Origin of the sequence: Lactobacillus laiwuensis (genome assembly GCF_019972835.1) — a bacterium.
Classification (GTDB): domain Bacteria; phylum Bacillota; class Bacilli; order Lactobacillales; family Lactobacillaceae; genus Lactobacillus; species Lactobacillus laiwuensis.
The window spans coordinates 230687-288357 of sequence record NZ_BPPB01000001.1 but is presented as its reverse complement, the minus strand read 5'-3'; the positions used below and the strand labels follow the sequence as shown (position 1 = coordinate 288357).

58 protein-coding genes and 1 other annotated feature (2 of these 59 running past the window's edge) are annotated in these 57671 nt (G+C 35.9%); of the genes, 12 read left to right on the top strand and 46 right to left on the bottom strand.

What is annotated here, in order from left to right; all coding sequences use genetic code 11:
- The 7 genes from glyQ to rpsU form a co-directional block, all read right to left on the bottom strand.
- A protein-coding gene (gene glyQ, locus LDM92_RS01390) for a glycine--tRNA ligase subunit alpha (protein WP_223901714.1) crosses the window boundary here: on the bottom strand, window positions 1-874 show its 5' portion. 44 nt of this gene lie to the left of the window's left edge; 874 of the gene's 918 nt are visible here — the first part of the coding sequence; the start codon lies at window positions 872-874; its stop codon lies off the left edge, out of view.
- A 242-nt stretch (window positions 875-1116) separates the two neighbouring features.
- A complete protein-coding gene (gene recO, locus LDM92_RS01385) occupies window positions 1117-1872 on the bottom strand; it encodes a DNA repair protein RecO (RefSeq protein WP_223901713.1) in 756 nt (251 codons plus the stop codon).
- Complete coding sequence (gene era, locus LDM92_RS01380) at window positions 1873-2781, bottom strand: GTPase Era (RefSeq protein WP_223901712.1); 909 nt, start codon at window positions 2779-2781, stop codon at window positions 1873-1875.
- Window positions 2781-3302 (bottom strand): rRNA maturation RNase YbeY, encoded by a 522-nt coding sequence (ybeY, locus tag LDM92_RS01375; protein ID WP_223901711.1) that lies wholly within the window; start codon window positions 3300-3302, stop codon window positions 2781-2783. The genes era and ybeY overlap by 1 nt, the downstream gene beginning before the upstream one ends.
- 5 nt (window positions 3303-3307) lie before the next feature.
- Window positions 3308-4258 (bottom strand): PhoH family protein, encoded by a 951-nt coding sequence (locus tag LDM92_RS01370; RefSeq protein WP_223901710.1) that lies wholly within the window; start codon window positions 4256-4258, stop codon window positions 3308-3310.
- A 24-nt stretch (window positions 4259-4282) separates the two neighbouring features.
- On the bottom strand, window positions 4283-4726 hold the full coding sequence (locus LDM92_RS01365) for a GatB/YqeY domain-containing protein (protein WP_198211878.1): 444 nt from the start codon (window positions 4724-4726) through the stop codon (window positions 4283-4285).
- Window positions 4727-4864: 138 nt separating this feature from the next.
- A complete protein-coding gene (gene rpsU, locus LDM92_RS01360; RefSeq protein WP_009560161.1) occupies window positions 4865-5041 on the bottom strand; it encodes a 30S ribosomal protein S21 in 177 nt (58 codons plus the stop codon).
- 176 nt (window positions 5042-5217) lie between these two features.
- Here rpsU and LDM92_RS01355 point away from each other — a divergent pair, with 176 nt between their 5' ends.
- The 3 genes from LDM92_RS01355 (at window position 5218) to LDM92_RS01345 (ending at window position 7670) form a co-directional block, all read left to right on the top strand.
- Window positions 5218-6045: a pyruvate, water dikinase regulatory protein gene (locus LDM92_RS01355; protein WP_223901709.1), complete on the top strand. Its 828-nt coding sequence runs from the start codon at window positions 5218-5220 to the stop codon at window positions 6043-6045.
- Window positions 6046-6107: 62 nt separating this feature from the next.
- Entirely contained in the window at window positions 6108-6650 is a 543-nt protein-coding gene (gene msrA / locus LDM92_RS01350) for a peptide-methionine (S)-S-oxide reductase MsrA (RefSeq protein ID WP_223901708.1), read from the top strand.
- Window positions 6651-6791: 141 nt separating this feature from the next.
- Window positions 6792-7670 (top strand): YitT family protein, encoded by an 879-nt coding sequence (locus LDM92_RS01345; protein WP_109586320.1) that lies wholly within the window; start codon window positions 6792-6794, stop codon window positions 7668-7670.
- A 58-nt stretch (window positions 7671-7728) separates the two neighbouring features.
- On the opposite strand, the gene msrB is transcribed toward LDM92_RS01345, so the two are convergent.
- Window positions 7729-8160, bottom strand: a complete 432-nt coding sequence (msrB, locus tag LDM92_RS01340) for a peptide-methionine (R)-S-oxide reductase MsrB (RefSeq protein WP_223901707.1) — start codon at window positions 8158-8160, stop codon at window positions 7729-7731.
- Between the two features lie 154 nt (window positions 8161-8314).
- On the opposite strand from msrB, the gene LDM92_RS01335 reads away from it, so the two are divergent.
- Complete coding sequence (locus LDM92_RS01335) at window positions 8315-9499, top strand: pyridoxal phosphate-dependent aminotransferase (protein ID WP_223901706.1); 1185 nt, start codon at window positions 8315-8317, stop codon at window positions 9497-9499.
- Window positions 9500-9589: 90 nt separating this feature from the next.
- Window positions 9590-10084, top strand: coding sequence for a thiol peroxidase (gene tpx, locus LDM92_RS01330; RefSeq protein ID WP_223901705.1), 495 nt, complete (start codon window positions 9590-9592; stop codon window positions 10082-10084).
- Window positions 10085-10134: 50 nt separating this feature from the next.
- On the opposite strand, the gene LDM92_RS01325 is transcribed toward tpx, so the two are convergent.
- The 6 genes from LDM92_RS01325 to prmA form a co-directional block, all read right to left on the bottom strand.
- Window positions 10135-10635 (bottom strand): NUDIX hydrolase, encoded by a 501-nt coding sequence (locus LDM92_RS01325; RefSeq protein WP_223901704.1) that lies wholly within the window; start codon window positions 10633-10635, stop codon window positions 10135-10137.
- Window positions 10636-10733: 98 nt separating this feature from the next.
- Complete coding sequence (aspS, locus tag LDM92_RS01320) at window positions 10734-12575, bottom strand: aspartate--tRNA ligase (protein ID WP_223901703.1); 1842 nt, start codon at window positions 12573-12575, stop codon at window positions 10734-10736.
- Between the two features lie 3 nt (window positions 12576-12578).
- Window positions 12579-13865 carry a histidine--tRNA ligase gene (gene hisS / locus LDM92_RS01315; RefSeq protein ID WP_223901702.1) on the bottom strand — a complete coding sequence of 429 codons (1287 nt, stop codon included), beginning with the start codon at window positions 13863-13865 and terminating at the stop codon, window positions 12579-12581.
- A gap of 275 nt (window positions 13866-14140) precedes the next feature.
- Window positions 14141-14578 (bottom strand): D-aminoacyl-tRNA deacylase, encoded by a 438-nt coding sequence (gene dtd, locus LDM92_RS01310; RefSeq protein WP_223901701.1) that lies wholly within the window; start codon window positions 14576-14578, stop codon window positions 14141-14143.
- Window positions 14578-16818 carry a RelA/SpoT family protein gene (locus LDM92_RS01305; protein WP_223901700.1) on the bottom strand — a complete coding sequence of 747 codons (2241 nt, stop codon included), beginning with the start codon at window positions 16816-16818 and terminating at the stop codon, window positions 14578-14580. Before LDM92_RS01305 ends, dtd begins: the two co-directional genes overlap by 1 nt.
- A gap of 418 nt (window positions 16819-17236) precedes the next feature.
- On the bottom strand, window positions 17237-18181 hold the full coding sequence (gene prmA / locus LDM92_RS01300; protein WP_223901699.1) for a 50S ribosomal protein L11 methyltransferase: 945 nt from the start codon (window positions 18179-18181) through the stop codon (window positions 17237-17239).
- A gap of 62 nt (window positions 18182-18243) precedes the next feature.
- Between prmA and ybaK the strand changes: the two genes are divergently transcribed.
- Window positions 18244-18744 carry a Cys-tRNA(Pro) deacylase gene (ybaK, locus tag LDM92_RS01295; RefSeq protein ID WP_223901698.1) on the top strand — a complete coding sequence of 167 codons (501 nt, stop codon included), beginning with the start codon at window positions 18244-18246 and terminating at the stop codon, window positions 18742-18744.
- A 125-nt stretch (window positions 18745-18869) separates the two neighbouring features.
- Complete coding sequence (locus tag LDM92_RS01290) at window positions 18870-19814, top strand: sugar-binding transcriptional regulator (protein WP_223901697.1); 945 nt, start codon at window positions 18870-18872, stop codon at window positions 19812-19814.
- Window positions 19815-19816: 2 nt separating this feature from the next.
- On the opposite strand, the gene citX is transcribed toward LDM92_RS01290, so the two are convergent.
- From citX to LDM92_RS01220, 14 genes are all read right to left on the bottom strand, one after another.
- Window positions 19817-20365 (bottom strand): citrate lyase holo-[acyl-carrier protein] synthase, encoded by a 549-nt coding sequence (gene citX / locus LDM92_RS01285; protein WP_223901696.1) that lies wholly within the window; start codon window positions 20363-20365, stop codon window positions 19817-19819.
- An 85-nt stretch (window positions 20366-20450) separates the two neighbouring features.
- The gene (gene citF / locus LDM92_RS01280) at window positions 20451-21989 is read right to left on the bottom strand and encodes a citrate lyase subunit alpha (protein WP_309294906.1); all 1539 of its coding nucleotides are present in this window, start codon (window positions 21987-21989) and stop codon (window positions 20451-20453) included.
- A complete protein-coding gene (locus LDM92_RS01275; RefSeq protein WP_223901694.1) occupies window positions 21979-22893 on the bottom strand; it encodes an aldolase/citrate lyase family protein in 915 nt (304 codons plus the stop codon). Before LDM92_RS01275 ends, citF begins: the two co-directional genes overlap by 11 nt.
- Complete coding sequence (gene citD, locus LDM92_RS01270; RefSeq protein ID WP_223901693.1) at window positions 22894-23190, bottom strand: citrate lyase acyl carrier protein; 297 nt, start codon at window positions 23188-23190, stop codon at window positions 22894-22896. It lies immediately after the preceding gene.
- On the bottom strand, window positions 23180-24235 hold the full coding sequence (gene citC, locus LDM92_RS01265; RefSeq protein WP_223901692.1) for a [citrate (pro-3S)-lyase] ligase: 1056 nt from the start codon (window positions 24233-24235) through the stop codon (window positions 23180-23182). Before citC ends, citD begins: the two co-directional genes overlap by 11 nt.
- 20 nt (window positions 24236-24255) lie before the next feature.
- Window positions 24256-25050, bottom strand: coding sequence for an alpha/beta fold hydrolase (locus LDM92_RS01260; protein ID WP_223901691.1), 795 nt, complete (start codon window positions 25048-25050; stop codon window positions 24256-24258).
- Window positions 25051-26517, bottom strand: coding sequence for a DASS family sodium-coupled anion symporter (locus LDM92_RS01255; RefSeq protein ID WP_223901690.1), 1467 nt, complete (start codon window positions 26515-26517; stop codon window positions 25051-25053). It lies immediately after the preceding gene.
- Between the two features lie 5 nt (window positions 26518-26522).
- Entirely contained in the window at window positions 26523-27233 is a 711-nt protein-coding gene (locus LDM92_RS01250; RefSeq protein WP_223901689.1) for an RraA family protein, read from the bottom strand.
- Window positions 27234-27253: 20 nt separating this feature from the next.
- Window positions 27254-28183 carry an L-lactate dehydrogenase gene (locus tag LDM92_RS01245; protein WP_223901688.1) on the bottom strand — a complete coding sequence of 310 codons (930 nt, stop codon included), beginning with the start codon at window positions 28181-28183 and terminating at the stop codon, window positions 27254-27256.
- Between the two features lie 293 nt (window positions 28184-28476).
- Window positions 28477-29874 carry a flavocytochrome c gene (locus tag LDM92_RS01240; protein WP_223901687.1) on the bottom strand — a complete coding sequence of 466 codons (1398 nt, stop codon included), beginning with the start codon at window positions 29872-29874 and terminating at the stop codon, window positions 28477-28479.
- A 30-nt stretch (window positions 29875-29904) separates the two neighbouring features.
- A complete protein-coding gene (locus LDM92_RS01235) occupies window positions 29905-31308 on the bottom strand; it encodes a class II fumarate hydratase (protein WP_223901686.1) in 1404 nt (467 codons plus the stop codon).
- A gap of 184 nt (window positions 31309-31492) precedes the next feature.
- Window positions 31493-33550, bottom strand: coding sequence for a copper-translocating P-type ATPase (locus tag LDM92_RS01230; protein WP_274383940.1), 2058 nt, complete (start codon window positions 33548-33550; stop codon window positions 31493-31495).
- A 96-nt stretch (window positions 33551-33646) separates the two neighbouring features.
- Window positions 33647-35020, bottom strand: coding sequence for a branched-chain amino acid transport system II carrier protein (gene brnQ, locus LDM92_RS01225; protein ID WP_223901685.1), 1374 nt, complete (start codon window positions 35018-35020; stop codon window positions 33647-33649).
- Window positions 35021-35754: 734 nt separating this feature from the next.
- Window positions 35755-36651: a LysR family transcriptional regulator gene (locus LDM92_RS01220; protein ID WP_223901684.1), complete on the bottom strand. Its 897-nt coding sequence runs from the start codon at window positions 36649-36651 to the stop codon at window positions 35755-35757.
- 130 nt (window positions 36652-36781) lie between these two features.
- Between LDM92_RS01220 and LDM92_RS01215 the strand changes: the two genes are divergently transcribed.
- Window positions 36782-38593, top strand: coding sequence for an FAD-dependent oxidoreductase (locus LDM92_RS01215; protein ID WP_223901683.1), 1812 nt, complete (start codon window positions 36782-36784; stop codon window positions 38591-38593).
- 49 nt (window positions 38594-38642) lie between these two features.
- On the opposite strand, the gene LDM92_RS01210 is transcribed toward LDM92_RS01215, so the two are convergent.
- From LDM92_RS01210 to LDM92_RS01190, 5 genes are all read right to left on the bottom strand, one after another.
- Window positions 38643-39281 (bottom strand): copper homeostasis protein CutC, encoded by a 639-nt coding sequence (locus LDM92_RS01210; RefSeq protein ID WP_223901682.1) that lies wholly within the window; start codon window positions 39279-39281, stop codon window positions 38643-38645.
- 26 nt (window positions 39282-39307) lie between these two features.
- Window positions 39308-40264, bottom strand: a complete 957-nt coding sequence (locus tag LDM92_RS01205; protein ID WP_223901681.1) for a glycosylasparaginase — start codon at window positions 40262-40264, stop codon at window positions 39308-39310.
- Window positions 40265-40396: 132 nt separating this feature from the next.
- Entirely contained in the window at window positions 40397-41812 is a 1416-nt protein-coding gene (locus LDM92_RS01200) for a DASS family sodium-coupled anion symporter (protein WP_223901680.1), read from the bottom strand.
- A gap of 4 nt (window positions 41813-41816) precedes the next feature.
- Window positions 41817-43652 carry an FAD-binding protein gene (locus tag LDM92_RS01195; protein ID WP_223901679.1) on the bottom strand — a complete coding sequence of 612 codons (1836 nt, stop codon included), beginning with the start codon at window positions 43650-43652 and terminating at the stop codon, window positions 41817-41819.
- 12 nt (window positions 43653-43664) lie between these two features.
- Complete coding sequence (locus tag LDM92_RS01190) at window positions 43665-45449, bottom strand: FAD-binding protein (RefSeq protein WP_223901871.1); 1785 nt, start codon at window positions 45447-45449, stop codon at window positions 43665-43667.
- A gap of 205 nt (window positions 45450-45654) precedes the next feature.
- Here LDM92_RS01190 and LDM92_RS01185 point away from each other — a divergent pair, with 205 nt between their 5' ends.
- On the top strand, window positions 45655-46548 hold the full coding sequence (locus LDM92_RS01185) for a LysR family transcriptional regulator (protein ID WP_223901678.1): 894 nt from the start codon (window positions 45655-45657) through the stop codon (window positions 46546-46548).
- Between the two features lie 50 nt (window positions 46549-46598).
- On the opposite strand, the gene LDM92_RS01180 is transcribed toward LDM92_RS01185, so the two are convergent.
- The 6 genes from LDM92_RS01180 to LDM92_RS01155 all read right to left on the bottom strand — a co-directional run bounded on the left by LDM92_RS01180 (window position 46599) and on the right by LDM92_RS01155 (window position 51007).
- On the bottom strand, window positions 46599-47318 hold the full coding sequence (locus LDM92_RS01180; protein WP_223901677.1) for an MIP/aquaporin family protein: 720 nt from the start codon (window positions 47316-47318) through the stop codon (window positions 46599-46601).
- 308 nt (window positions 47319-47626) lie between these two features.
- Entirely contained in the window at window positions 47627-47998 is a 372-nt protein-coding gene (dhaM, locus tag LDM92_RS01175) for a dihydroxyacetone kinase phosphoryl donor subunit DhaM (RefSeq protein WP_223901676.1), read from the bottom strand.
- Complete coding sequence (gene dhaL, locus LDM92_RS01170) at window positions 47995-48579, bottom strand: dihydroxyacetone kinase subunit DhaL (RefSeq protein ID WP_223901675.1); 585 nt, start codon at window positions 48577-48579, stop codon at window positions 47995-47997. The genes dhaM and dhaL overlap by 4 nt, the downstream gene beginning before the upstream one ends.
- A 16-nt stretch (window positions 48580-48595) precedes the next feature.
- Window positions 48596-49591, bottom strand: coding sequence for a dihydroxyacetone kinase subunit DhaK (dhaK, locus tag LDM92_RS01165; protein ID WP_223901674.1), 996 nt, complete (start codon window positions 49589-49591; stop codon window positions 48596-48598).
- 176 nt (window positions 49592-49767) lie between these two features.
- Window positions 49768-50250, bottom strand: a complete 483-nt coding sequence (locus LDM92_RS01160) for a nitroreductase family protein (protein ID WP_223901673.1) — start codon at window positions 50248-50250, stop codon at window positions 49768-49770.
- A gap of 31 nt (window positions 50251-50281) precedes the next feature.
- On the bottom strand, window positions 50282-51007 hold the full coding sequence (locus tag LDM92_RS01155) for an SLAP domain-containing protein (RefSeq protein WP_223901672.1): 726 nt from the start codon (window positions 51005-51007) through the stop codon (window positions 50282-50284).
- Between the two features lie 206 nt (window positions 51008-51213).
- Between LDM92_RS01155 and LDM92_RS01150 the strand changes: the two genes are divergently transcribed.
- On the top strand, window positions 51214-52074 hold the full coding sequence (locus tag LDM92_RS01150; protein ID WP_223901671.1) for a glycosyltransferase family 8 protein: 861 nt from the start codon (window positions 51214-51216) through the stop codon (window positions 52072-52074).
- A 161-nt stretch (window positions 52075-52235) separates the two neighbouring features.
- Window positions 52236-52517 (top strand): non-specific DNA-binding protein Hbs, encoded by a 282-nt coding sequence (hbs, locus tag LDM92_RS01145; RefSeq protein WP_034979630.1) that lies wholly within the window; start codon window positions 52236-52238, stop codon window positions 52515-52517.
- 65 nt (window positions 52518-52582) lie between these two features.
- Here hbs and LDM92_RS01140 read toward each other — a convergent pair whose 3' ends face one another.
- The 5 genes from LDM92_RS01140 to LDM92_RS01120 all read right to left on the bottom strand — a co-directional run bounded on the left by LDM92_RS01140 (window position 52583) and on the right by LDM92_RS01120 (window position 56264).
- Entirely contained in the window at window positions 52583-53284 is a 702-nt protein-coding gene (locus LDM92_RS01140; protein WP_109586362.1) for a methionine ABC transporter permease, read from the bottom strand.
- Window positions 53277-54341: a methionine ABC transporter ATP-binding protein gene (locus tag LDM92_RS01135; RefSeq protein WP_223901670.1), complete on the bottom strand. Its 1065-nt coding sequence runs from the start codon at window positions 54339-54341 to the stop codon at window positions 53277-53279. The genes LDM92_RS01140 and LDM92_RS01135 overlap by 8 nt, the downstream gene beginning before the upstream one ends.
- A gap of 27 nt (window positions 54342-54368) precedes the next feature.
- On the bottom strand, window positions 54369-55220 hold the full coding sequence (locus tag LDM92_RS01130) for a MetQ/NlpA family ABC transporter substrate-binding protein (RefSeq protein WP_223901669.1): 852 nt from the start codon (window positions 55218-55220) through the stop codon (window positions 54369-54371).
- Between the two features lie 45 nt (window positions 55221-55265).
- Window positions 55266-55505 (bottom strand) — a binding site (T-box leader).
- Window positions 55506-55564: 59 nt separating this feature from the next.
- Window positions 55565-55753 carry a hypothetical protein gene (locus LDM92_RS01125; RefSeq protein ID WP_109586365.1) on the bottom strand — a complete coding sequence of 63 codons (189 nt, stop codon included), beginning with the start codon at window positions 55751-55753 and terminating at the stop codon, window positions 55565-55567.
- Window position 55754: 1 nt separating this feature from the next.
- Window positions 55755-56264, bottom strand: coding sequence for a dihydrofolate reductase (locus LDM92_RS01120; protein ID WP_223901668.1), 510 nt, complete (start codon window positions 56262-56264; stop codon window positions 55755-55757).
- A 182-nt stretch (window positions 56265-56446) separates the two neighbouring features.
- On the opposite strand from LDM92_RS01120, the gene LDM92_RS01115 reads away from it, so the two are divergent.
- Window positions 56447-56755, top strand: coding sequence for a TipAS antibiotic-recognition domain-containing protein (locus LDM92_RS01115; RefSeq protein ID WP_223901667.1), 309 nt, complete (start codon window positions 56447-56449; stop codon window positions 56753-56755).
- Window positions 56756-56786: 31 nt separating this feature from the next.
- On the opposite strand, the gene pnuC is transcribed toward LDM92_RS01115, so the two are convergent.
- Both pnuC and LDM92_RS01105 read right to left on the bottom strand, forming a co-directional pair.
- On the bottom strand, window positions 56787-57500 hold the full coding sequence (gene pnuC, locus LDM92_RS01110) for a nicotinamide riboside transporter PnuC (protein ID WP_223901666.1): 714 nt from the start codon (window positions 57498-57500) through the stop codon (window positions 56787-56789).
- A gap of 136 nt (window positions 57501-57636) precedes the next feature.
- Window positions 57637-57671, bottom strand: partial view of a cation:proton antiporter gene (locus LDM92_RS01105; protein WP_223901665.1) — the final stretch only. The gene runs 1129 nt beyond the window's last position; 35 of the gene's 1164 nt are visible here — the last part of the coding sequence; its start codon lies off the right edge, out of view — the gene reads right to left on this strand; it ends in the stop codon at window positions 57637-57639.

Sequence of the window (57671 nt, the reverse complement as noted above, 5' to 3'; positions counted from 1 at the left end):
ACAAAGGAAAACCTCTTTTTTCACGCTCTTCTACAAAACATACAGCTACTTCATGAGCCAATTTCCTAATTCTAGCTAAATATCCTGCTCGTTCAGTAACAGATACGGCTCCTCGAGCATCAAGCAAATTAAATGTATGGGAACATTTCAAAATATAGTCATAAGCCGGTTGTACTAAATTCAACCCAATTAATTCTTGAGCTGTTCTTTCATAAGTGTCAAAAAACTTTAAAAGATCTTCCTGGTTTGATTCTTCAAAAGCATATTTAGAGTTCTCATACTCAGCTTCTTTAAATATGTCGCGATAAAGAACACCATCTCCCCATTCGAGGTCAAAAACGGAATTAACATCTTGTATATAAGAAGCCAGTCGTTCAACACCATAAGTTATTTCACTCATTGTTGGCTTAACATCAAGCTCGCCGACAGTTTGAAAGTATGTGAATTGACTTACTTCCATGCCGTCAAGCCAAACTTCCCAACCAACACCAGCGCAGCCCATTGAAGGATTTTCCCAATTGTCTTCGACAAAGCGAATATCATGTTCCAAAGGATTTATACCGAGTTCCTTCAAACTATCCAGATAATACTGCTGAATATTTTCTGGTGCCGGCTTAATTACTACTTGGAATTGATGGTGTTGAAACAAACGATTAGGATTTTCCCCATATCTGCCGTCAGCCGGACGTCTTGAGGGTTCTACATAACAAGCTGCCCAGGGCTCCGGACCAACAGCACGCAAAAAAGTATAAGGACTCATAGTTCCTGCACCCTTTTCAACATCATAAGAAGGCATTACCATGCATCCCTTTGAGGACCAAAACTTTTCTAATTTAAAAATCATATCTTGAATAGTTAATTTTTTCTTTGCCATTTATATTTCCTTCCTGCATAAGACCATAAAAAAAGCCTATGCAAAACATGCATAGGGACGAGATTTAGTCGCGGTTCCACCCTAATTCAGGAAATAGTTCCTGCTCTTAATTAATTTAGCTAGAGGTGCCTTTTCCCAGGTGCTCTTTCACCTTCAACACTCGCTTAACTGGTACTTTTTTATCCTCATTATAGCTAATACATATTATTATTTTATCATAAAAAGTATTCAATCAGAAGAGCCTAGTCAGTTAATTTCAACTCATCCAAAAACTTTTTAGTTTTGAGATTGAGATCAATGGTTTCCTGATAAATAAGATCAATAGCTCTGCGCGTAGCTTTTTTGGTAGCAGAATTAATTTTAATATCACCTAATCTGTTAAAGGGAAGTAAAAAGATAGTTCTCAAAACAGCTGTTTCTTTTGGTTTCAAACGCAAACGAGCTGGATCAGCATAAAAGTGCTTACTACACAAAATACCGCCTTTTCTGATTGAATAGTCAAACTCTCCCTGCTTTTCTCCACAGATCACGCAGCTTCTCAGCTCTGGCTCTACTCCATAAGCTGCTAGCAATTGCATTTGTACTATCTGAGTTATCATTTCAGGATCAGTTCCTGAGTTAATCTTTTGCAAAGCAAAATTTGCCAAATTGTAATACTTACCAAGATTTTGGTATTCAATAAATGCGTGATCTATCAAGTCAAGAACAAAAGAAGCATATGCATTTTTAATTAAATCGTCATATAATCCATCAAACTGTTTTACATTTTTGTATGTCCTCAAGGTACTCAAACCATGTCCAGAAGAATAAATGACATAAGTTCCATAAGAGAAATTAAGTAGTGACGCTCCTAATTTAGACTTTGCTTTTAGTGCACCACGAGCAAGCAATGTGATTATGCCATTTTTTTCTGTCATTATTTTGGCCAGTAAATCAGCCTCATGATACTTTTGCCTTTTAAAAACTATGCCATTAACTTCCTTGAGCTCACGAACCATTTAGGCCAGATCCTTTGGATTATAACCTATTTTTCTTAAAAATTGCGGGTCAGAACGCCAATTGTGCTGGACTTTTACCCAAAGATGCAAATTAACTTTTTCACCTAGCAAATCCTCAACTTGGCGTCTGGAATTGATCCCAATTTGCTTGAGCATCTTACCGCCTTTGCCAATAATAATGCCTTTTTGCCCATTTTTTTCAACATAAATTGTAGCTTCAATCTGCAACTTATTGTTTTCATGCTTATTCATTTGTTCCACCCAAACTGCGGCAGCATGTGGCACTTCTTCAGAAGTAAACTTTAAAATCTGTTCACGAATTAATTCTGCAACCATAAAATATTCTGGTCGATCAGTAATTTGATCTGTGCCATAATACTTGGGTCCTTCAGGCAAATACTGGTGTAAAACCTGAATTAAATCACTAATTCCAATTCCCTGGGTTGCCGAGACTGGTAAAAACTCCTTAAAAATGTTGAGCTTACGATATTGATCAATTATTGGTAAAAGTTCGTTGGGATTAACAGTATCTACCTTATTGATTAAAAGTAAAACTGGAACAGTCGCTTTTTGCAATAACTCTGCTATATAAGCATCACCCTTGCCCATTTTTTCTGGTTCAACCATAAACAAAATAAGATCAACATCGTTCAAGCTAGACAAGCTGGCTTTATCCATGTAATCATCTAAATCTAGGTGCGGCTTAAATATACCGGGAGTATCAATAAAAATCGCCTGCATATCATCAGTTGTTAAAATCCCAGAGATTTTATTACGGGTAGTTTGCGGTTTGCTAGAGGTAATGGCTACCTTTTGACCCACTAAATAATTCATAAGGGTGGACTTACCAACATTCGGTCTTCCTAGCAAAGCAACAAAACCTGACTTATTTTTCTTTTCTTCTACCATTATTTACCTCTGCCTTCATCTAACTGATCGGGATACAATGGCAAGCCATATTCTTCTAATACCTTTCCTTGTATTTTAAACATGGTTTTTGCTTCGCCGGGTTCAATATGATCATATCCGCTAAGATGCAAAAAGCCATGGACTAGAGTATAACCAAATTCGCGGTCCCAACCGGTACCGTATTCCTTACTGTGTCGCATAATAACGCTGGGACACATAAATAAGTCACCAATATCTTCAATGAATTCAGGATCATCAAATGTGCTAAAATCAATTTGATCTTCTCCATCTTCAATAGCAAAAGAGATTACATCAGTTGGTCTATCTTGACCGCGATATTTTTTATTAATTTCGTTACTGCGTTTTTCATTAATAAAGTTAATACTCATTTCCAAGTTGTTTGTTTTATTTATCTCATTTTTAGCAAGCAAGAGAAGTTGCAGAATCCATTTTTGCCAATCACGTCTTTTATCGTCCAGAAAACCAACTTCATCATTAAAAGTAATGTCTATTGAATCCATTAAATCTATTTTTCTTCCTTTTCGTAGGCATTAATAATTTTAGCAACAACCGGATGACGAACAACATCATTAGCTGAAAACCAGATAAATTTAATTTGTTCAATTTTCTTCAAAATACGTTCAGCATCTATCAGTCCACTCCGTTGCTTACCGGGAAGATCGACTTGTGTCATGTCACCATTGACGATCATTTTTGAATTAAAGCCAAGCCTGGTTAAAAACATTTTCATTTGCGCATCAGTAGTATTTTGTGCTTCATCAAGAATAACAAATGCATCATCTAACGTACGTCCACGCATATATGCTAATGGAGCCACTTCAATAACTCCTCGTTCCATTAAATGATCGGTGGTATTGGTGCCTAAAATTGCATATAGAGAATCATAAATGGGCCTTAAGTAAGGATCAACTTTTTCTTTAAGATCACCAGGTAAAAATCCCAGTGACTCTCCAGCTTCAACTGCAGGTCTGGTCAAAATAATCCTTGAAACTTCACCCTTTTTAAAAGCTGCAACAGCACAAACCACGGCGATAAACGTCTTACCAGTACCAGCAGGCCCGATTCCAAATACTACATCATTTTTTTCTATGGCTTCGACATATTTTTTCTGTCCCATATTTTTGACTCTAATCGGCTTGCCTTTAGCATCTCGAATTAAAATCTTTTTATATAGGTCAGGAAAATATTCAGTTGTTCCCTTATCAGCCATTTTCATTGCGCTGACAACGTCAGCAGGACCAATATTAATATTGGCACTAACAACGCTATCTAAAGCTTTCAGAACAGCTAAAACTTTTTTGATGTCATTATCATCACCTTGAATAGCTATACTGTTGCCAGTATCAACTACACTGGCATTATATCCAGTTGATAATAGACCTAAATTCTTATCATTAATACCAACTAATTTTTGGATGTTCTCAGGATTTTTAGGAATAAAATTGGTTTGGGCCAAATAACTCTGCTCCTTTTCTTGTGCCTATTTCAACTGTTTGCGCACCGCATTAGAAGCTGCTTTACCATCAGCTTTACCTTTGATTTTAGGCATTAAAACTTTCATTACTTTACCAAAATCCGATTTACCTTGAGCATTAACTTCTGCAATTGCCGATGAAACGGCTTGATCGAGCTCTTCTTCAGTCATTTGTTTAGGCAGATAGCTTTCAACAATTGCCAATTCCTGTTTTGTTTCATCAGCTAAGTCTTTACGATTAGCCTTGGTAAATTCATCAATTGATTCTTCACGCTGCTTTTTTTCTCGGCTAAGGACCGTCAATTCTTCTTCAGCGGTCAAATCATGACCTGCTTTAATTTTTTCATTCATTAAAGCAGACTTGATCATACGAACAGTGTTCAGTCTAACCTTGTCGCGAGCTTTCATCGCTTCTTTCATATCTGACATTATTTGCTCAGATAAACTCAAATGAATTCCCTCTTTCTTCATAAAATCTAGCTAAATTATAACAAATTTACAAACTAGTTTAAATTAAATAAAACATTAAACTTTAATTGTGATTAATAAAAAACGACTTTTATCTGCTTGATAAAAGTCGTTTTTAGATTAATAATGTCTGCGTTTCCGAGCAGCTTCGGATTTCAGTTTCCTACGAACACTAGGTTTTTCATAAAACTCGCGTTTGCGGTATTCCTGTAAAGTACCACTTCTAGAAACGGAACGTTTAAAACGACGAAGAGCATCATCAATAGACTCGTTTTCGTGAACGACTGTCTTGGCCATATGTGATCCCTCCTTCCATTTCTTGACGTTACCGTCATACATTTAACTAAATTATATCAAACATCACCAGTGGGTCAATACAAACGAACAATATTTTTCAAATTTTTCACAGGAAAAACTTAATCTGTTAATGATTTTGGTTAAATTGTATAATTAAAGAAAAAAAGGAGTAAATAATGGCTGAAGAAACACCCAAAAAAGAAGTTAACATAATAATAATTTCAGATTCTGCTGGTGATACTGCTTTTAACAATGCTGTTGCCGCAGCCGCCCAGTTTCCTGATGCGCAGATTAATTACAGGAGGTATCCATTCATAATTAATAAGGAGAAATTAGAAGATACTTTTGCAGAAATAGTTCAATATCCAAATTTACTGCTTATTTATAGCTTGGTAAAAGATGAAATGCAGATTCCTGTTATTCGTTTTGTTAGAGAACATCAAATACAAAGCGTTGATATTTTATCACCAGCAATTGAATCAATTCAAAAATTGACTGGTCTTAAGCCACAACAAAGAATTGGTGCCCAGCATAAAATGAATCAAAAATATTTCGATCGCATTTCAGCCATGGAATTTGCGGTTATGTATGACGATGGCAAAGATCCCAAGGGCTTTTTAGAAGCCGACGTTGTCCTTTTAGGAGTATCGCGTACATCGAAAACTCCCTTATCATTGTTTTTAGCTAATAAAAATCTCAAGGTCGCAAATCTGCCATTAGTTCCAGATACCCATATCCCGAAAGAAATATATCAAATTGATCCTAAAAAAATTATTGGTTTGACAAATGACCTTTCTGTGTTAAATGAAATCAGACGTGAAAGAATGATTTCCTATGGTTTAAATCCCGATACTTCCTATTCTAATATCGATGCGATAAAAAAAGAATTGGATTCAGCCCAAAAACTCTATGATCAACTTGGCTGTTTTGTAATAAACGTTGCTCACCGCTCGATCGAAGAGACTGCAGCAATTATCATGAACCACTTAGGAGTTCAAAAATAAAAGCAAATAAGGCATCTAATTAAGGCATTTATGTTTAAATAAAAATTAAAGAGGTGAAATAAATGAGTAAAAATGAGCAAATGGGTAATTTGGATACTGCAATATTTGCTGGCGGCTGTTTTTGGTGTATGGTAAAACCTTTTGATTCTCTACCTGGCATTAAAAAAGTAATTTCGGGTTATACAGGTGGAAATGTGCCAGATCCGACCTATGAACAAGTATGTACAGGTGAAACGGGACACACTGAAGCTGTTGAAATCACTTATGATCCAAAAATTATGCCTTATGACAAGTTGCTTGACTATTATTGGCAAGTAACTGATCCGACTGACGCATCAGGACAATTTCAGGATCGTGGTGATAACTATCGTCCTGTAATTTTTTATAATTCAGATGCGCAAAAAGAAGCAGCAGAAAAGTCCAGAGCAGCTTTGCAAAATAGTGGCAGATTTGATGAGCCAATAGTTACTAAAATTGAACCAGCAAAGCCATTTTATCCTGCAGAAGATTATCACCAAGATTTTTACAAGAAAAATCCAAGACGCTACGCTCTTGAAGAATCAGGCGGTAGAGAGGAATTTATTAAAAAGCATTGGCAAAATTAAACCAAGTTAGATTAAAAACCTCTTTAAATTTCACGTAAATGTGTTAGTATACTTAAGAAAAATACTAGTTTTTATATTTTATATAGAAACTAGTATTTATTATTTTTAATTAGCATTTTTTCGAAAAGGAAATATTGAATAATGGATCAGCTTGACGCATTTAATCGGCGGTATAATCTACTCTCTAAAATTTCTGCCTCATTTTTCTATTCTTTAGCCGTAGCTGTGGCTTTAAATTTCTTCTGGACGCCAGGACACATGTATTCTTCAGGAATAACTGGTTTTGCCCAGTTAATCAATACTATGAGCGAACGGTATTTACCCGTTACTCTATCAACTTCTGCTTTGTATTTTGTATTGAACTTGCCTCTGCTTTTGCTTGCCTGGATAAAGATTGGACATAAATTTACGTTTTTTACAATCATTACAGTCATACTTGGATCAATTATGATGCGAGTAGTACAACCGATTAACATGCACATTGATCCACTTGTCTGTGCGATTTTTGGTGGTATGATCAATGGCCTGGGTACAGGTTTTGCGCTTAAGAACGGTATATCAACAGGTGGACTTGATATCATAGGTATAGTCATTCAGAGAAAAACAGGAACCAGTTACGGTAAAATCAGTATCTTAATTAATTTAATAATTATAGCTGCTGCTGGATTTGCTTTTGGTTGGACGCGTGCATTATATTCAGCTTTAACTATTTTTATTAACGGACGCGTAATCGATGCCGTCTATACGCAGCACCAGAAGCTGCAGGTTACCATCGTTACAGAACAGCCTCATGCTATTATTGATGGCATTCAGGAAAAAATGCACCGTGGTATTACCATTTTTCATGATGTTGAAGGGGCATACAGTCATAATGAGAAAAAAGTATTGATCACTGTTATTGACCGCTATGATATGTATGATGTTTTACATATTGTTAAAAAAAGCGATCCGTATGCCTTCATGAGCGTTACCGAAGTCGAGCGGGTTTACGGCAGTTTCAAGGAACAAGAAATAGTTTAGTAGTTACTCAAAAAGAACATGACTAATAATAGCCATGTTCTTTTTTACATAATTTTTATTATTTAAAGAGTTTTTTATATTCTCCGTAACCTTTTTGTTCTAATTGCTCATAAGGGATGAACTCCAAAGCTGAAGAATTGATGCAATATCTAAGTCCGCCTTTATCAGACGGGCCATCATCAAATACATGCCCTAAATGCGAATCTGCATCTGGACTCTTGACCTCAGTTCTTTCCATATTATGGGACTGATCACGGTGGTAAACTAATTTTTTAATCGGACGTGTAAAACTAGGCCAGCCGCATCCCGCATCATATTTGTCTTCACTCGAAAATAATGGCTCTCCTGATACAATATCAACATAAATTCCTTTTTGATAAAAATCATCGTATTTCCCTTTGAATGGGTAATCAGTTGCAGCTTGTTGAGTCACTTGATATTGATCGGGAGTTAACTGCTTTAGTCTCTTATCTTTCTCATTTTGATCCATAAATCACACACTCCTTAGTTTGATATATTCAATATAACAAAAATAAATAGTATTCACTAACTATAAACTCACTAAAATAATACTTTTTCTTAATTTTATTTATGGTCAGGCTAGGTTATAATATGGTTTCAAGAAAAATAGGAAGGATCTTATTATGCCACATTTAGCAAAAAACTTATCTGCAAAAATAAATTCTAAAATTAGAAATTTGCCTAATTCTGAAATCAGATCTTTTAGTCAAAAAATTTCTCAAATTCCTGGGATAATAAAATTAACTATTGGTGAGCCAGATTTAAATACTCCTGAGCATATAAAACGAGCGGCAATTAATGATATTAATAGAGATGACTCCCATTATGCGCCAGAAGCTGGCAAAGAAAAATATTTAAATTCCGTCAGCAAATATTTAAAAAAGAGTCTGGGTGTAAGCTATGATCCTAAAAGTGAAATTTGTGCTATTGTAGGTGTCTCAGAAGGACTAAACATTGCTGCCATGGCTTTGCTAAACCCGGGAGAAAAAATCATTGTTCCCACTCCGGTTTGGGAAGTTTATTTTGGTATTATAAAAATGGCTGGTGGTATACCTGTACAAGTTGATACTTCTGCTGATAATTTTCTTTTAACTGCCAAAAAGCTGACTGAAACGCTTGAAAATGAAGGCAAAGGAGCAAAAGCCGTTATTATTACTGACCCTTCTAACCCAACAGGCCGAGTATACTCAGAACAAAACTTGCAAGAGCTTGCAGACGTTATCACTAAATACGATATATTTGCTGTCAGTGATGAAATCTATGCGGAATTAATTTATGGTGAAAAAAAGCATTACTCTCTGACGCAGATTATTCCGGAAAGAACTGTTTTGTTATCGGGGCTGTCAAAAAGCGTCGCAATGACCGGCTGGAGAATTGGTTATATCGCCGGGCCTGCCGAGTTAATGAAATCAATGATAAAAATACATTCATTTTTGATTTCTTCTGTAACTGATAATGTTCAGATTGCGGCGTCAGAGGCATTAGATCATGGTGAACAAGACTATATTGATGCTAGAGAAAAGTACCAAAAGCGTTTACATCTTCTTGAAGATGGTCTAAAGAAGAATGGCTATACTATGGCTACACCAGAAGGAGCTTTTTATATTTTCGCTAAAATACCAACTAAATTTGGCTGTGACGATGTCTCCTTTGCTAAAGATCTAGCTGAAAAAGCCAAAGTTGGGGTGACCCCCGGCAGTTTCTTTGGTGCTGGAGGTCATGGATACGTTCGCTTTTCATATGCATCTTCTGAAGAAAAGCTCAAAGTGGCTATTAAGCGCATCTCTGAATACACTAATAATAACTAAAAAAGCTAATTTCTTGGGGTTTTCAACCTCAGTAGTTTAAAATTTAAAGAGTAGTCGTTTATATTTTTAAGAAGAGAAAGGGTTAAGATTATGCAAGTAACAATGAAAAATGAACCTCTGTCAACAAATGGTGAACCACCAAAAGTGGGAGAAGAATTACCAAGTTTCAAGGTAAAGCAGGCAGACGGTTCTATTGTTTCAATGGAAGAATTAGTTGACAAGCCTACTTTAATCAGTGTGGTGCCTAATATCAATACTAGCGTTTGCAGTATTTCTACTAAAAAGTTTAACGGTGAAGTTGATAAGTTTAACGGTATCAATTTTTATACTATTTCTACCAATACTCCAGAAGAGCAGAAAAACTGGTGTGCAGCTGAAGGCGTTTCAAAGATGAAACTCTTGTCTGATGATTCTTTTGATTTTGGTAAAAACATGGGCTTATTTATTGAAGCTAATAACTTAGATTCCAGAAGCGTTTGGATCGTTGATGCAGATAAAAAAGTTTTGTACCAAGAACTTATTCAGGAATTAACTAACGAGCCCAATTACGATAAGGCTTTAGATTTTTTACAGAGTTTAAAATAAACTAGTTAAAAGCGGTTAAGGAAATGATTTCCTTAACCGCTTTTTTTACTTTAAAAAACAGGTTTATCAAGTACAATCCACTTATCAAAAGTTTGATCTGCTAAATCAAAATTGTCTGGGTTTAATAAAAATTGTTTAGCTTTAACTACTAAAGGCGAAGAATTTCCAATACTTATCTTTGCTAATGGTATCCTGATTGCTCCTAAAGAATCTTGCCCTGTGAACTGCTTGGCTTCAGTCTGCAAATTACCACTAAACTTATTGATTCTATAAAAAACGCAAATATGTTGATTAAAATGCCATTGTTCATAATCCCAAGGGTATTTAAACGAAGTAACACCAATTTGCCTGTAATCTTGAACTATTAAGCCTGTTTCTTCATTTACTTCACGCTTAACTGCATGCTTTAATGATTCCCCGTCTTCTAAACTACCTCCTGGTAAGTCATAGCGATTTATATAAGGTCCATCCTCTTTTTTGATTACAACTAGATTTTGCTGATCACCAATAATGCCATAGCAACCAAAAGCCCGGTGAAATTTATCAGTCATATGATTTCCTCCTAACTCAGGTCAATTTTTTAACAATAAGTGAACAAAATAGCATGAAGAGCATAATTCTTCATGCTATTTTGATATTTGTTTTATCTTTAATCCCAACTGGTATTTTGTGCAGCATCTTTTTCAGCTTGTACTTTCAAGTTTGCTTCAATTTTAGCTACATCGTCTTGATACTTATCTTCGACCTCAATGCCCAAATCAGTTAATTGTTGTTCAGATACAGGAGCAGGTGCATGCATCATTGGTTCTGAAGCATTGGCATTTTTCGGGAATGCCAATACATCACGGATATTATCTTTTTCAGCAAGCAGCATTGCAAAACGGTCAAGCCCGATGGCAAGTCCAGCATGTGGTGGGAAGCCCATATCCAAAGCTTCAAGAAGATAGCCAAATTGTTCATAGGCTCGTTTTTTGGTAAAACCGAGGGCCTTAAACATTTTTTCCTGAATTGAACGCTTGTGAATACGGATTGAACCTCCACCCAATTCATCACCGTTCATAACTATATCATAGCTGCGAGCGTGAGCTTTATGCGGTTCAGTATCTAGTAATTTAATACCTTCATCATCAGGCATAGTGAATGGATGGTGTGCTGCAATCCATCTACCAAATCCTTCATCATATTCAAATAATGGCCAGTCAACCACCCAGACAAAGTTAAATACATGTTTTGGAATAATATTTGTTTCTTTAGCGAATTCACGACGCAAATGGTCAAGCGAGTCGCAGCAAACTTTCCATTTGTCAGCAATAAATACGACTAATTCGCCGCCTTGCAAGTTAAATTCATTGATTAAAGAAGCTTTATTTTCATCAGTTAAGAATCGAGAAATTGGACCAGAGAACTCACCATCTTCAAATTTGACCCAAGCCAAACCTTTTGCATGGTAGCGCTTAATATAGTCCTGCTTTTTCTCAATTTGTTTGCGAGAGTATTTTTGAGCACCATCTTTAACTGCAATCCCTTTAACAAAGCCACCATTGGCAATAGCACCAGAGAAGACTTTAAAAGCACTATCCTTAAAGATTGGACTTAAGTCGTGAATCAACATGCCAAAACGGGTATCTGGCTTATCTGTACCGTAATTGTTCATTGAATCTGTCCAGGAAATGCGATCAATTGGAGTTTTCAGATCAATTCCCATTACGTCTTTCATGATTTTCTTGAGCAAGCCTTCAGTGTAGTCTTGTACCTGCTGCTCATCGGTAAAAGAAGTTTCCATATCAATCTGAGTGAATTCAGGTTGTCTGTCACCACGCAAATCTTCATCGCGGAAGCATCTTGCCAATTGATAATATTTATCAAAGCCAGCTCCCATCAATAATTGCTTGAAAAGCTGGGGAGATTGTGGCAGAGCGTAAAAACTGCCAGGATAAATCCTGGATGGTACCAAATAGTCACGAGCACCTTCAGGTGAAGACTTTCCTAAAATTGGTGTTTCAATATCAATGAAACCATTTTGATCAAAAAATTCATGTGTTGCTCGTAAAATTTTTGACCGTAAAATGATAGCATTTTGCAAGTTGGGTCTACGCAAATCCAAATAGCGATACTTTAGCCGAGTCTGTTCGGCAACTTCAACATTATCTTTAACTTCAAACGGCGGATTCTTGGCTTTGTTCAACACATTGATTTCTTTAGCCTCGACTTCGACTTCTCCCGTTTTCATGTCAGGATTAATACTTGAACGCTTAACTACTTTACCTTTAACCTGAATTACATATTCATTTCCTAGTGAATCTGCAATAGCCATTAACTCTTGGCCTGAATCATGATTAACTACAACTTGGACAAGACCTTCTCGATCGCGTAAATCAATAAACACCAGATTACCTAGATTTCGCACACGTTGTACCCAGCCGTACAAATTTACACTCTGATTAATAAATTTTGCTGTGATATTACCACAATAGTCAGTTCTTTTTTCCATTTTTTATTCCTTTAATTGTTTCATTACCGCATTCATATCTTCAAGATCGTTGAAATTAAACTTAAATGTTTTAGCATCAGAAAGTCTCTTAACATTTAAAACACTGGCAGCTAATTCTTTATCGCCAAGAGTAATAACGTATTTAGCTTTAGCTCTATCCGCTTTTTTGAATTGAGCTTTTAACTTCTTTTGATCAACATCATATTGAACTTTCAGACCTTGCTTACGCAATAAACGAGCAATTGCAACCGTTTTTACTTCTGTTTCTTGACCGATATTGGCAATAAAGAAATCAATGCCCTGATCTACAAAAAGCTCGGGATTTTGTTTTTGTAATACCAGCATCAAACGTTCTTCTCCAATGCCAAAACCAACGGCTGGAGTACTTGGCCCGTCAAATTCCTCTACTAGGTTATCATATCGACCGCCGCCAAGGATTGTTGAAGCAGATTCCCAAATGCTTTTATCTTCAACCATGAATTCAAAAATGACACCGGTATAATAATCAAGTCCACGAACTAAATCATTATCAATCACATAATTAATCTTTAATTGATCCAGCATTTTTAAAATTTGGTCAAAGTTTTCTTTTGATTCTTGATCCAAATAATCAACTATTTTAGGCGCATCTGGTAAAAACTGCTTATCCTGTTCATCTTTAGAATCTAGAATGCGCAAAGGATTCTTTTTGAGCCGTCTTTTTGAGTCATCAGAAAGCTGGTCTCTAATTGGTTTAAAATAATTAACCAATGCATCATGATAATCTTGACGAACTTGTGCATTACCCAGCGTATTAATATGTAACTCATAATTTCTCACACCAAGTTTGGCTAATAAATCATGAGCCAGAACAATTGTTTCTACGTCTGCCAAAGGATTTGCGGAGCCAAAACTCTCGATGCCAATTTGGTGAAATTCACGTTGGCGCCCTGCTTGAGGCCTTTCATAGCGAAATGTCGACTCAATATAATAAACGTTTAAAGGCTTGGCAATTTCTGGTGCGTAAAGCTTATCTTCGACGTAGGCACGCACAACTCCAGCTGTCCCTTCAGGTCTTAAGGCAATGTGTCTGCCACCTTTATCATTAAAATCATACATTTCTTTTTCAACAACATCAGAAGTTTCACCACTCGAGCGCGAAAAAACATTATAGTTTTCAAAACTGGGTGTCCGAATCTCGCGATAATTTGCTTGTTTAAAAAAGTCACGCAATATTTGTTCGACTTTTTCCCATGATCCAGATTCATCTGGCAAAATATCAACTGTTCCTTTAGGTCTTTGAACTCTCATTTAATCATCCTTTTAATAAAAAAACGTCCTTGAATAAATCAAGGGCGCTCTGATTTAGCACGGTACCACCTTTTACCTGCTGCGAATAACGCTCGCGAGGCGATCATTATCTGGTAAAGGGGTCACAGTTAGTTTTTTCCCCACCTTTTCACCAAAAACAGGCGGTCTCTGAATAAAAATACTAAACTTCAGTCTTTGTCATTGATAATTCTTTTTTAGAATATAGTTTTCACAGTTAAAAGTCAACCTGTAGTACTACTATGCATGCATGATATTTACAAATCCAACACAATTGTGAAAGGTCCATCATTTTCTAAATCAACCTGCATGTCAGCACCAAATTCACCTGTTTCTACAGTTAAACCCAGTTTCTCCAATTCTTTATTGAACTGTTCCCATAACTCTTTTGATTTTGGTGGTCTCATAGCTTTAATAAAACTTGGTCGATTACCCTTTTTGGTATCTGCTAGTAAAGTAAACTGACTAACACTTAATATTTGTCCGCCAACATCTTTAATTGCTAAATTAGTTTTACCATTTTCATCTTCAAAGATACGCATTTTAGCAATTTTAGCAGCGGCTTTTTTAACAGTATCGGCTTCATCGCCTTCTTTTAAACCAACTAGCAGTAATAAACCCTTGGAAATTTCTCCTACTGTATTTTCAGCTATTTTTACACTAGCCCTGTTAACTCTTTGGATCACAATTCGCATTAATTATCAGCCCTCCTCGTCTGGTATACATCTGGTATATCTCTTAATTTGGTCAAAATGCCATCCAATTGAGCTGAATTGTTGACTGCCACTGTAGCATATATATGAGCAATATTATCTTCATTAACTTTGCCTGAGATATTATTAATATTTGGGGTTAGTGTGTTCAATTTTGTAATGACATCTGTAAGTAATTTACCACGATTGTAGCCGAAGACTTCAATATTAGCATTAAATGCTTGCGCACTGTTTTCAGCAACATTTTCCCATTGAACTTCAATCAGTCTGCCCTTACTTTCGTCATTATTTACAATGTTACGGCAGTCTGTTCGATGAATTGTCACGCCCCGACCTTTAGTAACATAGCCAACGATGTCGTCTCCAGGAACCGGGTTGCAACACTTGGCCAAATGAAGCATCAAGTCACTTATGCCCTGAATCATGACACCATTTTTGTGCTTGATCTTCATTGCCTTAGAATCTTTTTTACTTGGTGGATTTTCCGAAACTGCTTTTTGTCCTGAATTCAGAATTTCTTCTTCAAGCTGCTTTTGCTTCTTCTTTTCATTCTCGCGGCGTATATCCGCAGTTAATCTGTTAACCACACCAATCGCGGAGAGATCACCAAAACCAATTGAAGCATACATTTCATCTGCTGTGTGATAATTTATTTGCTCCAATAGTGGCTCAATATGTTCTTTTGACATAAATACTTTGGGTGAAAGTCCTTGCTCACGCAGTTTGTCGGCAACCATTTGCTCGCCCTGCTCAATACTATGGTCACGATCAAGATTTCTAAAGTACCGGCGAATTTTGTTGCGTGCGCGCGAGGTCTTAACTAAATCAACCCAGTCGCGTGAAGGGGTAGCATTCGACTGCGTCATTATTTCAATGACATCGCCATTTTTCAGTTTATAATCAAGAGGTACTAATTTACCATTGACTTTGGCTCCGACTGCATGACTACCCACTTGAGTATGAATCTCATAAGCAAAATCTAAGGTAACTGACCCTTTTGGCAGTTCATAAACTTCACCTTTAGGAGTGAAAACATAAACACGATCAGAGAAGATTTCGCTTTTAACGCTTTTCATGAATTCGTCAGCATCTGAAGTTTCATCTTTTAATTCTAAAATTTCACGGACCATATCCAACTTTTCATTTGAACTGGTTTGTTCTACACCTTTAAAATTTCCCCTCTTATATGCCCAGTGAGCAGCCACACCGTATTCAGCAACTTCATGCATTTGTTCGGTTCTGATTTGTATTTCAAGAGGTCTGCCACCAGGACCAATAATAGTGGTATGAAGCGACTGGTAGCCGTTGACCTTAGGAACAGCAATATAGTCCTTAAACCGGCCAGGCATCGGTTTCCATTTAGTATGAACTGCTCCTAAAACTGCATAACAGTCTTTAACCGTTTTAACAATCACGCGCACTGCCAACAAGTCATAAATTTCATTAAAATCTTTATGCTTGTTGACCATTTTTTTATAAATAGAATAAATATGCTTTGGTCGACCATATATTTCGTACTTAATGCCCAGGCTATCCAAACTTTCCTTAAGTGTCTTGATTGCATCTTGGATATATTTTTCCCTTTGGCTGCGTTTAAGATTCATTAAATTAACAATGCGATAATATGCCTTGGGATTCAAATAATGAAAACTCATATCTTCAAGTTCCCATTTAATTGTTCCGATACCCAAACGATCAGCTAAGGGAGCATAAATATCCATAGTCTCAGATGCAATTCGGCGCTGCTTATCAGGGCGCAAATGCTCTAAAGTATGCATATTATGCAGTCTGTCAGCTAATTTGACCATAATCACACGAATATCTTTTGCCATTGCAATTAACATTTTTCTGTGATTTTCAGCCAAAAATTCTTGATGCGATTTATACTGGTATTTATTTAATTTAGTGACACCATCAACTATAAAAGCAACATCTTTACCAAATTTTTCCTTAATATCATCATTAGTGACTGGCGTATCTTCTACTGTATCATGTAGGAATCCTGCTGCAATTGTATCCGGATCAAGACTCAGTTTTGCAAGAGTACCGGCAACTTGGGTAGGATGAACGATATATGGCTGACCGGAGGCTCTTTTTTGATCTTTATGGGCATTTGCAGCAAATTTATATGCTTTTTCAACAAATGCAATTTGATCATCATTCATATATTTTTTACAGGTATCTATCACCTGTTCATGTGTCATTTCAATGTACTTTGACATAGAATATCGCCCCTTCTAGCACTATCCGTAAATTTGATTATCCATTAGACCAAATATTTCCAAAATGAGATAAATCAATGCAAACAAAAAGTTATAATTAGCATATTTCAATAAAACAATTAAGCAAAAACAGCCTGGCAAAAACAAGAGCCAATAGTGCCTTAATTTAAGTGCTTTAATCAATTTGCCAATGTGATAGCTAATTATGCTGTTGAGTATTATAAATAACAGTCCCACGCGATAAATAGTTCCTATAGAAAACAGGCTAAATATGAGTGGCAAAATCATGACTAATATACTCCAGCAAATTACAGGCGTAATTTTGTAGCTATTTAACTTTTTAAAAAAAGGAATATTTTTTAGTTTATCAATCAACTTGTTAGTTCCTTACTAATTTAATTATCTATTATAACTCTATTTAGTTATCTTTTCTTTCAATAATTAACCCAATCCAACGTCCTTGTTGCATTGATAATATAATTTGGAATCCATTTGCAGTTAAAGCTGTCTTGATTTTTTCAATCTGGTCACAATCTATCCCAGAAAAAATCACTTTTCCATTAGAGTTTAAATGTTCATCCAATTCTGGAATTAAATCAAGTAAAATTTCAGCCAAAATATTTGCTACAATAATATCATATTTACTTTTGACTTGATTTAATAAGTTCGTCTTCTGCACTTTTATATTAGTTAAATTATTTAAAGATATATTTTCATTAGCAGCAGTTATTGCCTCATCAGATATATCTGTTGCTAAAACTGAGCTTGCTCCTAAGACAGATGAAGCAATAGCTAAAATTCCAGAGCCTGTGCCAACATCACAAACAGTCTCTGGTTTGACTAAAATCTGTTCCAGTCCTAACAGTGCCAATTGAGTAGTCTTATGTGAACCAGTTCCAAATGCCAAACCTGGGTCAAGTTTGATTATGTTTTGGTCTTTAAAAGCTGGCTGATATTCTTCCCATTCAGGTACTATTGCCAAGTGCCTGGAAAAATCAATTGGATGATAAAATTTTTGCCACACTGTATTCCAGTCTTCATCTTTGATATAAGAAGCAGTAACTTTAGCCTGACCTATTTTCAAACCGTAACCCTCTAATTCAGACAGTTTTTTTTGGTACTTTTTAACTAATTCTGCCTGATCCTGTTCCATATCAAAATATGCTAAAAATTCCAAATCTTCAGGTAAGTCTTTTATTTCGTCAAGTTTAACAATTGTTGAATCAGATTCCCAACCAGCTTGTTCAAAATCTGAACGTTTCCGTGTTTCAGTGCCCAAACACTTTAGTACATCATGACTATATATATTTAATGCATCTTCAACTTCATGACTAGTTTCTATTTTAATAATTAACAATTTCATTATTTTTTTAACTCCCTTTTATTTTCCCTTTTATCAATGCTATCATTAAAAAGGTGATCATTATGTCAAAAAAGAAAAATAAGATTGAAAAGACGCTTGTCGAAAAAATATTAGATAGGAATAAAATACTATATCGACAAGCAGAGTTTGCTACACATGAAGATTCAGGCGGTGTGGCAAAAATGGATACATCCATTTTAAACGAGAATGAACATTTGGTCTATAAAACTTTGGTGTGCTGTGGAAATAAGACGTCGACTTTAGTAGCGGTAATACCAGTAACCGAGCATTTGAGCATGAAAAAACTTGCCAAAAACTCCGGTAATAAAAAATGTGAAATGTTGCCTCTGAAAGATTTAGAAAAGACTACCGGTTATGTACATGGGGCTAATACTCCCATTGGCATCTATTTTAAACATCATTTTCCTATTTTTCTTGATAATAGCATGATCAGCGAAAATGAAATTGCTGTTTCCAGTGGCAAAATTGGCCGGAGCGTGTTTTTAAATCCTCAAGATTTGCAAAAAATCACACATGCAAAATTTTGTGATTTACTTGAATAAAAGCAGAATTTAAATTTCGTATCCCGAAAATTTTTCTTCTAAAGAGTTGCTTAAGTTATAGTATTAAACCGTTCTTTCTAATATAATTAAAACAAATAAAAAGTATAAAGAATAGGAAAAAACAAATGACATTGTTAACAGATGAACAACTTGCGAACATCGCACACGACTATTTTTTGAGCAAGCTGAACATTGCAGAAATCTCGAAAAAGTATAATCTCTCCCGCTATCTTATAGCTAAAGCAATAGATGAAGCTGAAGATAAAGGAATAGTAAAAATCAGTATTTATCAAAGCCCCAAGCGATCACAAAAACTTGAGCGTGAATTTCAAAGGCTTTTCGGTTTGAAAGAAGTTTATATTTTAGAAGATAAAGAAACCAAAAACCAAGATAATGAAATGATTGTTAACTATGCAGCTAAGCAAATACAAAATTACATTAATTCAGCTCATGTTGTCGGCTTAACTTGGGGAACTCTCTTAAGAGACATTATTGATGATTTTTCAGCAGAAACACGCGATGATCTAACGTTTGTGCAGCTATTAGGGCAAGTGGTAAATGCCAGTAAACGTAAACAACCATTAATTCAGCATGCTGCCAATAAATTCAGCGCAAAATGTCTCACTTTTCCTGCTCCTCTTTATGCTATTGATCCCACTTTAGTAAAAAAGGTTCATAAAGAACCGTACTATGAATACATAGAAAAATATTTTTCTCAGATTGACCTGGTATTTGCAAGCATCGGAACAATGCAATCATTAGAATCCGGTCAATTCTTTATGGACTATTATGCAGATAAACTTTTCCCTGGTCTTAAGAAAAATCAATTAGCGGGAATTATTTTTGGTAGACCTTATGATATTAAGGGACGCTTTTATAGTCCCATTGAGCCACATATTTCAGGAATCAGCCTTTCCAATATTTTTGCAATTCCTGATCGCTTTGTCATAGTCAGGAATCGCTTTAAAGAAGACGCTCTTTTAGGAGCTTTAAGAACAGGAGTAATTACCCACTTAATCACTACTAGTGGAATAGCAGAAAGAGTTTTACATAAGAATAATACTCTCTAGTTTTAATTAGAGGATATCTCCTGCCTATACAAATTGGTGATATAATCTTGTAATTCCGTGACTGAATGTCTTCTTGAACGAGCACATTCTTTAGCAGGTCTTGAACATAAAAAACATTTACGAACGGGCATACCTAATTCTTTGCGGGATATAGCCTGTTTTTGTTTATTAATTAAAACATCAGCATCAAAAAGTCGATTTATTTTTTTATGATCCTCAAATTCAACTGCTTTTTCTTTTACAACTCTGTAGTTACAATTGACAAGGTAAAAATTTTCGGGGCCTGTCACCTTTTCCCAATGTTCATAAAGAATAAAAGGTAAATTACTACTTTGAAAAACTTTCTCTAAGTCAAAAATACCTTCGGCAAATATTTTCTCTAAATAACGATTGTTTTTAATAGGACCTGGTATGTTCAATTTAACATCCAATAATGTTGTCTCTGGGAACTTTTGCAAGATTTGTTGTTGAAGTTTGACACGTTCATCTTTATTTTGCAGTACATCGGTTATACTCTGAGGCTGACCCACATTAAAAATTGATTTTATCATTCTGGTATTCACTTTTTTTATATTATAACTAAAAAATGTGAGAACAAGTTAAAGCTCATTCTCACACTTTTTTTAAAATAAATAATTAGTCTTTTACTTGCTTAATAGTATCAATAATTGTGCCGTCTCGATACTGAATAAGAGCAACAGTCCGATCAGTATATGCCAGTGGTTTTGGAACTCCAACTTGCTGTTGAGCCATTTTTTGAAGTTCCTTAATATCAACTACATTAAGTTCAGGCACTTTGGCAAAAGCATCTATGAGATCCTTACGACGTGGATTAATTGCAATTCCTCTTTCAGTTACCAAAACATCAATTGAATCACCAGGAGTTACAACTGTTTCAACTGCTGGAACAACAGTCGCATTTCGTCCGCGTACCAATGGAGCAGTAATAATAGTCATTTTGGCTGCAGCTGCATCTTGGTGACCACCAATAGCACCACGGATAACACCATCAGAACCGGTCATTACGTTAACGTTGAAATCTGTATCAATCTGTAAAGCCGAAAGAATAGCAACATCTAAATTATTAACTACTGCCCCTTTATTGTGAGGATCGGCGTACCAAGATGCATCAATCTCTTGTTGATTTTTATTCTTAGCCATTGATGCAGCAGCACCTTTATCAAAATCCTGCACATCCATAATTTTTTTGACCAGGCCTTCCTCAAGTAGGTCGGTTGTGGGCTTGGTAATGCCACCTAGAGCAAACGATGCTGTGATGCCATCTTTTAACATTGATTCTCTTAAATATCTGGTCACAGCAAGAGCAGCTCCGCCAGATCCTGTCTGAAAAGAAAATCCTTGCTTATAATAAGGTGAATTAGTAATTACCTGATTAACGGTTTGCGCAATCTTCAGCTCTTTTGGATCTTTAGTAAAACGAGTCGCTCCTGAACCAATTTTATCCGCGTCACCTATTTGATCAACCTTAACAACGTAATCGACCTGAGTTTGTTTAATAGAAGCTGGAGTATTTGGATAATCAACAATGTTGTCTGTCAATAAAACTACTTTATTCGCATATTGAGAGTCAATCAATGCGTATCCTAAAGAACCGAATACGGCATCTCCTTCTTGACCATTAGCGTTTCCTGCAGGATCAGAATTAGGGACACCTAAAAAGGCAACATCAATTTTGATTTCTCCTTCTTCAATTGAACGCGCACGGTTTCCGTGAGAACGGAAAATCACTGGATTCTTCAGTCCACCATGGGAAACAAAATCCCCTAAGCTGCCTCTCATTCCAGAAGAAGTAATATTGGTAATGACACCCTTTTTAATTGCTTCAATTACTTTGTCATTCATAACACCAGTCAAAGAAGAAGGAGCTAAAGTTAGATTTTTGTAACCCATTTTAATAATTAAATCCATTACTTTGTTAAAAGCAAAATCGCCATTTCTAAAGTGATGGTGAAACGAAATGGTCATACCGTCTTTTAGTGTCTTTTTGATAACTTCCTCTAAAGAGTCGACCACTTTTGATTCGCCGGTGGTAACTTGCACTTTGGGTGCAACTCTCTTTACTTCAGGATTGCCAACTACAACAGACTTAAATGGTTTTAGATTCATATCAGTCATCAAATCATCTGGCAAATTGCGCTTTACTTTATTCTCCAATGTAATTACCCTCCTCATCAATTAAATTCGAAGCTTTTGCTGTTTCAATAACGCGATCAGCTTTTTCAACTACAGGTTTGTCAACCATCTTACCGTTCATCGAAATTACTCCAGAGCCCTTTGCTTTTGCTTCCTGAATTGCATTTTGCACAGCAAGAGCATTTTCAATTTCGTCTTTAGTTGGGTTGAATACTTTATTAACCATTGGAATTTGACGTGGATTGACCAAAGACTTACCATCATAACCAAGTTCATAAATATATTTTGTCTCGCGGTAAAATCCTTCTGTGTCATTCATATTTGAAAAAACTGTATCAAAGGCATAAACATCTGCAGCTCTAGCAGCTTGTAAAACCATATTACGAGCAAATTCAAGTTCACGTCCGTCAGGATAACGGTGAGTGTGCATATCAGCAGTATAATCTTCGCCAGAAACTGCCAAACCCATCATTAATGGTGTGGCCGTTGCAATTTCAGGTGCATTAAGAACACCTTTAGCACTTTCAATCGCAGCCATTACGCCAATAGAGCCTTTTTCGACGCCATATTCTTCTTCTGCCTTTTCCATATCAGCTACTAATTTTTTAATCATTGCAGCTGATTCTGTTTTTGGCAGACGAATAACATCAACTCCTGCTCGAACCATTGCCTTTACATCTTCGTCATAAAAAGGCGTATCTTGCCCATTAATTCTGACAACTACTTCTGCACCACCAAAATCAACAGTTTTAATAGCATTAAATACTAACATTCTTGCTGCATCTTTTTCAGTTAGAGATACTGCATCTTCCAAATCCAACATAATAGAGTCGGCACCATAGAAACCGGCATCCTTAACCATAGCTGGATTATTTCCCGGTACAAACATCATTGTTCGCCGCAAACGATTTTTTACGTAAGTCATTTATTGTAGTACCTCCAATCTTGGTTTATCTGTGGTTTCGGTTGCTCTTTGAGCTGCAGCCAATGTACGTGCAGCTATTACGCAGTCAAGTGCACCTTTATCAGTAGCCTTGACTTTTGCATTATCAATTCCGAATTTATTAAGAGTATCAGTTATCACTTTTTTGATCTGATCTCCGTAAGACTTGGCTACTTCGGATTCCAAGTCAATTTCAATACCATTTTGACCAGCCGAGACCATGATTTGAATATCTGAAGATTCTAAAGTTCCTGCCACTCCAACAGTCTTAATTTCCATTGATGTTCATTCCTTTCTTTATTCTTTCTTGTAAAATTTGATAGTTTTTATTAATAAAATCAAATGTAGTTGGCGGGACTAAATTTGAAATGTCTTTTAAATTGTCACTTTTGATCAGTTGACGTACACGTGTAGCTGTAATTATTTGATCGTGATTGCAAAAGCGCTTAACAATTTCAACGTCAATTTTGGGACTAAGTGTATTTTTTAAGCTTTGATTATAGAAATTAGTTGTTCTTGAAAATGGTTCAGTACCTAAATAACGCTTTTTTATTGCCAATTTCGGTGCAATAGTATTTTTAAAAATTAATGCATCAATTTTTGTTTGCGTAGCGATCAGTTCATCAGGTGATTTTAAAAAGTATGCTGGAAAAGTTGATTGAGAAACTAAATAGTCTCCACCACTAACTACTAATACATTTTTGTACTCAGAGGTGCCTTGTTTTACCAGTTCCATTCTTTCGCTCGTCTTAAATAATGAAGCATCTGTAGCAACAACAAACACATATACCAGATCATTTTCGCTACTAGCAAGTTTTACCAGCCCTTGATGACCTAAAGTAAATGGATTAGCGTTCATGACAATTGCTGCAACTTTTTTATGACTTTGGTCTTTTATTCTGGGAATTTTTGCCAAAAAATCCTGAATATTAGGCGTGCCACTCTCTAAAAAAGCTGCTTCATTAGTATGCGCTAGTTCCTTAAATCCTAAGTGAGAAAAACTGGCAGAATATTTCGCTTTAGTAAACACGAATGAATGATAAATTCTCTGATTAAAAAGGTATTCCTGTAGTGCTGAAACTATTTGATTAAATCTTGCTCCCTGAACAGATTCATCATTTGAAACTGCGATATATTTGAGAACATTTCCAGCAATGCTACCCGTTCCTACTAATTGACCATCTTCATCAATTAGGCCAGCTGTATGATCAATCACAGCAACTTCACGAGAACTAAAATTATTAATCCCTTGACTAACTAGGAAATTTTGCCACCTATTTTTTGTTTCTGGTAATCTTAAGAAAAGTTCTACGGTTTTATCCATTTTCCCATTCTCACTTTGAGTTAAATTTCTTTTAAAAAGTTCATAACTTCTTTATACATGCTCAGAGGCTGCTCAGCTTGAATTAGGTGTCCACAATTTTTGATAATCTTCGCAGTTATTGCTTTATTCAACTTTTCCATGGCATAGGCAAAGTGATAGTCAAAAAAGTGTGAATTTTGTCCTGCTAAAACGAGCATTGGGATTTTTAAATCAATTAAAACATCTCGCCAATCTTGCTCAGCATGATCTATACGACAAAGATAATTCTCTTCAGCATTATATGAATATTTCTGGGCTTCCATTTTGGCCTCTTTAAACATTTCATCATTAATATGAGTAAAGCTGCCATTGCCAAAATCTGCCTTTAAATAATCCGGGTAATTCTGCCAAGTTAGATCTTTAAAGCCGTACTTCCAAGAGCTATCTCGAATCATCTTGGGTGGCTGATCTAAATCAATAATTGCCTTTAGCCTGTCATAGCCAAATAATGAAACATAAGCCCAAATATTTGCTGCACCCATTGAATTTCCAATAGCGATAATATCTTTCAAATTTAACTTGGTAATTAGTTCCTTTAAATCAGCCGCATGACGACTGATACGCTGGCCTTTATACGTTCTTTGTGAACGTCCCTGGTTACGCGGATCTATTACGATAAAACGATAATCAGCTACAAAAAGTTTAGCAACTTTTTTCCATAATATTGCGGTGCTTCCTATACCAGGAACTGCCAATATAGGTTGTGCACTTTTATCTGTATCATAATACGCTATTCGTATACCATCATTAGTAATAAAGTTTTTCTCTTCAAGCATTTACCAGATTCCAATAATCTTCATCCAGAAAGTTCCAACTAAGCCAAAAATCAATAAATAGATAATTCCTAAGATAAAGTTGTATTTCCACCATTCACCCTGTTTAATGTAACCTGTCGTAGCTAGTATCGAAGCTGGTCCATTGGCATAATGTGTGGTTGAAGCATTAAAGGCTCCTGTAAATGCAAGCAGCATTGCAGAAAGACCCAAAGGAGCACCAGTAGCTACTGCTACTGATAAGAATGGTAAATATAAGGCTGTCATGTGAGCTGTACCACTAGCAAAGAAATAGTGAGTATAAAACATTAATATTACTAAAACCACTAATACTATTTGCCAACTTATACCATGAAGACTTGTTTGAATGGTCTTTGAGAACCAGTCAATAAAGCCAAATGAAATAAGTTTACTTGCCATAAAAATTAAAATTGACAGCCAAATTAAAATATTCCAGGCACCAGTTTGGTTTAAGGCATCTTTCATGGTTAAAACACCAGTTAACAGCAACAAGCCTACTGCTAGAAAGGCAACAAAAGTTGAATCTAATTGTGGAATATCAAAAACGCCAGATAAAACCCATAAAATTATCGCCAGCAAAAATACCATTGACATAATTTTTTCAGGTTTTGTAACTGGTCCCATCTCCTTTAAATGATCAGTGGCCCATTTTTCGGCATTAGGTGTTTCTTTTATTTCTGGTGGAAAGATTTTATAAATCACAAGTGGAATAACAATAGTTGCAACAAGAACAGGAACTACTGCGGCTGAAAACCAACTAATCCAGGTCATATTGTAATTTTTCTGTGCTGCCATTTGTGAAGCTACCATATTTGGAGCCGCTCCAGTAATGAAGAGAGCAGTCGAAAGAATATTGGCATGAAAAGCCATGAAGCTGAGATAGGCACCTATTTTCTTTCTGGAAGGCTCATTGGGGTAAGAATCATAATCTTTAGATATTGATTCGGTTACAGGCCAAACGACTCCTCCAGTTCTGGCGCTGTTTGATGGGATCAAAGCTCCTAAAATTAATTCCAATCCAGTAATGGCATAGCCGATGCCAATGGATTTCTTACCGAAACGTTTGATCATCCAATAAGCTATACGGTTGCCCAGTCCAGTTTTACTAATACCATAAGCCATGATGAAAGCCATAGCAATTAGCCAAGAAGCTGAATTGCTAAAGGCACTAAGAATTCCTGTTGTTACTTTGCCTGTTTTAGGATCCACAATGTCCTTGATTGGAGCCAAACCAACTAAAACAGTTACTATAAGTCCAATTAAAGTGGTACCACCAATTGGCAAAGGTTTCGTGATACATCCCACAATAGTTGCTACGAAAATAGCAAACATCTCCCAGGCTGGAGCTGATAAACCTGCAGGACGCAACGGCGTGATGCACCACAGTATAACACCAACAGCAAGGGGCAAAATAAATCCCTTGTAATTAACTTTCTCTAGTGTTTTCATTTTAATTACCTGTAATTTTCCGGGCGATAAATATCGTCGATAATTTCATAATTTTTGTTCTTCAGTTCTTCATCAAGCCAATTTATATTTCCTGTGCCGTCATGAAAACTGGCCGCTTTGGCATCATCTTTTTTGTGAAAATCCTGAACGATCGGAAGCAATTCACTTGCTTCTTCTAAAGCAATCTTAATAACACCATCTGCATCACCTAAAATTACGTCACCAGGATTAACACTTACATTCCCACAAGAAATGGGGACATTTATTTCTCCTGGACCTTCTTTATATGGTCCATCAGGCGTTGTACTAACCGCATAAATAGGCAAATCCCAATTACGCAAACTATCAATGTCACGTATTGGTCCGTCAACTACGACGCCAGCAACATGTCTTTGATCACGCAGCCAAGTCATCATTACTTCACCAATAACAGCCCTGGTATTGTCGTTTTCGTTATCGATCACTACGATATCGCCTTCATGGCAATATTTTAAAGCTGCATAAATAGTCAGATTATCACCTGGACGATTATGAACTGTAAAAGCTGGTCCACACATTTCTTCATGAGGCTTGGACATAAGCTTAATTCTTGGTGCCATTGCACCTGTTCTATTCATACAGTCAGCCACATTTGATGAGGGCAAATTTTTGTACGCAGCAATTACTTCTTTTTGGGGAAGGTTTCTTTTTAAAAAAATCCTTTTTCCAACCTGCATTCGTCATGCCTTCTTTTTGGTTAATCTAAAGTAATATTATCTAGTACTTCCTGCATTTTTGTAGCTGAATTCAGCATCTTAGCTTTTTCAGTTTCAGAAAGCTTAGTTTCAAGCACTTGACTAATTCCGGTGCCATTTATTACAGTAGGTGTTCCTAGATAAAGCTCATTTTTAATTCCATATTCACCCTTAATTGGTGCTGATAAAGGCAAGGCGATTGATTGATTAGTTAATATAGCATTAACTATCTGGGTTAGCATCATCGCAATGCCATAAAAAGTAGCACCTTTATTTTCAATTATTTTTCCTCCTTTTTTACGAATACCTGATTCTACTTGATCCAGAACAGAGTTGTCAACACCGTCAAAATCTTTAAGTGGCTTGCCACTAACTGTTGACTCATCAAAGTTTTCGAAAGAAGTATCACCGTGCTCACCTAAGACCATAGAGTCAACTTCAGCAACAGGAACATGTAATCTTCTTGCCAAGTCAACTTTTAATCGTGTTGAATCAAGGGAGGTACCCGTTCCAATAACCTTATTTTTAGGGAATCCCGATAGTTTCTGGGTCAGCGTTGTTAAAATATCAACAGGATTAGCAGAGACAACAAAAATGCCAGTGAAGCCAGATTCAACTACAGGTTGAATAATGCTCTTTAAAATGGTCACATTTTTATTAACTAGATCCAAGCGGCTTTCTCCCGGTTTGCGCGGAACACCAGCTGTGATTACAACAACGTCAGCATCTTTTGCATCAGAGTATTCTCCTGAATGAATATTACATTCTCCAGTAAAAGGTAATATATCCTCTAAATCCATTGAATCACCCAGTGGACGCTTTTTTACCACATCGCAAATAACCAGCTCGTCAACTCTAGTATGTTGCAATAAATCATTGGCAAAAGTTGAGCCTACTGCTCCATCGCCAACTAGTAAAACCTTTTTATTCATAACGTCATTTCCTTTCAATTTTTAAAAAATGTAATCCTTTACATTGATAATTATAAAATTATTTTTTAATTTTTTCAATATTTAAAATAAATAATTTAAATTTTTAATTTTTTAAAAATATAAAATGATTTTCATCTTTCAAATAATATAAAAAAGAGTCTGGGAAAAAACTCTAACCTAACTAAAAAAGGCCGACAAATCAGGTCAATAAAACGTTGATTTGTCAGTCTTTTAAATTGTGAAATTTCTTAATTTAACTTCAAAGAGCCCTTTTTCCCAGACTCATTAAATGATTATTTATATTGTCTTGTGAATTCTGTCATCTGTATACCGGCCTGTCTTCCAAATATCACAGTTTCAGCAATTGAGTTTCCTCCAATTCTATTATTGCCATGCAATCCTCCTGAAACCTCCCCTGCGGCATAGAGTCCTGGAATAACGTTTCCGTTAGAATCCAAGACTTCAGTTTTTGGAGTTATATGAATTCCACCCATTGTATAATGAATAGCTGGATTAATATGAATAGCAAAGAAAGGACCTTGCTCAATAGTGCGATCCATTCCAGTAGTTCGCTGATATTCACTATCATTTTTGTTCTTTACAGAATCATTCCATTTTGATATTGTTTCCTTCAAATTATCACTGTTTACACCGATATTTTCAGCTAATTCCTCAATAGAAGAGCCTTGACTAACTAGTCCTACGTGATCATAAAATTCAACAGCAGTAAAGTTATTACGAATTGTTTGATCAAACAGGAGGTAAGCACCATCCTCATTTAATTTAGTGATGGCATCGGAAACAATTTTTCGAGTATTAAGCTCATTAACAAATCTCTGACCAGATTTATTAACTAAAATTGCACCTTCGCCACGTAAACCTTCACCTATTAAGTATACGTGATCGGTATCTGTTTGAGCTGTAGGATGTACCTGAATGAATTCCATTTGCTCTAGTTGAGCATCCACTTTGTCTGCTAATTTTAGACCATCGCCTGTAGCTCCTGGTTGATTAGTTGTTTTATAATTTGCTAGATCAGGACGATATTTTTTTATCAAATCTTTTGAAGAACCAAAGCCGCCTGAAGCTAGTAAAATTGCTGTTGCTTGAACTTTTCTTGTTCCTGAATCAGTTTCGACTTCAATTCCTACAACTTTTTTCTGCTCATTTTGTAATAAACTAATTACCCGTGAATTATTAAAAACAGGAATATTTTTTTCTTTAATTTGTTTCAAAGCTCCTGTTACTAAATAACTGCCAACAGGTGCCATTGAGGCAGGCCGGTGAGCCCTCTTTTTACTCATACCACCCGTTATCGTCAAATTTGTTAACTCAATGCCATGATTCATTAACCAGTCAATTGCTACTGCTGAATGGTCAACGAAATACCTTAAAAGATCGCGATCATTTAGTCTGCCTCCACCTTTTAAAGTCTCCTGATAAAAATCTTCCTTGTTATCTATAATTCCTTCATTAAGTTGAACCAGGCTCTCAGAAGCATTCATTCCTGACGATGCCCTGTTAGTATTTCCACCAAGATCAGCATTTTTTTCAAAAACAGCAACATTGAGGCCTAGTTCTTTTGCCTGAATAGCGGCTGTTAAGCCAGCTCCACCGGCTCCTACGATTACTGCATCATAACGGTCTCTAATTTCTGCACTGCCGTTAGGCGTAAAAACAAATTTACCCATTTATTTTCTCCTCTAAAATTTTAAAAATAATTATTTCTCAGGATTAGTTTGAGATACATTGGTCATCTCCATGTAATCCATCCACTTATCATATTCTTCCTCTGTTAACTTGCCACTTTTTAAAGCTGATTCCTTAAGAGTTGTCCCTTCCTTATCAGCAGTTTGGGCAATTTTCGCAGCTGCATGATAACCAATGTGTGGTGACAGAGCTGTAACAGTCATCAAAGAACTTTCAAGCAAGTCATCCATCTTTTCTGCATTAACTGTTAAGCCTGCTATCATTTTATCAGCAAACCCTGTAATAGTACCAGTTAAAATGTCACAAGAATCAAGAAAAGCTGTAATCATTACTGTTTTATAGACGTTCATTTCAAAATTTCCTTGTGAACAGGCAAAAGTAATTGTGGTATCGTTGCCAAAAACTTTTGCAGCTGCCATGGTTACGGCTTCAGCTTGTGTAGGGTTAACTTTACCCGGCATAATTGAAGATCCGGGTTCATTAGCTGGTATATTAAGCTCATGGTAGCCGGCTCTTGGGCCAGAAGCTAAGAATCTAATATCCTGTGCTATCTTAAACATATCAGCAGCTAAAGTTTTCAATGCACCATGAACAACATCAATTCCAGAATGATGAGCTAAGCCCCAAAACTTATTGGTCTTAACTTTAAATTCATGTCCGTAAACTTGGGACAATTTACCGGCAATTTTTTCAGTCATCCCAGGTGCAGCATTAAGTCCAGTGCCAACAGCTGTCCCTCCAATTGCCAGTTCGTACAATGTTGGTTTAAGTTCTTGAATATAATTCAAGTCATGTTTTAAGGCAGAAATATAACCCGAAACTTCTTGGCCAAAAGTAATTGGAGTGGCATCTTGCAGGTGAGTACGACCTACTTTAACGGTTTTCCAATACTTATTTTGTTTTGCTATCAGTTCATCAATTAGGTGTTGCACAGCTGGTTCAAGTTTATCCAGTGCCTCAACAGCCACAATATTCATTGCTGTAGGGTAAGTATCATTAGACGATTGTCCTCTATTAACATCATCATTAGGTAAGATATGCAAATTTGGATGCAACTTATTAGCTAAATTTGCAACAACTTCATTCACATTCATATTACTTTGAGTTCCAGACCCAGTTTGCAATACATGTAATGGAAAGTCCTTGCGTAGTTCATGGTCATCTAAATTAAGCAAATGGTCAACAGCATCCTCAATTGCTTGCCCTTTATCCTCAGGCTCATCTCCGACTTCTACATTTGATTCAGCAGCAGCTTTTTTTAAATGCAAAAATGCCCGAATAATTGCAAGAGGCATTAATTCACCACTGGGGAAGTTATTGCGACTGCGTTCCGTTTGCGGTCCCCATAGAGCTTCTTTTGGTATTTTGACAGGGCCGATAGTATCACTTTCAACACGATATTCTTTTTCGCTCATGTTCAGTCTCCTTATTTAATGCTGACATTCTTCTAATAATAAATTTTATATTACTCTTTCACTCATGATACAGTTTTTTTGTACTTTTTTCAATATTTTTAAATAAAAGGGCTATCATTTTAAAAATTAAAAATTTATTTAAAAAATACAAAAAGCACTCCCAAAGAGTGCTTAATTCTGATTGTTATAATTTTAATGTTTCTGCATTAATAGCTACTATTACCGTTGATAAAGACATCAGAATTGCTCCAACAGCCGGAGATAACAATATTCCCCAAGGAGCTAATACCCCAGCAGCTAAAGGCAATGCAATTATATTGTAGCCGGCTCCCCACCATAAATTTTGGACGGTTTTTCTTTGAGTATGCTGGGCGAGATTCAAAAAACTAATAATGTCAAGTGGCTCACTATTTACTAAAATGACATCGGCAGAATCTACAGCGACATCTGTTCCCGCACCGATTGCAACTCCAATATCGGCTTTTGCTAAACTAGGAGCATCATTTATACCATCTCCGACCATCATTACTTTATTGCCTTTTTCTTGCAACTCTGCAACGATTTTCTGTTTGTCAGCCGGCATTAAACCTGAATGTACTTCGGAAATGTTAAGTTTTTGCGCAATATTTTGCGCAACTTTTTCATTGTCTCCTGTAAGCATTACCGGCGTGATATTAAGATCTTTAATTTGCTTTATTAAAGAAGCAGCGTTCTTTTTAATTTCATCACCAACAGCAACATATCCTAAAAGATCATTTCCTTCTACTAAATAACTTGAAGTGTAGTTTAAAGCATCTATTTTGGGAAAATGGTTAACTAGCTTTCTAGCAGCTTTTTCGTTCACCAGCTGAAATTCCTTGCCATTTAAAGTACCAGAGACCCCTTTACCATCTAAAGTCTTACTATTTGCTAATGAATAAAGTTTCATATTTTTTTCTTTAGCAAATTGTAAAATGCTTTGAGCAATCGGGTGATTAGAATCCTGCTCAAGGGAAGCAATAAGTCTAATTACTTCATCAGCACTATAGTTTTTAGCCAAACTATCATATTTTCGTACTTGAAATTTTCCTTCAGTTAAAGTTCCAGTTTTGTCTAAAAGCAAATAATTAATTTTTGAACTAACACTGATGACATTGCGATTTTTAATTAATAAACCATTTTTGGCACCAATTGAGGTACTCTTTGCATTTACCAGTGGAATAGCAAGTCCCAAAGCATGGGGACAGGCAATAACTAAAACGGTTACCATTCGCTCTAGACCACCAGCTATACCACGTAAACTTGTCCAAACTAAAAAAGCAATAATACCAAAAGTTAGCGCTGCATAAAACAACCAACTGGAAACCCGATCTGCCAAATTTTGTAGTTTGGACTTATTCATCTGAGATGACTGAACTAGTTTATTGACACTGGCTAAAAAGCCGGAATTAGCAGAATTAGCAACCTTAATTGTTAGTGTTCCAGAACCGTTAATTGATCCCCCAATAACCTTATCGTTTTTTTGCCGCGTTACTTCGCGTGATTCACCAGTAACCAAAGATTCGTTTACTTGACTAGAACCATTCAGAATAACCCCATCAAGAGGAATACTTTCTCCTGCTTTGACTAAAATTACTGCATCTTTTTGGACATCATTTATTGCCATATCCATAGTTTGACCATCATGTTGTACGTGGACCTTATCAGGTAAAAGCTTAGCTAAATCATGCACAGAACTATTGGCATTCATCACTGAATTCATCTCAATCCAGTGACCTAAAAGCATAATCAAAATTAAAGTAGCCAGTTCCCAGAAGAAGTCCATTACATGAACTTTACTGTTTAACAAATCATTTTTCACAAAAGCATAAATACTATAAATATAAGCAGTAGTAATTCCTAAAGAAATGAGAGTCATCATTTCAGGCTTTTTGTCTTTTATCTCGTAAAAAGCGCCTGATAAGAAGGGTTCCCCACCATAAAAGTAAAGGATCGTTGCAAAAATAACTACTACCCAGTCAGAACCAGTGAAAGAAAATTGGAAAGGTAAATGGACGCCCATTGCAGGCGACAAACAGATAATTGGCAATGATAATAAAACTGAAACCCAGAATTTTTTCTTTAAGTTCCCCATGTGCATCATGTGACCACCATGCATCATCATATCATGATCATCCATTTTCATTGATGAGTGATTATTCATCGCATGATTCATATTTTCACTATGGTTCATATTCATACTATTCAAAATATTCCGCCCCATTCTATAAATCACCAAAATTGCTCTTTTCTTTAATCTACTTTTATAAACAGGTGATGTCAAAATATCGGCTTAATTATTTGAATTATATTTACACAGCTAGTTAAATTTTGCTTTTTTATAAAAATGAATAATAAATCCAATTGCTAATCCGATTACAGCTGGAATTACCCAGTCCATACCAATATCTGCGAATGGCAAAAAGCGTAATTGTATTGATCTTAACTGCAATGCCCAAGGTTTTTGACTAATTACGGCAGGAAAAGAGGCTATCATATCTAAAATTGCTGGAATGAATGTAAAAACTATTCCCCAAAAGTAAACAATTGGATCACGATCAAATAACGAACTCGCAATTGACAGAATGATTAGTACCATTGCAATAGGATATAAAAACATTAGCATTGGAGTTGACCAGGCAATAATTGTATCTAAGCCGAAATTGGCTGTGATGAAAGAAACAATAGTCATAATTGTCAACCAGCCATGATAGCTGATTTTACTAAAACTACGGTGAAAGTCTTGCGCAAAAGCAGCTATTAAACCGACAGCAGTAGTTAAACAAGTAAGTGTAACCAGTGTAGCAAGTAAAGCATGGCCAAAATTTCCGAGATAATAAGTAACTATTTGGTTAAAAACAGTGCCACCTTCAGCAGAGATTTTAAAATGATTTAAAGTTGTCGCACCTACCCAAATTAACCCAATATAAATAACACCAATTGCACTTGTAGCGATCACACCTGCTCTAGCTGTAACTTTGGCATTGCTTTTAGCAGAAGTTTTTCCCAGCTGTCTTACCGCCGAAACAATTGTATAACCAAAAGCTAATCCGGCCAGAGCATCCATTGTGTTATAGCCTTCTAAAAAGCCATTGAAGAAAGGAGCACTTTGATACGCTGCTGTGACATTTTGACTTTTTGCAGCACCCATTGGTGAAATGGCGGCCAACAAAAAGATCGAAAATAGCAACAGCAAAAATAATGGATTTAGTATTTTTCCTATACTAGTCAATATCGTAGACTGTTTATAAGAAATAATAAAAGCCAAAATGAAAAATATTGCAGAGAATATCAGGAGTGCTGGCTTTGCGGCAGATTTCGGCAAAACTGGTTGCAAACCCACTGAAAATGAAATGCTTGCCGTACGCGGGGTGGCAAATAATGGCCCCAGAGTCAAATGGATTAAAACCATAAATACTAGAGCAAAAATGTTACCCAGTGGCCTGCCAATATCATAAACTCCTTTGGCATGACTTGCGCTAATAGCTAAAACGGCTAGTAAAGGTAAAAGCACTGCCGTTACCAAAAAGCCAAAAGTAGCTATTCCCCAATTTGCTCCTGAAAGCTGACCTAAATGAATCGGAAAAATCAAGTTGCCTGCACCAAAAAACAGTCCAAACAACAATGACGCTACTACCAAATATTGCTTCCATGTTAAAGGTTTTGTATTAACATCTTGCTCAATTTCTTCCATTACAATTCCTCCTAAACAGAATTACAGATAAATTTAATAATGATAAAGGGTTGGCTAGATTATTTAGGGGAATAAAAAAGCACCCTTGATTTTAAATCAAGGGTGCTTTAGCACGGTACCACCTATATTACTGCACTATAAATCAAAAAATGACAAATAGCATAGTCACTTCACGTACGGCAAAAATGCGATACGCTAACACGTTAATGGGTGTACCCAATAATAGCTACTAAAATTCACCATATAGCTCAAAGTTACTTTCAGCTTGCCGTCACGGTCCGTTCTCAGCAACAGGACTCTCTTAAACGCTACTTGTAAGCTTACTTATCTTTTCTTCGCTTTATCAATATTAATGATATTCTAATCAATGTCTTATTTTCTGTCAACTAAAATTTTGAAATTTTGAGAAATCGTCCGAAAGAAATATTAAAGCAATTAAAATTGCAATAAAAGTTGCAGGTCTTAATCTAACAATATCATATGCTACTTTTAGATCATACAATCTTACTTGTTAACAGTAGGTGAAATAATAAGTAGCAATACATTGACTGTTACCAGCATCATAGATTGCAAATACTAATTTGCATTAGATATTAGCTAAAACTTTTAAACTTGCATATACATCTCAGATTTTTTTAGTTATTCATAAAAGTAGATTTTTTATTTCTCTTGTTTATCTATATAAGCTTCAAAATATGTGTTAATTAAATGATAGTCAAAAAACTACTGCGACTCTATTTGAATTTTAAAAAAATTTTGCTTAACCAGTTTGCAAATCGTTTAGTACTTGGTGTTACCCCGTAATCCAACATTGCAATTCCATATTTAGGTCTAATAGAATAATTTAGAGGAACACTTGTAATTGTTTTATCCTGGTAGGCATTAACAAAATCCGCACAAATTCCTACTCCAAGTCCCGCTTTTACCATTAAACTGGAACTTAAAATATTGTTGGCGTAAGCTACATTAACATTCTTGTTCACTGATATGATATATTTTTGTAAAGCTTTTTGTGATGGCGGACACCATTCACTATCAGAAAATACTAACCTATATTTGCTTAAATCAGAAATTTTAAAATTATCATTCCTGATTTCTGAAGACTTGTAGAAATTTATGCAATAATGTCCTTCTACTAAATTGATATATCTTACATTTTCCATTTTTGATATGATATCTGGCATCGTAAAAATAATATCACAGTCACCGTTAAGCAATCTGTCTTTTAATTCATTATGCGCAAAATTTTCTAAAAAAATGTAAAGTGAATCATTTCCTATGTTTCTTTTGTATTCCTTAATCAATTTCGGTAATATAGAAATTTCATAAGGCGTTCCACTATATCCTATTGTTAAATTATTACTTTTTCTAATAGCAGCTGATCTTGCTTTTTGAACAGACTTGTCATAAACACTTAACAATGGCTTGATAGAATGATAAAATTCCCTTCCACTTTCTGTCAGATGCACTTCTTTTCTAGTTCTTTTAAATAAGAAAAAATTAAGCTCATTTTCCATTGCAGAAATAATTTGCGAAACAGCTGATTGTGACAGATTCATTTCTATTGCCGTCCTGGAAAAATTTAAAGTTTCTGCTAAATTTACGAATACTTTTAAATGTTCAAAATTCATTTCCATTCCTTTCTTAATAAGTAAATCTTATTAACAATCATATTCTAGATTATTTGTAAACGATTGAACAATGTTATATTTATTTTTGTAAGCATTAGCGTAATCACTAGAATGAAAGGGGATTTTTAAAGTGAAAAAACTTACATCTGGAAATTATCACATTGTAGCTCATGAATATGAAAATGAAGAAATGCCACTAGAGGTTGAAATCAAAAATGACAAAATTTGTAAGATAAAAACAAAGAAAAAAATGATTCCTGGGAGCTTAGAAGAAACCGTATTTACTAAAGTTCCCAATGAAATTATTAAAAATCAAAGTTTAGCAGTAGATGCAATTTCTGGGGCAACACATTCCGTTAACGGTCTGTTAGATGCGGTAGAAAAAGTCATTGAGAAAGCAGGAGGAAACGCCCAAGAATACGAAAAAGAGCAAAAAGAAATTAATCTGAATAAAAGACATGTTTCAGCGCATTTTTCTAACGACTTTTCTTCCTGGCGTACGAAACCAGAACAAATTGTTAAGGAATATAATACCGACTTTTTAATTGTAGGTGCCGGGATATCAGGACTGGCTGCAGCGGTTCAAGCTCGTCAACTTGATTTAAATACAATCGTAATTGACAAGAACGGTTTCGTGGCCGGAAATGGTGGCGGTGTTGAAGGTATTTTTGGAATTAACACTAAAATGCAAAAAGCTGCCGGTATACATGCAGAAAAGGAAGATATAATTTCAAAGGAAGCTGAGTTAGGACAATATAGGGCTGACGGATCTTTTTGGGTTGATTTAATTAATAATTCTGCAGATAACATTGACTGGTTGGTAAACCTTGGTGTTCAGTTGACTAAAGTCGACGACTATCATGGTACTTGTATGTTTCCGACTTTTCACTGGTTTAAAGGGGGTTTTGCCTCTGTCGGATATGTACCTTATATGAAAAAGAAGGCTGATGAGCTTAACGTAAAATTCCTGCTGGAAACTTCAGCTACAAGCATTATTGAAGAAAACGGAACTATTAAAGGAGTTTATGCCAAAACACCAGAAGGATATATAAAAATTAATGCAAAAGCAACGCTTTTAGCCACAGGGGGCGTTGGACATAACCCTGATCTGTTAGAGCAACAAGGCTGGTCAACAAAGAATATTCACTATTGTTCAATGCCAAGTAATACTGGTGATGGTTATCAAATGGCTATGTCAGTTGGCGCTATGGATATGTTAAAAGAATCTCCAGAATTTATGATGAACTATATTCAGGCTTTCCCTCATGAAGGTGTGCATTTATACCTTGATCCTATTAATGGATTTATGTCTTTACCATCAGGAGGCCCAGTAGTATTTGTCAATCAAGATGGCAGACGTTTTGTGAATGAAAATGTCAAAAAGTATAATTTGTTATATCAAAGAATGGCAATTAAAGCTACAAAAGTCACCTATGAAATATTCACACAAAGAATTTTTGATGAACTAACTAAGAACGTTGAAAACGCAGACGAAATACTAGCTAAGGCTCTCAAAGAAAACGAAGGAAATTCATTATTTAAAGCAAATTCAATTTCAGCACTTGCACAAAAAGTAAATCTTCCTACTGAAATTTTATCTAAGACAATGAAACTATATAATTCTTATTGTGACAATGGCAAAGACCAAGAATTCAATAAGGATAAAGAAATGTTAGTTTCAATGGAAGATGGTCCATACTACATCGCTCGCTTAGATCCATCTAATTTAATTGGAATTGGCGGAATAGGGTCAAATAGAAAATTTGAAGTCATTAATAATAATTTCGAAAAAATTCCAGGATTATACGCTTCAGGAATGGATTCGACAATGCAATATCGTGATGTATATACGATTACTCTTGGTGGGTCTGCTTGTGCTCATAATGTTAATTCTGGTCGGCAAGCAGCTAAAAATGCCAAACAATATATTCAAAACCTCTAATAAATTAATTTTTTAAGTAATATCAAAAAAAGCTTCCGATGAAGCTTTTTTATTTTACAATCTTTGTGCCATGAAGTTGATTAACATTCAGTTCTGCACCAACCAAATCTCTATTTTCGGTTGTGATCCCTCCACCTGGCAAAATTTCTATGCGATCATCTGCCCATTTAATAATTTCTTTTAAATGGGGCAATGTTGCCAAGATAGTTTTGTCTAATTTTCCACCATGTGTCAAAATTCTTTTAACTCCTTGATCTGCTAACCAGTTTAATTCTGTTTCCTGTTTATCATCTGTTATGTCATCAAAAGCCATATGCATGACAATTTCAACATTTAAGGAATGAGCCAATGTAATCAGATGCATCATTTGAATTCTGTTTATTTGATTCTGACTGGTCAAACAGCCAAAAGCAACTCCTTGAGCACCTAGTTTGGCAGCCGCAACCAGATCATCAGCCATTATGCCGATTTCATTTTTGTTATAAACAAAATCTCCACCTCTAGGTCTAATCATTATGACAACCGGTATTTTAAAATTCTCAGCATAAGTGACAGATTTCTTTATTACGCCATAGGAAGGCGTAGTGCCACCCAACGCCAAATCATTATTCAGCTCTAATCTGTCAGCGCCAGCCTTAATTACATGAGGAATATTATAAAAATTTTCAACACACGCTTCTTTTAGCATTTTATTCTCTTTCTTTTAGTTAAACGTTACTCGACCGGAGCATTGATTTGTTTTTGATAATCATCTAACCAAGATTGTGAAATAGGCTCAATCTGAGTCTTTTGATTTTTTCCAGGGTTGGCCATTAAAATTTGAGCTTTTTGTTTTTCATTAGCAACACAAAAAGGAAATTCCACATTAGTAGCTACTCCCCACTCACCTTTTCGATTTAAAGCAATTAAAGAAATTTCCCCTACTTGACCATAGCGCTGTTTTAAATCTTCACAAAATGGGTAAAGTGCTGTGTCACAAGCATCTTGAGGAGACTGACCTTTTGCCATTCTGCGAACTATTTCATATGAAAGACAACCTTTCATAATATCTTCTCCCAAACCTGTTGCAGTGGCTGCCCCAATATGACTGTCAGCATAAAATCCAGAACCCGATAACGGTGAATCACCAATTCTACCATCTTTTTTCATAAATAAGCCTGAAGTTGATGTAGCTGCAGCCATCGATTCAGCTGGATCAAGTGTGACTGCTCCAACAGTATCGTGCCCATCATAGGGATGCAGTCCAGTTTTAAACTGCTCTTTTACCTTATTTTGCCATATTGTTTTTGCTCTTTCTGTCAGCATGTTAGTCATTTCAAAGCCATTTTGCATAGCAAATTTAGTAGCACCTTTTCCGACTAAAAAGCTGTTAGTTTTATTTAAACTTAATTTTCTGGCTACAGAAACAGCATGCTTCACATTTTCAATGGCCGCGACTGAACCTTGTGCTAAAGTATCACCATTCATGAACGCAGCATCCATTTGGACGACTCCATCTTCATTCGGAAGTCCGCCATACCCTACTGATTTATAGAGAGGATAAGATTCAACTTTTTTTATTAAGTTTTCAACGGCATCTCCTGCGCTCTCACCGTTTTGCAACATACTGCTTGCTTTTAACAACCCATCGTATGACATGCTCCAAGTTGATATTACAGCCCAATTTTTCATTATGATCTTCCTTTTTATTCAGTATAGTAATAATAGTAAACTAGACTCCTTAAACTAACAAGCTACAAATCTAAAAGCTCAATTTGTGACAAAAATAAAAAGGCTTTGAACCAAAAATTCAAAGTCTTTTTATTACCACATGCCGATAAGTTTAGTCCAAATCAGACCGCCGCCTAACCAGATGATGTTAAGTACAACACCAATTATGGCGCTTAGTTTCCACCAATCTTTGTTAGAAACATAGCCTGTTGAAGAAAGCAAAGCAGCAGGACCTGCCGAATAGCTTGAAGTTGACAAGTATAAAGAACCGTCCAAAGCTAACATTAACGCTGCCATCATAGGTGGCACTCCGGCACCAATCGCAACTGAGAGAAATCCTGCGTAAAGAGCAGAAATTTGTGTAGAAACACTTGGAAATAAATAGTGCAGGTAGAAGTAAACCAAGAATAAGATTACCAGTACTAAAACCCAGTTCATACCTTGAAGTGCACTACCTAGAGTCTTTGAGAACCAAGGGAAAAAGCCCAAAGTCATTAATTTTTGTGACATCAACATGATAATTGAAAGCCAAGTTAGGATGTTCCAAGCAAAACTCTGACCTAAAATATCCTTAACATTAATGACGCCAAATACCAATAGTAATGCAACTGCAATAAAGCTGACTAGAGTAGCGTCAATACCAAACTTAGAACCTACTAACCATAATACAACTGACAGGACAAAAACCACACCCATAATTTTTTCTGCAGCTGTCATTTTGCCTAATTCTTGTAATTTTTTGTCTGCCCAAGCATGAGCATTAGGTGTTTCCTTGATCTTAGGCGGATATATTTTATATAGAATAAAAGGTACTAATATTAAGGAAATTATGCCCGGTACAATTGCAGCTACAAACCATTGCATCCAGGAAATAGTAACGTTTTGGGTCTTTGCTATCCCTAATGCCACCATGTTTCCGGCTAAACCAGTTAAAAACATTGTGGAAGTAACGATGTTAACTTCGTATTCTGTAAAGACAAGGAATGAACCCATGTCACGCTCAGTTCCCTTTTTAGGATCTGAACCCATTTCTCTTGATAAGTTATCAATAATGGGGTACATAATACCGTTAACACGAGCGTTGTTACTTGGGATACCAACTGCCAGAACAGTTTCCACTAGGGATAAGGCATAAGCCAAACCTAAAGTTCTCTTGCCAAAAGTTTTGACAAAGAAGTAGGCAATTCTTTTACCAAGACCTGATTTAATAAAGCCGGCCGCCATAAACATACACATAGCGACCATCCATGCGGTGGAATTACCAAAACCGGCAGTAACTTCTTCCATCTTAAAAATACCGGTTAATGTGGCAATCACCACCGCTATTATTGTAGTTGCCATCATTGGTAATGGTTTAGTCACACAAGCAATTATAGTTGCAATAAATATGGCGAAAAGGTGCCAGGCTTGAACGTTAATTGCCGCTGGTTTTAATGGAGTTAACAGCCATAAGACAATGCCGATAGCTAGTGGCAAATCCCACTTTTTCCATTGAATTTTATCTAACATTTCTTTATTCTCCTTTAGAACTATTTTGGGCTTTCTTAATTGCCGCATTTACGGCTTCCTTTAAAGCGTTAGTTGTGGTAGAAGCTCCTGAAACTGCATCAACGTCGGTAGAATTATTGCTTACCATTTCTTGGGGTATACGGTCAATGGCTACAGCTCCAATTCCTTCCGTTTCATGATTTTCTAGTACTTCAATTTTTTTGATTTCATTATCAAAAAAGGTCACGCGAACCAAAATCCTGCCGCCAATACCTGCTTCAGAAGATCCTAGAAACTGATTTTGTCCCAGCTCAATTTGATCGTCCTTTTCACCATCCAAAAGATCATTAATTCGCGGCAATTTATCCGTTAAATTAACCGAATTCTCAATTGGCTCTAACTTGGCAGCATTTTCTCCAGCAATTTTGCCAAAAATCAAGCATTCAGCTAAGTTGCCACCGCCCTGATAACGATTGACGCACATTCCGCCAAGCTCACCAGCTGTGTAGAGACGTTTGATTGGTTGATTGTTGACATCAAGTACACGGGCTAACTCATCATGTTTTGGTCCACCTTGGGTATTAAGCACTGCGGGAGCCAATTTAACTGCATGGACGTCATCTTGTAAATCGAAACTGGTCATTGACTCAGGTGCACGACCAAATTCCAGATCCTTGCCGTTAGAGGCAAACTCGTTAAATTGCAAAACAGTATTTTTCAGATTTGCGGCTGGTACATTCATCTTTTGGGCTAATTCAGTCAGTGAACCGGCACTAATAACCTTGTCAAAGAACTTGCCGTACTTGAGCTTTCCTTGCTTCTGTTCTAAGACAAATTTTTGATATTGCTGATTATCAAAGACCAACCAAGCATTGTCGTAAGCGTGAGGCAATAAATAGTCCCCGTGTTCAGCGATATGACCATGTCTGAATTTAGCATCTTCGCGCATAAAGCGGGTGCCGTCGTCTGCCACCGCAAAAATCGCACCTGATTTGACATTTTGCCAGCCGCTAACTTGCCGACCACGCTCATTTTCACCTTCAGCAATTACATAGCTGGGAACGATGCCTAATGACTCATAATTGCTCATATGCCACATTTTTGCTCCAACTTCTGCAGTCATTTTAATCCCGTCACCCTTATTATAGAGAGTGCCCAGCGGGGTTAATTTTGTGACGTGCAGGTAATCCTGCTGCATCTGCTTATTATTTTCAAAGCCACCTGTAGCAACAATTACTCCTTTGCGAGCATAAATATAATATTGTTTCTTGTTACGATTAATAATTACTCCAGCTATTTCACCAGTTGCTTTGTCCTGCAATAAATGCTCTGCTCTGGAATTAAGCCAGACATCAATGTTGGTAGCATTTTTGACGACTTGAGCACGAATTACTTTCCATAGCTCAGCATCAAAGTCTTGATTATGAATCAGGGCAAAATCAAAGGTTTCAGAACCGCGATATTCAGGATACTCACATAAATTCTTTTTCTTTGCTAGATGGTCACCCGGTTGATTATCACGTGACCAGATAAAAGGATCAATACCAAAATACTTTTTAAAATATTGCGGCATATTAATAAAGCCATCAAGATAAGCAGCCATTGTTTTCTGATCAAAATTATATGGTGCTGCCAGCTGCTCATAATATTCAGCAATCTTCTTTCTATCATGTGCCATAGCAACATGCTGTGCTGAATAACGGGTGTTACCACCCTCATGACCATAAGGAGCAGCGTCAACTAATAAGACTTGAGCACCATTTTCTGCCGCAAAACGAGCTGCCGTGCCTCCGGCTCCACCAAAACCTAAAACGACTACATCATACACACCATTCCACTTAGTTTTTTCGTTGATTTTCATTTTTGCACTTCTTTACTGCTTTTCAGCGTTCTCAATTGCTTGGTTGACAGCTTCTTTAAAAGCAGCACTAGTTGTACTTGCGCCACTGACCGCATCAACCTCTGTAGTTTGCTTTTCGATCATTTCATTAGTTAGAACGGGAATTGCTTTACCTCCCAAATAAGGCGTTTCTTTTTCTTGCAGTGTCTCAATTTGAGAAATTTTATCACCTGACATCGTGACGCGTACCACAATTGGGACATCATTAATGCCATTTTCACTAATTCCGATTCCCTGATTAGGTCCAGCTTCAAAATCAGTTGAAGAAGCATGGGCGTCAGATTTTAGATCAGGGTTTTTTGAAGCACCTGTAACTACATCAACTTCAGCCATTTTTCTTTTTGGCCACGCAGCATTTTCTCCCGCAATTTTGCCAGAAATTAACAAATCAGCAATACTGTTTGCACCAATATATTTGGTAGCAAAAATATCTCCTAATTCACCGGCTTCATATAAATGAGGAATAACATTATTCTCCATGTCCAAAACTTCGCAATTTTGATTACGACGAGCGCCACCATGTGTATGAAGAATGTTGTGGCGAATTGGAATAGCATAATATGGGCCGGCGCCAAAAGCACGCATTGTCTCAATCTTGCGCTTTAAAAACATATCGCGCTTTTTTTTATTGACTAAAAAGTTAAAATCACTAACAGCTTCAGCCAATTTTGGTGCAGCAATCTTGTCAGCCAATTCAGCAATAGTTTCAGCTTTTATGGCATAGGTGATCAGGCTCTTAATTTGTTCAGCCTTATCTGAATCGTCATTAGCTAGTTGCTCAAATTGCCTTTGATCCATGATGATATGTGGATGATTTTGATTAGGCTGCATAATCCAGTTGCCGTGGTTATATTTGTAACCATGACGGTCTTCTTCGTCTTCACGGTAATACCGGGTGCCATCATCGCCAGCAACGAAAATACTGCCATTAAACAAGCTCTTCCAGTTGATCATGTAAGCAAATTTTTCTCTTGGCTTACCTTCTCTTAAAGAAAAACCATGTGAATCATAGTTGGACATATGCCACAGTCTAGCGCCAGCTTCAACTGCTAAATCAATCCCTTTACCTTGATTATATAAACTACCAATTGGAGCTAAAGAACCTTGACCTAAAAATGTTTGAACCATATCTTGGTTATTTTCAAAGCCACCACATGATAGAACTACACCATTTCTGGCAGCCACATTTCTATTTATACCTTGATGTTTAATTTGCACACCTAAAATAGTTTTAGTGTTGGGGTCCTGAATTAAATGTTGTGCAGGACTTTCAAACCAAACATCAATTTTGTCTAAACGCTCGTAAACTTTTTTACGTAATAATTTCCAGAATCCGCCATTATACATACCAGCGGTCATGCTTTGTGAGCGCATTGTTTCAGCATGCTTGTATTCTGGATATTCTCCTAGAGGTCTTCTCCCGGTGTATTGTGCTTCAATGCCAAAATATTTTTGAGAGTACTCCTTCATCTTCAAAACATTATTGACAAAAGCGTCTAAATCTTTGGGATCATACTTAAAGGGATAATAAGTTTGCTTATAATATTCACGCAGATCAGCAAAATTATCGCTCCAAGCAAAAGCACCACCTGCATATCTGGTATTGCCACCTTCATGACCTTCAGGAGCTGAGTCAATGAGCAGAACGTGCGCATTATTATCTGCTGCAAATCTTGCTGCACCGGCACCAGCTCCGCCGAATCCGACTACAATTACATCGTAAGCGGCGTCCCATTTGAGAGTTGAATCGTAGATCAAATTTTTCACCATCACTTTCTTATAAACTATTCTTAACGTAAATATATCTTGACCATCTTTTTAAGTCTAATTAAATTTTTTAAAAGAATATTTCAGTTTCATAATACAAAATACTATTACAGCAGCTTGTTATTGTACATTAAAGCTAAATTTAATATAATTTAATTAGATATATTTATAAATTTTATTTATTTAGGAAGTACTCATGAATGAAAAAGACTTATTATATTTTTGTAAATTAGTTGAAACTGGTAACTATACCACCACAGCCGCATTTTTTGATGTTACCCAGCCCACAATTTCCATGGCAGTAAAGCGGTTGGCAGATAAGTTCGATGATCCACTAATATTGCAAAAAAATCGCAAAAGTAAAATAACTTTGACCGATGCCGGCGACTTACTTTATAAAAGAGCAAAAATTCTATTGCAAGATATCGCCAGCATCAATTATGATGTGATGCATGCCAGTGACAAAAAAATTCGGCTTGCCTTTTCTGGGGAAGCCGGTAGCCTGTACATCGCCGATATTATTCAAAAATTTTATCAGGCAAATATTGCCAATCTAATTGATTCTAGAATTGAAAGATCGGCTAATGCATTTTCTGACTTGACCGACGGCACCGTTGATGTAGCAATTTATTCGTGGATGGTTCCTATTAATGATCCCGAATATTTTATTCATAACTTGCAAAGAACCGAACTGGTCATTATTACCAGTACAAGCGATAAGTGGCGGGATGTCCACCAAATTAGTGCAGCAGACCTGCGCAACCGCAAATTTGTCGCTCGCAAAAGGGGCTATTTAACTAGAGAATGCCTTGAGCAGGAAGCAAAATTGGGCGATTTTACGCCACAAATTTCATATACTGCTACTACAATGAGAATGATGATTGAATTAGTTAAACGCAATGTAGGCATTGCTCTTGCTATGGAAAGCAGCTTAAAAGAGGTTTCCGATATTCATGTCATTCGGCTAAAGCCGGGGCAAAAATTGTGGGCATACATGCAGATAGCAATGAGAAAAAGCTTCATACCTAACAAGTATCAGAGCAAAGGGATCGAAATACTGCGACATTTTAAACCAGATGAATATCAATAATTTGGGGCAAACAAAAAGACTCACGTCCTGTTTAACGTGAGCCTTTTTAACTAGACAATCACTTTGAATAATAATGCTGCAATTATTCCACCTAAAAGTGGTCCAAAGACTGGCACCCAACTATAAGCCCAATCTGAACCGCCTTTATTGGCAATTGGCATAAATTGGTGAGCAAGTCTTGGTCCTAAATCACGAGCTGGATTAATAGCAATGCCAGTTGGTCCTCCCAAGGACAAACAAATCGCTGTGATCAAAAATCCTGCCAGTAATGGATTGAGACCTGCTGCTAATTTAGTATTAGTTAGTCCAAGCAAGCCGAAAACCAAAACAAATGTAGCAATCATTTCTGTAAAGAAATTCCACGTATAGTTTCTAATGGCTGGCGTAGTTGCAAAAGAACCTAGAATACCAGCTTGATCAGTTGTTTCTTCCCAGTGAGGAAAATAGGTTAACCAAACTAAAATACCGCCGATAAAACCTCCGGCTGTCTGTGCCAGCATATATGGCAAAACTGAAGACCAAGGCAATTTATTCGCAATAGCCATTCCTAATGAAACGGCTGGATTAAAGTGTCCCGGGCAAAGCCAACTAACACAAAATACACCGAAAGTTACAGCGAACCCCCAACCAAAAGAAATAACAATCCAGCCACTGCCTTTTGCTTTTGACTTGTTCAAATTGACACCAGCACAAACGCCATCTCCAAGCAATACTAAGATGATAGTTCCGATGAACTCTCCCACTAATTGCATTGTTAAGCTATTATTCATTTTTTAAAATCTCCTACTTCGATTATTAGGTTAAACAAACCTAAAATAATGTTAAGTAGCAAATTACTCCCAAACAAAATATATTATAAAATCTAGCGTGTGTAAACCCTTTCTTTAAATAAAATGATACGTGCATTCTTTTTTAAATAATTGTTATTTAATATTCTTGCTTCTAGGAAGTTTGTATTTTATTTCTTAAAAATTTTTGTTATATTTTTGTATCCGTTATTTTAATTAAGAAAGTTAACCATGAAATTTGATCTGCCCTCAAAAATTAGGACAAAACCGAAGAATATATCGTCTTCAAACTATTTTTTTATTTTTAAGCACTCAAGTTGCTTTTCTATTTCAGTTAAATTAACTCCAGCTTCAATCAGAGTAGCTGCTGTATATGCTCCTTCGATAAAAGCCACATCATACAAGTGAATTTTTTTAGATGTCATTTCAGTAGCCAATTCAATATTCATTTTGGCACTGCCTAAATCATAAAAAGCCAAAATTTCATCAGCTTTATTATCTGAAAAAGCTTGCAAAACTTTATCCATACTGGTACCTATATCTTCTTCATTTGTTCCGCCAGCAGATGTGATTGATACATCTTTTGCAACTTGCTCTAAAAGTTTAGTCAGTCCTGTGGGTATTGCGGGAACATGTGATACCAACGTAATGCCTAAACTCATAGTATACCTTCAGTTTCCACTAAAGCCTCAAAGAGATAGCCGCTAGATTGTGAGCCGGGGTCAATATGACCTTTTGACCTCTCTCCTAAATATGAAGCACGACCCTTTTTAGCAACTAAACCTTTAGTCGCAGCTACAGCAGAATCAATTTTTTCTTGCGTTAACTTGTGTGCTTTTACTTCAGGTACGAGCACTGACCAAACATCAACCATTGTTTTGTCTCCGGGTTCAGCACCGCCACGTTTTTTAATACCAGCTAATGCAGCATCCAGTAATTCACCAATATCATCGCTAGTAGCGCTTTTCTTGGCCATCTCTAAAAAAGCTGTACCATATAATGGACCTGATGCTCCACCAACAGTAGAAATAAGAGTCATTGCAATTTGTTTAAAAGCATCGGTAATTGTTTCGGGTTCTTTATTCAGTTTTTGACTGACTGCCGTCATGCCCCGACTCATATTAAAGCCATGATCTCCATCACCTATAGCGGTATCTAAATCGCTTAAGAATTGCTTATTCTGCTCAATTTTAGCGGAAAATTTATTAATCCATTCAACTACATTTTTAACCGTTAATCCCATATTATTACCCTTCTTCTTACCAAGCTATCGTTTCAACTGGTTGATTAAGATAATCAAGCCACTTTTCGTCAGCTATTTCAAAAAACGTGAGCGAAATACCAGCCATATCTAGTGAGGTCATGTAATTACCAACTTTCATAAAAGCTGGTTTAACATCAATCGCTGCCAATTTATCAAGCAAGTCGTTGCTAAAAATGTATTGTTCCATTAGTGGAGTTGCACCCATGCCATTAACCAATACCGCATATTTCTTGTTGTGATCTAGATGCATTTCATCATTTAATTTTCCTACCAATTCAGATACCAAGTCTTTAGCAGGCTTAATTTTTTCACGCCGGTAACCAGGTTCTGAATGAATGCCAACTCCATATTCAATTTCATCTTCTTTTAAAACAAAACCAGGTTTGCCTGTTTCGGGATTGGTAGCAGCTGATAAGGCTACTGCAATTGTTTTAATATTAGGCAAAACTTTTTTGGCTGCTGCATCAATTTCGTCTAAACTCGCACCGTTTTGAGCCATGGCGCCAAGTATCTTATGCATAAACAAAGTACCGGCTACACCACGTCTACCTTGCGTAAAAGTACTGTTTTCAACAGCAATATCATCATCCACCACAATTGATTTAACTTTGATGTTGTCCATATCAGCCATATCTTTTGCCATATCGAAGTTCATGACATCTCCCGAATAATTTTTAATTACTAAAAAGACACCTTGACCTTGGTCAACTGCTTTGATGGCCGCGTATATTTGATCCGGCGTTGGGGATGTAAACACTTCTCCGCAAACAGCTGCACTCAACATCCCTTTACCTACAAAACCAGCATGAGTAGGTTCGTGGCCAGAGCCTCCCCCACTGACAATGCCTACTTTACCAGTCATTGATTCCTTATCTGCTCTCATCACAGCTTCAGCATCTTCTATTTTAGTTATAAATTGTGGATAAGATCTCACCATACCTTTAACCATTTCTGGTACAACATTAGCAGGATCATTAATAATTTTTTTCATGTAATTAGCTCCTTCAGTAAATAAATGTAACGCTTACATAATTATTATACCAAGTAACATTTATATAAACCATTTGTGTTGCAATAAATTAAATATTTTGTTCAAAATAAAAAACTTTAGTACACCTTCATCAATAAAAGTGTGGCTAAAGTTTAAGACACAACTACAAAACAATATTACTTTCTTATAACCTTATACCTGGAAGATCTATCAGCATTGGGATGTTCTGCAGCGTGACCGCAGGCAACAATGACACAAGTTTCAAAATTTTGCGGAAGACCTAACTTCTCTTCCAAGTTTTTAGCAGAATTGAGCACGCTTGCTGCATTCATTAGATAAACCGAACCCAAGTTGAGTTCTGCGGCCTCTACCATTATGTTTTCTGCAGCAACAGAAGCGTCTCTTTCACCAAACTCATTGTTCTTTTTGACATTAATGACAAATAATAAAGGAGCATTATAGCAAGCGTTACTTGTAACTTGTTCTATTTGTGATAATAATTTTTCATCTTCAACCACTGTCATCTGCATCACATCAGTTTGATGCATGCCACAAGGAGATGCTTGAAAAGCATTGATCAACTTATCAATATCATCTTGAGCAACTTTTTCAGTCGTATATTTTCTGACAGCTACTCTCTTTAAAACAGGATCAGTCATTTGTATGCCTCCTAAAAAAAACAAAACGCAATTATTTAATGACTGCTTTACCAGTCTTATGAACTAAATCAGACCATTTTAAAAACTGTGTTTCAGATATTCCTACTAACTTTTTACCTTTGATCTTCTTGGTACTATAGACAAAAACTGTTGTACCTTTTTTAACGTATGAATATTTATTTCCTTTTACCAGAAGCTTGCCTTTGCTATTGTATACTTTAGCGTTGCGTTTTACCTTGTAGCTGGCAACTTTAAAAAGCTTTACATTACCTGGCTTTACGTATTCTTTCTTCTTAGTTTTCTTGCCATTTAATGATATTTGCAAGTAACTCTTATTTTTAACTGTGGTAAAACCCGTAATTGAAAGAATTGTTCCTTTTTTCAGTTTTTTGTTTTTAATTCTTTTACCCTTACTGTCAAATATATAGGCATTTCTCTTTAATTTGACAGTTTTGCCTAAATATTTTATCGCATTATTTGAATTAGTATTATTTTTCTTAGGCTTTTTGTCAGTATCTGCAGTAGCAGGATTATTTGTACTGTTAGTTGTATTAGATTGTCCATTATTGGTTTTACTTTGGTCAGTAGTATTTGACGTGTTTGAATCTCCGTTCGTAGTATTAGATGTTGTAGTATTAGTCTGACTTTGATTGGTGGTTGCTGCAGGAGTATCTGCGGCGAGCACTGGCTTAGTTACACTCAATCCCAAAGTCAAAGATGCGACTCCAGCTACACTTAAGAGTAGTTTTTTCTTCATGTTGACACCTCATTGTTAAAACTTATTTATATACATTCTACTACTTTGAATAAATAATTTCTTTTACAAAAACAAAACAATTACTTTACGTTCTATATTTATGGTTTTTAGTTTTTTTACAACTTATATTATGAGGTATATAACATACTTTTGCTTTATACTAAGAAATAGTGAAAACACAAAAATGTTGTTAAAGGAAGAACTTCATGAAAAAGTCGCAAAAAGAACCAATTGAAATACTGGTCACTATAGACCAAAATTATATCAAACCACTCGAAGTTATGATGTATTCTCTTAGGCTTAACAATATGACTGAAGAGTTTCATGTCTGGCTAATTTACGATAACATCAACCAGCATGCTCTGAACAAATTAAAAAAATTTGGCGAAAAAATAGGAATTAAGGTAGCCACCCTTACCATGAACAAGAATATTAAATTTCCTGATTCATTACTCAACTTGCATGATTATCCCAAGGAAATGTATTTCAGATTACTCTCGAGTAGAATTTTGCCGGCAGATCTACATCGAATTATCTACCTTGATCCAGACATTTTAGTTATTAACTCAATAGTGCCTTTATGGGAATTAGACCTTGAAGGTAAAATGTTTGCGGCTTCCGTTCATGAAGGGCTAACAGACATTATGAGTTCAATCAATAATATCAGGCTGGGTACATCAACGGGATACTTTAACTCAGGAATAATGTTGATGGATTTGGATCAAATGCGTACAAAAATTAAAATTGAAGAAATTACCCAGGCAATTGAAGAGCATCATGATACTTTAATTTTGCCAGACCAAGATATTCTCAATTATCTATATGGCGAAGATATTTTAAAAATTCCGGAAACGCGCTGGAACTACGATGCCAGAGCTTTCTCAGTTTACTTAACAAGAAGCACAGGTGAAATAAATACTGAGTGGGTCATGAAAAACACGTCAATTTTACATTTTTGTGGTAAACCTAAGCCCTGGCAAAAGGAGAAACATTCTCGGTTTAAACCCCTTTACCTTAATTACCTGCAAATGGTCAACCGCTTGTTAAAACAACAAAAATTAACCTAACATTTAGCTTTTTACTGTTGAAGGTAGCTATATGTGTGCTAAAATAATAAAAGTTGCCGAATATCAAGCGACACAATGCTTTAGGTGGATTGGTATAGAAAAAATACAAACTATTTAATAGCATTGGATGTGTAATATTTTTTATAGAAAAGAGAAGAATTATGGCTTCAATTAACAAGTCTGAACTTACTAAAGAAGTTTCAGCAAAGACAGATCTTAAACAAAAAGATGCAGAAAAAGTTATCGATGCTTTAATCGAATCAATCAAGGATAACTTGGCTAAAGGCGAAAAAGTACAAATCATAGGTTTTGGCTCTTTTGAAGTACGTAATCGTGCAGCTAGAAAAGGTAGAAACCCACAAACTGGTAAAACTTTAACGATTCCTGCAACAAAAGTACCGGCATTCAAGCCTGGTAAAGCATTGAAGGACGCAGTTAAATAATTCTACAATTAAATACGAAAAAACAACGAGTTTTAACTCGTTGTTTTTATTTTGTTTTAAAATTTTTAGCGATTTTGATGATTCAATCTGTTGGCAAAAAAGTCACCAATGACTTGAACAATAAATATTAAAATAATAACTAAAACTGTCGCAATAAGTGTTACGTCATTATTAAAACGATTATATCCGTATGAAATTGCAGTATTACCTAGTCCACCGGCACCTATAGCTCCTGCCATTGCAGTCAAACCAATTAGACTGATAATTGTTACAGTAGAAACACGAGCAAGTTCTGATCTGGCTTCATTTAAATAAACACTAAATATGATGTCCCAAATCGTAGCGCCTAAACTCTGTGCTGCTTCAATTTTGCCGTGATCCACACTTTCTAGTGCTACTTGAACTTGACGTGCATAAAATGGGAAACAACCTAGTGTCAGAGGAACTAACGCTGCTTGAATACCGATTTGGGTACCTACAATTTTTTGTGTTACTGGAGCGATGAATGCCAGTAAAATAATAAACGGAATTGCTCTAAAAATTGAAACAATTTTATCACAAAGGTTAAACCAAAATTTATTAGGCCTGATACCGTCACTTTTGGTTAAGACTAAAACAATACCAAAAACCATCCCAAGAATGCCGCCAAAAATTCCGGCCCAAAAAGTCATATACAGAGTTTGAATAATGCTAGTGCCCCAGCCAGTGTCTCCCAGCCAACCTAATTGCACAACATTGGGAAAAACTTTGCTAAACCAACTACTCATATAGATCCCCCTTTTCGTTTAAACGAGTGACAGCAACTTTTTCTTTTCTTAAATAAGCAGCTGTCTCCTGCTGTTTTGTCTTGTCTCCTTTGACTTGAACAAGTAAAGTACCAATTGGCTCATCATCAAGCAATTCAACATTGCCGTATAACATGCTGGCTTCAACTCCTACTTCACGGTATAAATCAACAACAATTGTTTTGGTGACATTAGCCATGCTATATACAAGTTGATAAATAGCCTCATTATCATTGTCAAGCTTATCAATATTAAGAGATTTCAAAGTGTTGATTACTTCCAAAGAGCCACCCACGAAACTCTTGGTCAAATCATTTTTAGGATGTAGCACAACATCCCTTAAACTTCCTTTTTCAACAATTTGTCCAAACTGCATTAAGGCAACTTTATTACAAACTTTCTTAATAGCCGCCATTTCATGGGTTATCAAGACAATAGTTAAGTTAAGATCTTTTTGGAGCTTTTTGAGCAATGTCAGAATTTGAAGAGTATTTTGTGGATCAAGTGCACTAGTAGCCTCATCTGAAATCAAAATATCTGGTTCATTCGCTAAAGCTCTGGCAATAGCAACTCTTTGTTGCTGACCTCCAGAAAGTTGCACCGGATAAAAGTTTGCTTTATCTCTTAAATCCACTAAATCTAATAATTTTAATGATTTTTCCTTAATTTCTTTTTCTTTTAATCCAGAATGTTTCAGGGCAAAGGACACGTTGTCAACGACGCTTATTTCATTTAATAAATTAAAATTTTGAAAAATCATACCGATTTTTCTACGAGCTAATTGTAAATCTTTATTAGCTATTACCTGCTTGCCGTCTTTGACAAAATCAGTTCCATTAACTTTAATGTTGCCGGCTGTTGGTTTTTGTAAAAGGTTGACTGTTCTGACTAAAGTTGACTTACCAGCTCCGGAAAAGCCCACAACACCATAAATATCACCTTTTTCTACAGTTAGACTAACATCATGAACTGCTTGTACAATTTTGCCTTTTTTATCAGGGAAATCTACACTTACGTGTTCTAAATCAATAATACCCATTACAATCTTCTCCGATCATTAGAATTTTTACTTCAATTTAATGTCCCAAGCACTTCTAGTCATGTTGCCATAATATTTCTTTTGAATCCGTTTAGTCTCAGCAGTTTGATAACATTTGACTACTGCTTGGTAATCCTTGTTTTTTGCTTGATCTTTTTTAGCAACAATGATATTTATCCATTGGTAAGAATCTCTATTTACCGGCTCAACAAAAATTGTTTGTTTTTCACCTAAACCAGCAGGACGAGCAAAGTCATTATTAATAACTGCTGCTTCTACTGAATTAATAACCCGGCCACATTGATCGGCACTAATTTCTTTAACTTTAATGTTTTTAGGATTCTTTACAATATCTGCTACAGTCACAAGAGCTTTACCCTTACGTAATGTAATAAGTCCAGCATTTTTCAAAACAAGTAAAGAACGGGATTCATTACTTGCATCATTTGGCACAGCAATTGTGGCACCTTTTGGCAATTCACTTAATTTATGATATTTCTTTGAATATAACCTAATCGGATTGATATCTGTGCGTCCGATAGCTACTAGTCCACCATGATTGGCTTTATTCCAGGCCTTAAGAAAAGCATAATGTTGAAATGCATTCAGATCGATGTCTCCACTTTTTACTGCCTTATTTGGTTGATTGTAATCAGTGAAATTCTTGATCTTAATCGTTATGCCATACTTTTTCTTGGCTAAGGCTGCAGCGTGATCCCAAATAACCTCTTTCGGTTTAGACTCACTAACTATACCTACTGTAACAACATGGTTTTTTTGATTGCTATCTGCTTTTTTGCCAAAGCTAAACCAGGCAATGGCAATAATTACAATGGCTGCAATTACTCCAATAATTATATTGCGACTCTTTTTAGTCATTAGAAAAACCTCCCAATTTTTCAATAAAAAAAGCACTCATCCTAAACTAAGGACGAGTGCTTCGTGTTACCACCTTTAATTTGCTTATTACTCACGTAATAAACCTCAACAACTATCTAACAATAGCTTGCAATCATAACGGATGCAACTCCGCCACTAGCTAAATATCACTAGCAGTCATCATTTCAAGCCCATGTTCACTACACCTTACTAACTGACTCTCACCAAACGTCAGCTCTCTTTATTAGTAAAAATAATAGCTACTCTGCTTTTCAAGATGTATTAATTATTTAATTGTTTATTAATTTAACATCTAAAAATTTTCCTGTCAACCAAAAAATAAATTATTTTTTAGTTGCTTGGTATGATTTTATTATTTTTAAAAAATATTGTCCCACGGCAAAGGTTACAATAGCCATTCCAATTACCTGCCACCAATAATTATGATTTAAGTTTTCTGCAAGTAAAAAGCTGCTAATCAAAGTTAATATACAAATTATTAAAACGACGGTAGAAGCAATAACTTGTTTCATGTTATTTCTCCTTTCTCATATAAGTTAAAAATTCATAAGGATAAAAATTTAAATTGTCAGGCTGATGAAATTCCCTTTTTACTAGCTTAAAATCGCTATAATTAAGTTTTGCCATCGTCACATCAGCTGTAAAAGTCGCTTTGATTTCAGTTTTTTCTAAGCAATCTACCTGATTTTTCAAGACGTCAAAAACCGAATTACCGCCAATTACACAAATTTCCAGATTTTTGTGTTTACCAATCCAACTTTGTAATTCAGTGATTGAAGATAATATTAAAACTCTTTGATCATCGTGAAATTTATTTTTCAGCTCTTTTTTAGTACTCAAAACAATGTGCATACGGCCAGGTAAAATATGAGGTAAGCTCATAAAAGTTCTTCGCCCCATGACAATGGGATGTCCATAGGTTATTTTTTTAAAATGGTGTAAGTCAGCAGGCAAACTCCAAGGTAAATGTCCATCTAGACCAATTTGGTGTTTTTTATCTTCTGCCCAAACAAAAATGATCATCAATTCGCCTCTATCTTAATTATAACGCTTTATTTTTCAGATTTCTTAGCATTTGCTTAACTCTACCAATTATGCAAAACAATATTTTTATTTAAATAAATAGAACATTTATTTACACATGATTTTTCGCAACATTATTGCTATAGTTATTTAAGTATCTTAACGAATTACAGGAGGAAATTATGTCTGAATCTAGCCAATTCTCTGAAGAGAAATATAATAAAATGAAGCAAACTGAAGCGGATCTAGTACGAGATTTACAAGCAATTGTTAAAGATCCCTCTAAAGAAGCCGACTTGGGTGATGATGTCTTTAAAAAGCATCAAAACTGGCTGCGAATTATTATGCCTAATTATTCCAGCAAAATCCATTTAGGAATAGTCGATGCCTATGATAAAGATACTCGCTACCAATCCTATTATGATGATAAGGCTGGTAAAGGTGCAACTAAGATATTAAGTAGAATTGTCAAAAAACATTTAGCAAAATAAAAGGAGTCTTTTGAAGAAGACTTCTTTTTTGTTAGTGAAACCAATGAGTGTGTTTGTCCGTAAATGCCAACAGATCATTAATTAGGTACATGATATACGTTAAAAATAATGTTAAATTAGCAGCCCCCTGAAATGCTGTAACTCCCCATAAAATAATTGAAAGTATTCCTTGAATAGTCCAAAAATAGTATTGCTCGCGAAAATGTAATGTGCAAAGAAGAGATCCAGTAATTCCAATTGCTCCAGCTGCCGCATCGATTAGGGGCCTTGGACTAATGAAAATTTTTGTATCTAGCAGATAAAGTAAAACTAGCACCACGGTAAAAAAGAGAATGGTAAGAAGCCACTTTGTTATTGTCAAACCATGAATATGTTTTTCCGTATCTTTAGACCAAGACGGTAACAACAACACGGGTAAATCCAAAATAACAATATATACACCCTGTAAAATTACATTAGCATAGTTTTGGGCATAAACGGAAACAATGATGTAAATTGTAGCTGACATCAAGCCCAAAATACCATTAATTTGTCTGGCGTTAGTAATAGCAAGAGTACAAGTGAAACCCAAAACTGCGGCAATCATTGTCAACAATGAAATTTTATCAATTGGGGACGCAACAGTAGTCCCAATAATAATACCGATCCCCAGCATTAATAAGAGATATGTTTTAAAACTCCAACCACGCATTTGGTTAATGTACCATCTTAATTTAAAAATATCAGCTTTTGGCTGAACTTTCATCCGACCTTCCTACCTTCTGTTTAAGTTTAACTGTGAAAAAACACGTTTTTAATCATAGCATAACTTTTAAACGACTTTAAGAAATTTAACTAGAAGGTCAGATCGCAGAGTGTATCTTAAGTATCTGGTTTTTGCTTTATTCATTCATATCCATTTTTATTATTGACCATT

Excerpts from the sequence above, each read along its gene's own strand:
- LDM92_RS01325 (WP_223901704.1), bottom strand. The coding sequence starts at position 10,635 with ATGACTGATAAATTTCACCGGGCTTTTGGTTGCTATGGCATTATTGGT.
- LDM92_RS01275 (WP_223901694.1), bottom strand. The coding sequence starts at position 22,893 with ATGACTTACGTAAAAAATCGTTTGCGGCGAACAATGATGTTTGTACCG.
- LDM92_RS01205 (WP_223901681.1), bottom strand. The coding sequence starts at position 40,264 with ATGAAAAATTGGGCTGTAATATCAACTTGGAGCATGTCATACGATGGG.
- LDM92_RS01305 (WP_223901700.1), bottom strand. The coding sequence starts at position 16,818 with ATGTCAAAGTACATTGAAATGACACATGAACAGGTGATAGATACCTGT.
- LDM92_RS01200 (WP_223901680.1), bottom strand. The coding sequence starts at position 41,812 with ATGTTAGATAAAATTCAATGGAAAAAGTGGGATTTGCCACTAGCTATC.
- citC (WP_223901692.1), bottom strand. The coding sequence starts at position 24,235 with ATGGATAAAACCGTAGAACTTTTCTTAAGATTACCAGAAACAAAAAAT.
- hisS (WP_223901702.1), bottom strand. The coding sequence starts at position 13,865 with ATGAGAGTTCAAAGACCTAAAGGAACAGTTGATATTTTGCCAGATGAA.
- LDM92_RS01345 (WP_109586320.1), top strand. The coding sequence starts at position 6,792 with ATGGATCAGCTTGACGCATTTAATCGGCGGTATAATCTACTCTCTAAA.
- LDM92_RS01245 (WP_223901688.1), bottom strand. The coding sequence starts at position 28,183 with ATGAATAAAAAGGTTTTACTAGTTGGCGATGGAGCAGTAGGCTCAACT.
- hbs (WP_034979630.1), top strand. The coding sequence starts at position 52,236 with ATGGCTTCAATTAACAAGTCTGAACTTACTAAAGAAGTTTCAGCAAAG.
- LDM92_RS01125 (WP_109586365.1), bottom strand. The coding sequence starts at position 55,753 with ATGAAACAAGTTATTGCTTCTACCGTCGTTTTAATAATTTGTATATTA.
- LDM92_RS01180 (WP_223901677.1), bottom strand. The coding sequence starts at position 47,318 with ATGAATAATAGCTTAACAATGCAATTAGTGGGAGAGTTCATCGGAACT.
- tpx (WP_223901705.1), top strand. The coding sequence starts at position 9,590 with ATGCAAGTAACAATGAAAAATGAACCTCTGTCAACAAATGGTGAACCA.
- recO (WP_223901713.1), bottom strand. The coding sequence starts at position 1,872 with ATGGTTCGTGAGCTCAAGGAAGTTAATGGCATAGTTTTTAAAAGGCAA.
- LDM92_RS01130 (WP_223901669.1), bottom strand. The coding sequence starts at position 55,220 with ATGACTAAAAAGAGTCGCAATATAATTATTGGAGTAATTGCAGCCATT.
- LDM92_RS01210 (WP_223901682.1), bottom strand. The coding sequence starts at position 39,281 with ATGCTAAAAGAAGCGTGTGTTGAAAATTTTTATAATATTCCTCATGTA.
- LDM92_RS01195 (WP_223901679.1), bottom strand. The coding sequence starts at position 43,652 with ATGAAAATCAACGAAAAAACTAAGTGGAATGGTGTGTATGATGTAGTC.
- LDM92_RS01150 (WP_223901671.1), top strand. The coding sequence starts at position 51,214 with ATGAAAAAGTCGCAAAAAGAACCAATTGAAATACTGGTCACTATAGAC.
- msrB (WP_223901707.1), bottom strand. The coding sequence starts at position 8,160 with ATGGATCAAAATGAGAAAGATAAGAGACTAAAGCAGTTAACTCCCGAT.
- LDM92_RS01160 (WP_223901673.1), bottom strand. The coding sequence starts at position 50,250 with ATGACTGATCCTGTTTTAAAGAGAGTAGCTGTCAGAAAATATACGACT.
- ybeY (WP_223901711.1), bottom strand. The coding sequence starts at position 3,302 with ATGGATTCAATAGACATTACTTTTAATGATGAAGTTGGTTTTCTGGAC.
- LDM92_RS01240 (WP_223901687.1), bottom strand. The coding sequence starts at position 29,874 with ATGGGTAAATTTGTTTTTACGCCTAACGGCAGTGCAGAAATTAGAGAC.
- citD (WP_223901693.1), bottom strand. The coding sequence starts at position 23,190 with ATGGAAATTAAGACTGTTGGAGTGGCAGGAACTTTAGAATCTTCAGAT.
- LDM92_RS01120 (WP_223901668.1), bottom strand. The coding sequence starts at position 56,264 with ATGATCATTTTTGTTTGGGCAGAAGATAAAAAACACCAAATTGGTCTA.
- LDM92_RS01290 (WP_223901697.1), top strand. The coding sequence starts at position 18,870 with ATGACATTGTTAACAGATGAACAACTTGCGAACATCGCACACGACTAT.
- LDM92_RS01220 (WP_223901684.1), bottom strand. The coding sequence starts at position 36,651 with ATGAATTTTGAACATTTAAAAGTATTCGTAAATTTAGCAGAAACTTTA.
- era (WP_223901712.1), bottom strand. The coding sequence starts at position 2,781 with ATGGTAGAAGAAAAGAAAAATAAGTCAGGTTTTGTTGCTTTGCTAGGA.
- LDM92_RS01235 (WP_223901686.1), bottom strand. The coding sequence starts at position 31,308 with ATGAGCGAAAAAGAATATCGTGTTGAAAGTGATACTATCGGCCCTGTC.
- LDM92_RS01335 (WP_223901706.1), top strand. The coding sequence starts at position 8,315 with ATGCCACATTTAGCAAAAAACTTATCTGCAAAAATAAATTCTAAAATT.
- LDM92_RS01115 (WP_223901667.1), top strand. The coding sequence starts at position 56,447 with ATGTCTGAATCTAGCCAATTCTCTGAAGAGAAATATAATAAAATGAAG.
- dhaM (WP_223901676.1), bottom strand. The coding sequence starts at position 47,998 with ATGAGTTTAGGCATTACGTTGGTATCACATGTTCCCGCAATACCCACA.
- prmA (WP_223901699.1), bottom strand. The coding sequence starts at position 18,181 with ATGAAATTGTTAATTATTAAAATAGAAACTAGTCATGAAGTTGAAGAT.
- LDM92_RS01155 (WP_223901672.1), bottom strand. The coding sequence starts at position 51,007 with ATGAAGAAAAAACTACTCTTAAGTGTAGCTGGAGTCGCATCTTTGACT.
- dtd (WP_223901701.1), bottom strand. The coding sequence starts at position 14,578 with ATGCGAATTGTGATCCAAAGAGTTAACAGGGCTAGTGTAAAAATAGCT.
- LDM92_RS01255 (WP_223901690.1), bottom strand. The coding sequence starts at position 26,517 with ATGAAAACACTAGAGAAAGTTAATTACAAGGGATTTATTTTGCCCCTT.
- pnuC (WP_223901666.1), bottom strand. The coding sequence starts at position 57,500 with ATGAAAGTTCAGCCAAAAGCTGATATTTTTAAATTAAGATGGTACATT.
- LDM92_RS01230 (WP_274383940.1), bottom strand. The coding sequence starts at position 33,550 with ATGGGGCGGAATATTTTGAATAGTATGAATATGAACCATAGTGAAAAT.
- brnQ (WP_223901685.1), bottom strand. The coding sequence starts at position 35,020 with ATGGAAGAAATTGAGCAAGATGTTAATACAAAACCTTTAACATGGAAG.
- LDM92_RS01355 (WP_223901709.1), top strand. The coding sequence starts at position 5,218 with ATGGCTGAAGAAACACCCAAAAAAGAAGTTAACATAATAATAATTTCA.
- LDM92_RS01250 (WP_223901689.1), bottom strand. The coding sequence starts at position 27,233 with ATGCAGGTTGGAAAAAGGATTTTTTTAAAAAGAAACCTTCCCCAAAAA.
- aspS (WP_223901703.1), bottom strand. The coding sequence starts at position 12,575 with ATGGAAAAAAGAACTGACTATTGTGGTAATATCACAGCAAAATTTATT.
- LDM92_RS01185 (WP_223901678.1), top strand. The coding sequence starts at position 45,655 with ATGAATGAAAAAGACTTATTATATTTTTGTAAATTAGTTGAAACTGGT.
- citX (WP_223901696.1), bottom strand. The coding sequence starts at position 20,365 with ATGATAAAATCAATTTTTAATGTGGGTCAGCCTCAGAGTATAACCGAT.
- ybaK (WP_223901698.1), top strand. The coding sequence starts at position 18,244 with ATGTCAAAAAAGAAAAATAAGATTGAAAAGACGCTTGTCGAAAAAATA.
- msrA (WP_223901708.1), top strand. The coding sequence starts at position 6,108 with ATGAGTAAAAATGAGCAAATGGGTAATTTGGATACTGCAATATTTGCT.
- dhaK (WP_223901674.1), bottom strand. The coding sequence starts at position 49,591 with ATGAAAAAAATTATTAATGATCCTGCTAATGTTGTACCAGAAATGGTT.
- rpsU (WP_009560161.1), bottom strand. The coding sequence starts at position 5,041 with ATGGCCAAGACAGTCGTTCACGAAAACGAGTCTATTGATGATGCTCTT.
- LDM92_RS01140 (WP_109586362.1), bottom strand. The coding sequence starts at position 53,284 with ATGAGTAGTTGGTTTAGCAAAGTTTTTCCCAATGTTGTGCAATTAGGT.
- dhaL (WP_223901675.1), bottom strand. The coding sequence starts at position 48,579 with ATGGGATTAACGGTTAAAAATGTAGTTGAATGGATTAATAAATTTTCC.
- LDM92_RS01135 (WP_223901670.1), bottom strand. The coding sequence starts at position 54,341 with ATGGGTATTATTGATTTAGAACACGTAAGTGTAGATTTCCCTGATAAA.
- LDM92_RS01260 (WP_223901691.1), bottom strand. The coding sequence starts at position 25,050 with ATGCTTGAAGAGAAAAACTTTATTACTAATGATGGTATACGAATAGCG.